The sequence below is a fragment of the Streptomyces sp. NPDC001093 genome, from assembly GCF_040298985.1.
Lineage (GTDB): Bacteria > Actinomycetota > Actinomycetes > Streptomycetales > Streptomycetaceae > Streptomyces.
This window is the reverse complement of the sequence record NZ_JBEPBF010000036.1, coordinates 1-55,717: the sequence shown is the minus strand read 5'-3', so window position 1 is coordinate 55,717 and position 55,717 is coordinate 1. Positions and strand designations below refer to the sequence as shown.

Here is a 55,717-nt window from a genome sequence, read left to right as displayed (position 1 = left end):
AACCCCGCCGGGGGTGTGGTTAACTACTATACCCCCCTTGTGGCGCGGCCCTTGTCCTCACCATAACACCGACAATCCACCACGGCGGGGGCGCCCGCACACTCACTCCGGCCGCCCGCGCCTTCTCGAACACCTCCGCGGCGACGTCCGTCAGCTCCTGCGCGTCCCGCGCGGTGCCCTGGAGGTCGATGAGGATCTCGTCCAGGCCGATGCCGGCGTACTCCACGAGGTCGGTCACGATCTGGTCGACATCGCCCTGGAAGGGCCGGCGGTCCGCCCCGTCGTACGGCTTCGCCTGGCGGCTGGTGTTGACCCGCAGCACGGTCCGGATGGGCTTCGTACGGCCCCGCTCCTCGGCCAGCTCCCGCAACCGCCGCCACTGTGCGCCGACTCCCTCCGCGCTGAACCCCGCGGGCAGCCAGCCGTCGGCATGGTCGACGAGCCTGCGGAAGGCCCGCTCGTTGCTCGCCGCCAGCATCACCGGGATCGGCCGGGCGGGCTTGGGCCCGACCACGGCGGAGGCGATCCTGGTCAACTGGCCCTCGTAGACGACCGGATCCGGACCCCACACCGCCCGGCACACCTCGATGATCTCGTCCAGCACCCTGCCGCGCTCCTCGAAGGGCCGGACGGAGGAGGCCGCGTACTCGTCCAGGGACCAGCCGGTGCCGAAGCCCGCGATCACCCGGCCCCCGCTCGCCGTGTCCAGCGAGGCCAGGGCCTTCGCGAGCTGGAACGGCACGTGGAGCGGCGCCACCAGGACGCTGGAGCCCAGCTCCGCCCGCTCGGTGGCCGCCGCGGCGAGGGTGAGGGTGACCAGCGGGTCCGCAACGTTCCGGTACTGGTCGGGCCAGGGCAGGCCGTCGACGCCGTACAGACCCTGGGTGGCGGGCTCCGGGAACAGAGCGCGCTCGAAGACCCACAGGCTGTCGTAGCCGATCCGTTCGGCGGCGCGTGCCACCGCGGGCACGTCCGAGCCGATCGAGTACTGCCGCATCTGGGGAAGACTCAGGCCGAGCCGGGTCGCCATACCGCTGCTCCTTTGTGATCGGATACTCGGCGGGCAACGTACGGCGACGACCGCGGTGTTCCGAAGGCGGCTCGCGCAGGGGCGGATTCCGGCCAGGTTCAGTCGGCGAGCGGCGTCAGCAGCATCCGCCCCGCGAACCCCACCGCCGTGTCCAGCCGTTCGGCGAACTCCTCGGTCATGTCGGCGCAGTGGCGCAGCGCCCACAGGGCCCGCGCCGCCACCCAGGCCGCGTCGCGGGCCCGCTCCAGGCTCCAGGAACCCAGCAGATGGGTGAGCGGGTCGGCGATCTGCAGCAGATCGGGACCCGGCATCAGATCCTCGCGGATGCGCTCCTCCAGCGCGACGAGGAGCTCGCCCACGCGGTCGAACTCGTCCTCCAGGTCGGGCGGTTCGCAGCCGAGCGTATGACAGGCGTCCACCACGGCGAGCGCCAGGTCGTGCCCGATGTGCGCGTTGATCCCCGCCAGCGCGAACTGCAGTGGCCGTACGCCGGGATGGCGGCGGAGCTGGAACAGCGGACGCCAGCAGGCGGGCGGACGGCGGTCGGCGGCCGCCGCGTCGACCGCCGCGAGATAGCGCTCGGCGAACCGCACGTCCAGCGCGATCGCCGCCCGTGGATCCGGGAACTCCCCGGTGTCCAGGCGCCGGTCGATCTCCTCGGTGACGGTGAGGTAGACGCGGTTGAACACGGCGACACCGTCCCGCTCGGGCAGCGCCGCAGAGATCGCGCGCATCCGGGAGACGACCGCGTCGACGGGAGTGGTGAGGTGTTCCAACTGCGCCATGGGGGAAGGGTCCCAGCCCTGGCCCGCCCGGCACACCGACCGGCCGGGGACATCGCCGGAACGGGGGAACGGACCGCCGCGGTGCGGGATGCGAGGGGAGTGGCAGGGTGTCGGGCTCACGTGCCCGGCGCCTCCGACGCCAGGCCACTCCGGCTGGAACCCGCCGGAAAAGCAGGCCTCGCCCGCGACCGCCGGATCCTCGACGCGCTCGCCGGCCCTGGACACCGGCGAGGCCCGGATCGACGCCTGGCTGTGGGTGAAGCCGCCGGGGGAGTCCGACGGCTGCCGGGGTGCGGCCGGGACGTTCACGCCGTCGTACGCCTACGACTTGGCGCGCGGAGCCCCCTCCTTGTCGGCCTCCGTGTGGTAGGCGGAGGTGCCCTCGTCCAGCAGCGGCTCCTGCCGCTTCAGATGGGCCGGGGCGAAGGCGCGCAGCGCGTGGTAGCCGGTGATGACGACCAGGGTGCCGAGGGCGATGCCGCTGAGCGAGAAGGTGCCGGTGAACTTCAGGCTGACGTTGCCGACGCCGATGATGATGCCCGCGGCGGCCGGCACCAGGTTCAGCGGGTTGCGCAGGTCCACCTTGGCGTGCAGCCAGATCTGGGCGCCGAGCAGGCCGATCATGCCGTAGAGGATCACGGTGATGCCGCCGAGCACACCGCCCGGGATCGCGGCCACGACCGCGCCGAACTTCGGGCAGATGCCGAAGAGCAGGGCGAAGCCGGCCGCGGCCCAGTAGGCGGCGGTGGAGTAGACGCGGGTCGCCGCCATCACGCCGATGTTCTCGGAGTAGGTGGTGTTCGGCGGGCCGCCCCACCGCGGTGGACAGCATGGACCCGACGCCGTCCGCCGAGATCGCCGTACCGAGCCTGTCGTCCAGCGGGTCGCCGGTCATCTCGCCGACCGCCTTGACGTGGCCCGCGTTCTCCGCGACGAGGGCGATGACGACCGGCAGCGCGACCAGGATCGCCGACCACTGGAAGGACGGCCCGTGGAAATGCGGCAGTCCGATCCAGTGGGCCCTGGAGACGCCGGAGAGGTCGAGGCGCCAGTGGTCGGTGACCTTGCCGCTCGGGCTCATGGAGTGGATCTTGCCGAAGATCCGGTCGGAGGCCCAGGAGATGCCGTAGCCGAAGACCAGCCCGAGGAAGATCGCGACACGGGACCAGAAGCCGCGCAGGCAGACCACGGCCAGCCCCGTGAACAGCATGACCAGCAGGGCCGTCCACTGGTCCTGCGGCCAGTAGGTGGAGGCGGTCACCGGGGCGAGGTTGAGGCCGATCAGCATGACGACCGCGCCGGTGACGATCGGCGGCATGGCCGCGTGGATGATCCGCGCCCCGAAGCGCTGCACCGCGAGCCCCACCAGGAACAGCGCCACACCGACGACGAACACCGCGCCGGTCACCGTGGCACTCGTACCCCCCTGTGCGCGGATGACGGCGGCCACGCCCACGAACGACAGGGAGCAGCCCAGATAGCTCGGCACGCGGCCGCGGGTGGCGAGCAGGAAGATCGCGGTCGCCGCGCCCGACATCATGATGGCCAGGTTCGGGTCCAGGCCCATCAGGACGGGCGCGACGAAGGACGCGCCGAACATCGCGACCACGTGCTGGGCGCCCAGGCCCACCGTGCGGGGCCAGGAGAGCCGTTCGTCGGGGCGTACCACCGCTCCGGGCGCGGGCGTGCGTCCGTCACCGTGCAGCTTCCAGCGCACGCCGAGGTCCACGGTGGGGTTTCGCTTTCTTACATACGTGAAGACGGTCCGAACCATTGTCAGGGGTGACGAGCGGTTCTACGCTCGCACGGTCCTACTCATGAATTGAGTTCATATATATGACTCGCGCTGATCGATGGCAGATCGGAGTGCTCGATGAGTGGAAGATCCCGTGCGGCCGTGCTGCTGGCCGCGGTGGTGACGTTCGGGGCCGCGCTCGTCCCGTCCGCGCACGCCGCGCACGCCCCCTCCGTGCCCGCCGTGCCGAAGGCCCCGAGGACCGCCGTCCTCGACGGCGGCCGGCTCCAGCAGACCCGCGCCCGCCTCGGCCGGGACCCCCGACTCCAGCGCGCACTACGGGACTTGACCACCCGCGCCGACGCCTGGCTGGACCAGGGCCCCTGGACGGTCGTCGACAAGCCGAGGCCCGCACCCGGCGGTGACGTCCACGAGTACCTGAGCCAGGCCCCCTACTGGTGGCCCACGACCACTCCCACCGCCGACAACCCCTGGGGCTGCCCGTACGTCCAGCGCGACGGGCAGCGCAACCCCGAGGTCGACAGCGGAACGGACCGGCAGGACGCGGAGAAGGTCTTCGACTCGACGTACGACCTCGCGCTCGCCTGGTACTACACCGGCAGGCCGGCCTACGCCGCGAAGGCCGGGCAGATCCTGCGCACCTGGTTCCTCGACCCGGCCACCCGGATGAACCCCGACCTGGAGCACGCCCAGTTCATCCCGTGCACGTACGACGGCCGGGCCATCGGCATCATCGACTTCTCCCAGTCGTACACCGGCGTCCTCGACGCGCAGGCGATCCTGGCCGCCGGCGCCCCCGGCTGGAGCGCCGAGGACCGCACCGCGATGGGCAGGTGGAACGCCGACTTCCTGAACTGGCTGAGGAACAGCGACTTCGGCAAACAGGAGGGCGCGGCCGCCAACAACCACGGCACCTTCTACGACATGCAGCTCGCCGCCCTCGCCTACGCCACCGGCGACACCGCGCTGGCCCGGCGGACCGTGCTCGAGGCGCGCGCCAAGCGAATCGACCCGCAGATCGCCGCCGACGGCAGCCAGCCCCAGGAGCTCGCCCGCACCCGCAGCTGGCACTACTCCACCTTCGACCTGGTCGCCTACACCCGGCTCGCGGCCATCGGCCGGCACGTGGGCGTGAACCTGTGGTCGTACCAGGGCCCGGACGGCCAGAGCCTGTTCAGGGCGGTCGGCTATCTGCTGCCGGCCGCGACCGGCGCCGCCGCGTGGTCGCATCCTGAGCTGGAGTTCCACCGGTACGCGGCCACCGATGTCGTGCACGCGGCGGCCGACGCCGGGGACGCCGCGGCCGCGGCGGCCGTGCCGAAGCTGGAGGCGCCGCCCGGCGGGGACCTGTGGGCGCTGCGGCCCGCCGCCGAGCAGCTGGACTCCATAGCGGGCTGACCGGCCGGGCCAGGTCAGGGCTCCTGAGCGGTCGCTTAGTATGGAACCGCCCCAGGGAAGCGTCCTGGGGAACCGTCCCCGCAGCGATGTTCAGGAGCCCGCCCCCGTGACCGCCGAAGCCCCGATCGCGCCCGTCGTCTCCTACGGCCGGCTGATCCCCGTCACCGTGCACTTCGACGACCTCGACGCGCTCGGGCTCCTGCACAACGCCCGCTATCCCCTGCTGGTCGAGCGCGCCTGGACGGAGCTGTGGAGCGAGCACGGCGTCCGCTTCGACGGCGACTGGCACGCGGCCGGCGACGCCTGCAGCGCGGTCCGCGAACTGCGCATCGGCTACGAGGCGCCGGTGACCAGCCCCGGCACCTACGCCGTCCACCTCTGGCTGGACCGGCTCGGCACCACCGGACTGACCTACGGCTTCCGCTTCTGCTCGGCCGACGGGACGCGGACCTACGCCCAGGGCACCCGGGTGCTGGTCCGGCTCGACGCCACGACCCTGCGCCCGGCGCCCTGGTCCGACTCCTTCAGGGCCGTGGGCCGGGAACTGCTGCGGCCGGCCGGCTGACCTCGGTCCGGCCGCCGCGCTCGGCGCTGCGCAGCACGCCCGCGCACACCGCGAGTCCGCACGCCAGCGCCGTCACCACGCAGAACGACACCACCAGGCTGGTCGCCTGGGCCACCCCGCCGATCAGGCTCGGCGCGATCAGGCCCGAGGTGTAGGTGATCGTCGCCACGCCGGCTATGGCCTGGCTCGGGTTGGGCCCGGCATGCCCGGCCGCCGCGAAGCACAGCGGTACGACCACCGCGATGCCGAGCCCCATCAGCGCGAACCCGCCCATCGCCACCGCCGGATACCCGGCGAACACGATCAGCAGACCACCCAGCACGGCCAGGACGCCGCCGGCCCGGACGGTACGGACCGCGCCGAACCGGTTCACCACCGCGTCCCCGGCGATCCGGGCCACTGCCATCGTCAGCATGAACCCGGTCGTGCAGGCCGCGGCCACTCCCGCCGAGCTGTCCAGCCGGTCCCTCAGGAACACCGCCGACCAGTCCAGGCTCGCGCCCTCCGCGAACACCGCGCAGAAGCCGACCGTGCCGATCAGCAGCGCCGAGCGGGGCGGCAGCGCGAACCGCGGTGGCGGCTCCTCGTCCTCGGCCGGCTGCAGGTCCAGTACCCAGGTGCAGGCCACCAGGCCGAGCACGGTCAGGACGGCCGAGGCGAGTGAGAAGTGCAGGCGGGCGTCGGAGCCGAGGTGCGCCGCCAGTGTGCCGGCCGCCGAGCCGACCAGCGCACCCGCGCTCCACATGCCGTGCAGCCCCGACATGATCGACCTGTCCAGCAGCCGCTCGACCTCGACACCGAGGGCGTTCATGGCCACGTCGGCCATGCCCGCACTCGCGCCGTAGGTGAACATCGCCAGGCACAGGGTGTACAGGTTCGGCGCGAGGGACGGCAGGACCAGGGAGAGCGTCCACAGCGCGAGCAGTCCGCGCAGGGCCGTACGGCTGCCGTAGCGATGGCTGATCCGGCCCGCCAGCGGCATCGCGCACGAGGCACCGAACGCCGTGAAGGCCAGCGCGAACCCCAGCAGGCCCGCGCCGAGCGAGGCATGCACCTGGATCCACGGCACCCGGGTGGCGAAGGAACCGGTCACGGCGCCGTGCACGGCGAACACGGCCGCCACGGCGTACCGGGCGCGCCTCACTTCGTCGCGCGCGTCACCCACGTCACTCATGTCCCAGTCCCTCCCCAGGGTCGCCGCTGCGGCATGGGCCGTAAACTATCAGGGAGCCTGCCTGATAGATAGGCGGTTCTACAGCCGCCGTCGGCGCCGCCGTCGGCGTCCCCCGGTGCGGCGATCTGGAAGGATTCCCGTCATGCCCGCATCACCCAGCACCGCCCGGGCCATCAACGACCGCCTGGCCCTGCGTCTGCTGCAGCAGGAAGGCCCGCTCACGGCCGGGCAGTTGAAGCAGCTGACGGGCCTGTCCCGGCCGACGGTCGCCGACCTCGTGGAACGGCTCACCGCCGCCGGGCTGATCACAGTGGTCGGCGAGTCCGGTGAGCAGCGCCGGGGCCCCAACGCCCGCCTGTACGGCATCGTCGCCGACCGGGCCCACCTGGCCGCGCTCGACGTCCGCACCAGCGGTGTCTTCGTACTGGTCTCCGACCTCGTCGGACGGGTGCTGGCCGAGGCGTCCGTGCCGATCGACGGCGACACCGGGACCGGGCCCGCCGTGGAGCAGGTGGTGGCGGCCGTGGAGCGGACCGCGAAGGAGGCCGGGGCGATGGGGGCGCCCCCGCGCGAGGGCGTTCGAGCGTGGGGGAGGCTGCACACCGTCGGCATCGGCGCGCCGGGCCTCATCGACCCGGCCACCGGCGACCTGCGCGACTCCGGCGGCCTGCCCGCCTGGCACCGCAGCCTGGCCGCCGCGCTGCAGGAACGGCTGCCCGGGGCCCGCGTCACCGTGGAGAACGAGACCAACCTCGCCGCCCTGGCCGAGCAGCGCGAGGGCGCCGCCCGGGACCGGGACACCTTCGTGCTGCTCTGGCTGGGCCATGGCGTGGGCGCGGCGGTGGTCCTCGACGGCACCCTCCGCCGCGGCGCCTCGGGCGGCACGGGCGAGATCGGCTTCCTGCCGGTACCGGGCACCGACTCACTGCCCTCGGCCAGGGACTGCGACGGCGGCTTCCACTCCCTGACGGGCGCCGCGGCGATCGGCGCCCTGGCGGCGGAGCACGGCCTGCCGGTACCGGCCGTGATGGACGGACCGGGGATCGCGGGGCTGGTGCGCGCTGCGGCGGGGGAGATGACGGCCGGCCCGCAGACCGGCGCAGCGCCCACCTCGGCCGCCCGATTCCTGCACGCCCTCGCCGACCGGGTCGCCATCGGGGCCGCCTCCGTCGCCGCCGTCCTCGATCCGGGGTGCGTGGTCCTGGGCGGGGAGGTGGGGCAGGCCGGGGGAGCGGTGCTCGCAGGACTCGTGGCGGAACGCTTGCGGCGGATGTCACCGTTGGTCACCGAGGTACGGGCGAGCAGCTTCGGTGGGGCGGCGGTGCTGAGGGGGGCGCTGCTGACCGCGCGTGAGCGGGCCCAGGACGAACTCTTCGCCCCACCGGAGCGTTAGGGCCTGCCGTGACAAGCCCCGTCGGCCACCCTGACTCGCCGGGTCGATGTCGATTGGCCCAGAAGGATGGCCGTCATCGGGTGCGGCGCGTTGTTCTTCGTGTGGTCCGGACTCCTTGTTACTGTCCGTCGGCAAAACTCGGGACCAATTGGCCGTACGGTGAGGGAATTCTCGATGCGCGAAATCTCATACGAGGAACAAACGGTCAGGTCCGGCAATCCGCTGGCACGTTTCGCCCATCGCACTCGCATGAGGATGGGAATCGATCTCGTCGCCGAGCTGTGTGCGAAGAGCGGCACCGTTCTCGATTTTGGCGCAGGACCGGGCCTTTTTCTGCACCTGCTGGGCGAGGTACGCCCCGACATCACGCTCGTCGGACACGATCCCTACATGGCGCCGACGTTTCCGGAACTGAAATATGCGGAATCGCTGGACAGCGTCGCGTCGCACAGTGTCGACGTCCTGACGGCGTTCGAGGTTTGCGAGCATCTTTACGATGAGGAAGTCGATACGCTACTGAAAGACGCATCGCGCATTCTCGACCGGAATGGCGCGCTCGTGATTTCTGTACCGATCATGTACGGCCTGGCGATCGTGCCGAAGGTGTCGAACTGGATGATTCGCAGCCGATCGCTCAGGTCGGAATACAGGCCTTCAGACGTGCTGAAGGCCATGGTCGGAATGCGAGTGAGCCGGCCGCAGAACCCGCGCACGACGCACAAGGGTTTCGACTTTCGTGAACTGCGAGAGGTGGTGCGCGAGCGGTTTCACATCGATGCCGTGCACCTGAGCCCGGTGCGGCATGCGCCCTGGTGGTTGAACTCGCAGTGCTTCATGATCTGCCGGCCGAAGGCGAGAGGCTGAGGCGGCTGGGCCCGCGCGTCCGATCAGGTCGTCGCGCAGGCGCCGGGGTGCTCAGCCCGTCCTGTTCTCGAACCGTCGTGCCAGGTACTCCTCGAAGCTGCCCTTGCCCACCGCCTGCTCCGGTGCCAGATGGCCGCCCGCGCGGAAGGCGCGATAGGTCGTGCCGAGGAGGGGTATGTTCGCCACGGCCCGGCGCCGTCCGGTCGCCCGGAGATAGGCGCGGGCCAGCGAGTCGAGCGACCGTACCTCCGGACCGCCCATGTCCGGCACCCGACCGGCCGGTTCCGAGACGGCCAACTCGACGAGGCGAGCGGCCACTTCGGCCACCTCCACCGGCTGGTCCGGCACCCCGGCCGGCACCGGCATGACGGGCGCCTTGGCCAACCCCTGGAACAGCGTCACCAGCAGGTCGTGGAACTGCGTGGCCCGCAGCACGGTCCAGCCGAGACCCGACTCCTCGATCCGCCGCTCCACCGCGAGCTTGGACCGGTAGTAGCCGAACGGCACCCGGTCGACCCCCACGATGGAGATGTACACCAGGTGGCCCACCCCGGCCCGCCGTGCCGCCGCGATCAGATGCCCGGCCGCCTGCTCGTCCCCGCCACGCGGACTGCTCGCGCAGTGCACCACCGTCTCCACCCCGGCGAGCGCGGCGTCGAGACCGCTTCCGCCCACGCGCAGATCGACGGCGTGCGGCGGTGTGTGCCGGCTGAGCACCCGCACCTCGTGCCCCTCCGCCCGCAGCCGCTCCGTCACACACCGGCCGAGCGTGCCGGTCCCGCCGGTCACCAGGATCGTGGTCATGCTGTTCCCGTCCCTCCGGACTCCGCGTGCCCCGGGTCGGAGCACCTTCGACAGCTGAGACCACGCAGCCCCCGGCGAATGTGACAAGCCCCGGGACCCGCTCCGCTACGACCCTGTGAGCTGCCGTTGCATGTAGGCCAGCTTGTCCGGGTTCATCACGGTCCGCACATGGGTGATCAGCCCGTCCCGCAGCTCGAAGGACGCCACCCCGGCGAGCACGTCGCCCGCCCACGCGACCAGCGCGCTCGCGCCGTTGACCTCCGCCACCGCGAAGTCCAGGCCGCCCGTGAACCGCTCGGCCCCGCCCACCAGGAAGCGCACGACCTTCTCGCGTCCCTCGACCGGCCGCCTGACCGCGGACACCTGGCCACCGCCGTCGCCCCAGTAGGTGACGTCCGCCGCGAGCATCTTCTCCAGACCGGCCAGGTCGCCCTCGCGGGCCGCCGTGAGGAAGGACATGAGCAGTGCCTCCTGCCGCTCCGGCGCCGGCTCGAAGCGGCCCTCCGGTACGGCGACCCGGGCCACCGCCCGCCGGTACAGCTGACGGCAGTTGGCCTCGCTCAGGTCCAGGACGTCCGCGATCTCCCGGTGGGCGTAACCGAAGGCCTCCCGCAGCACGTACACGGCCCGCTCGGTCGGCGTCAGCCGCTCCAGCAGGACCAGCAGGGCCATGGAGACCTGCTCGCGCCGCTCCGCCGACTCCAGCGGCCCGAGCGCGCCGTCGGAGGTGACCACCGGCTCGGGCAGCCAGGTCCCGGGGTATTCCTCGCGCCGCGCCCGCGCCGAGGTGAGCCGGGTCAGGCAGAGGTTGGTGACGGCTTTGGCGAGCCATGCCCCGGGATGTTCGACCGCCGCCCGGTCGGTGCCGCTGAACCGCAGATACGCGTCCTGCACCGCGTCCTCAGCCTCGTGGGCGGAGCCCAGCAGGCGGTAGGCCAGGCCGAACAGCCGGGGCCGGTGGGACTCGAACTCGTCGGAGGGCGGCGATGGCGTCATGCGCCTCACCCTGCCAGACACCCGGCGGCGACCGATCGCGGCGTCGGCGTCCCGGCGTCCCGGCGGCTCCGCGTCCTGACGGCCCGGCGGCGGGCAAGGGCCGTCGTCACCGCCACCGGACCCGCCCGAACGATAAAAGGACTAGACCAGAGGGGTCAATGGGTCCGGACCAAGGGCAACCCGCCCTGGACGGCCGGAGGTTGCGCCGTCCGACCGCACCGCGCAAGGCGGGCGACACGTGCTGTGAGGGAGCCCACACGCTCCGCCTGTCGGGAGGGCCGCCCGGCGTGGCACACTGGCTCTGTACCAGAAGCAGCGCACTCCGGGGTCGGTGAAAGTCCGAACCGGCGGTTACAGTCCGCGACCCGGTCGCTTCCAGCGGCCGGTTGACCAGGTGAAATTCCTGGACCGACGGTTAAAGTCCGGATGGGAGGCAGTGCGCGGCGGGCGGGCACATTCAGCTGTGCGCGTCGCCGTATCTGGGCTTGTCCGTGCGCGGACGAGCCTCTTTCGGCGTCGTCCCGGCGTGCTCACCCGTACATTCTGTCGTCATCGACAGGCCCCGGAGTCCGTGCCCGAAGAGGCAGGAGGACCCGGGAAGTGTTCACCGGAATCGTCGAAGAGCTGGGTGAGGTCACCGCCGTCGAGAACCTCGGCGACGCCTCCCGCTTCCGGCTCCGCGGCCCCGTCGTGACCGAGGGCGCGCAGCACGGCGACTCCATCGCCGTGAACGGGGTCTGTCTCACCGTCGTGGAGCACGAGGGCGACGAGTTCACCGCCGATGTGATGGCGGAGACCCTGAACCGTTCCAGCCTCGGCGCACTCACCGTGGGCTCCCGCGTCAACCTCGAGCGTCCCATGGCCGTGGGCGCGCGTCTCGGCGGGCACATCGTGCAGGGCCATGTCGACGGCACCGGAGAGGTGCTGGAGCGCACGCCCTCCGAGAACTGGGAGATCGTGAAGATCTCCCTCCCGGCGGACCTCTCCCGCTACGTCGTGGAGAAGGGCTCCATCACCGTCGACGGCATCAGCCTCACGGTCGTGGACGCCGGCCCCGACCACTTCACCGTCAGCCTCATCCCGACCACCCTCGCCCTGACCACGCTCGGCGTGAAGCAGCCCGGCGACCCGGTCAACCTCGAGGTCGACGTCGTCGCCAAGTACGTCGAGCGGCTCCTCGGCGACCGTGCCCAGGGAGCCGCCAAGTGAACTGGCTGAACTCCGAGGCCTTCACCCTCCTCGGCCAGCGCATCATCTGGTCGGACATGACCGGCAACATCCTCGGCCTGATCACCCTCGCCCTCGGCTGGCGCCGCTCGCTGATGACCTGGCCCGTGCAGTTCCTCTCCGGTCTCGTCCTGTTCACCGCCTTCTACGGCCACCTGGCCGGCAGCGCCGGCAAGCAGGTCGTCGTCATGGCGGTCGCCCTGTACGGCTGGTGGCAGTGGCGACGCAACCAGGGCCGGGCCGAGGACGGCCACATCGCCCCCCGGTTCGCCAGTTGGCGTGAGCGCGCGGCGATGCTCGGCGCGGCCGCCGTCGGCACGGTCGCGGTGGCCCTGCTCTTCACGGCCTACCCGTCGCTGTCCTGGGACCCCTGGCCCGACGCGTACATCTTCGTCGGCACCGTCGTCGCCATGTACGCCCAGGCCAAGGGCATGGTCGAGTTCTGGATCGCGTGGCTGCTGGTCGACCTCGTCGGCGTACCGCTCAACTTCGCCAACGGCTACGCCTTCTCCGGTTTCGTCTACGTCATCTACGGCGCACTCGTCCTGTGGGGCATGCGCGACTGGTGGCTGCGCTCCCGCAGGAGCCCGCAGCCCGTCCTGGAAGGAGCCCCGGCATGACCTCGGCACCGCTGCTGTACGACACGGACGCCTTCGAGAGCTTCGGTCTCGACCCCGTCGAGCAGGCCATCGCCGACATAGCGGCCGGCCGCCCGGTCGTGGTCGTGGACGACGAGGACCGGGAGAACGAGGGTGACCTCGTCGTCGCCGCCGAGAAGGCCACCCCCGAGATCGTCGCCTTCATGATGAGCGAGTGCCGGGGACTGATCTGCGCCCCCATGGAGGGCGAGGAACTGGACCGGCTGCGGCTGCCGCAGATGGTCGAGGACAACACCGAGTCGATGAAGACCGCGTTCACCATCTCCGTGGACGCCTCGGCCGCTCACGGTGTGAGCACCGGCATCTCGGCCGCGGACCGCGCGACCACGCTGCAGCTCCTCGCGAGCGGCACGGCGGAGCCGACGGACTTCGTCCGCCCCGGCCACATCTTCCCGCTGCGCGCCAAGTCCGGCGGCGTCCTCGTCCGCAACGGCCACACCGAGGCCGCCGTCGACCTCGCCCGGCTCGCTGGCCTGCGCCCGGCCGGCGCCATCGTGGAGATCGCCGGCGAGGACGGCCGGATGCTCCGCCTGCCCGAGCTGATCCCGTTCGCCCGCAAGCACGGCCTGACGATCATCTCCATCGAGGACCTGATCGCCTACCGCCGCAGCAGCGAGCCCACCGTCCGCCGCGAGGCCGAGACCCGCCTGCCCACCAGGCACGGCACCTTCACCGCCTACGGCTACCGCTCCACCGACGGCGTCGAACACGTCGCCCTCGTCCACGGCGAGCTCGGCGACGGCGAGGACGTCCTGGTCCGCGTCCACTCCGAATGCCTCACCGGTGACGTCTTCGGCTCCCTGCGCTGCGACTGCGGCCCCCAGCTGGACACCGCCCTGCAGCGCATCCAGCAGGAGGGCCGGGGGGTCGTGGTCTACCTGCGCGGCCACGAGGGGCGCGGCATCGGCCTGCTGTCCAAGCTCCGGGCGTACGAGCTGCAGGAACGCGGCCGCGACACCCTGGACGCCAACCTCGAACTCGGCCTTCCCGCCGACGCCCGCGACTACGGCGCCGGTGCCCGGATCCTCGCCGACCTCGGCGTGCGCAGCGTCCGGCTGATGACCAACAACCCGGACAAGACGGACGCGCTGGAGCGCCACGGCCTGAAGGTCACCGACCGCGAGCCGATGCCCGTCCAGGCGGGCGAGCACAACCTGCACTACCTGCGCACCAAGCGCGACCGTATGGGACACGACCTGCCCTGGCTGGACACGCCCGCCGTGCCGGCCTCCGTGGCCGCGGCCACCTGTGGCAACCAGTAAGCAAGAAAGCACTTAGGAGACACGTGAGCGGCAAGGGTGCACCGGAACTGTCCGTACGCAACGCGAGCGACCTCAGGGTCGCCGTCATCGCGGCGCAGTGGCACGAGAAGGTGATGGACGGTCTGGTGAACGGCGCCCTGCGCGCCCTGCACGAACTGGGGATCGACGAGCCGACCCTGATCCGGGTCCCCGGCAGCTTCGAACTCCCGGTCGCCGCCAAGGTGCTGGCCGGGCGCGGCTACGACGCCGTGGTCGCCCTCGGCGTCGTGATCCGCGGCGGCACCCCCCACTTCGACTACGTGTGCCAGGGCGTCACCCAGGGCCTCACGCAGGTCAGCATCGAGACCGGCGTGCCCGTCGGCTTCGGCGTGCTCACCTGCGACACCGAGGAGCAGGCCCTGGACCGGGCCGGCCTGGAGGGCTCGGGCGAGGACAAGGGCCACGAGGCGGTGACCGCCGCGGTCGCGACCGCGGCGACGCTCCGCTCAGTATCCGAACCCTGGCACTGAGGCACCGGCCGGAGCGCGTAGGGTAAGGACACCATGTCCAAGAAGACGTTCGAGGAGCTCTTCACCGAGCTCCAGCAGAAGGCCGCCCACGGCGACCCCGCCACCTCCCGCACCGCAGAACTGGTCGGCAAGGGTGTCCATGCCATCGGCAAGAAGGTCGTCGAAGAGGCCGCCGAGGTCTGGATGGCCGCCGAGTACGAGGGCAAGGAGGCGGCCGCCGAGGAGATCTCCCAGCTGCTGTACCACGTCCAGGTGATGATGGTCGCCCGCGGGATCTCCCTGGACGACGTCTACGCCCACCTGTAGTCCGCCCGCGCACAAGCCGAAAAGCCGTAGAAACCCCTTCACGCAAAGGAATCCGACCTCATGCTGCGCATCGCCGTCCCCAACAAGGGTTCACTGTCCGGCCCTGCGGCGGAGATGCTGCATGAGGCCGGCTACCAGCAGCGCCGCGAGTCCAAGGAGCTGCGGATCGTCGACCCGGGGAACGAGGTGGAGTTCTTCTACCTCCGCCCGCGCGACATCGCGATCTACGTCGCCTCCGGCCGCCTCGACCTGGGTATCACCGGCCGCGACCTGCTGATCGACTCCGGCGCCGACGCCGAGGAGATCCTGCCGCTCGGCTTCGCCCGCTCCACCTTCCGTTTCGCCGGCAGGCCGGGCACCGCCGGCGGCGTCGAGGACCTCAAGGGCAAGACGGTCGCCACCTCCTACGAGGGCATCGTGGCCAGGCACCTCGAGGACAGCGGCGTCGACGCCTCCGTCGTCCACCTCGACGGCGCCGTGGAGACCGCGATCGAGCTCGGCGTCGCCGAGGTCATCGCCGACGTCGTGGAGACCGGCACCAGCCTGCGCAACGCCGGGCTGGAGGTCTTCGGCGAGCCGATCATGAAGTCCGAGGCGATCGTCATCCGCCGCACCGACGCCGACGGCGAGGAGGACGCCGAGCCGAAGGTCCAGCAGTTCCTGCGCCGCCTCCAGGGCGTCCTGGTCGCCCGGACGTACGTGATGATGGACTACGACTGCCGCGTCGAGCAGCTGGAGAAGGCCGTCGCGCTCACCCCCGGCCTGGAGTCCCCGACCGTCTCCCCGCTGCACAACGAGGGCTGGGTCGCGGTCCGTGCCATGGTCCCCGCCAAGGAGGCGCAGCGGATCATGGACGACCTCTACGCCATCGGCGCCCGCGCCATCCTCACCACGGCCATCCACGCCTGCCGCCTGTAAGGGGTGCGCACCGAGATGTCCGAGGCCCCTTCCGTTCCCGCCCTCCCCGCCCTTCCCGTCACCTTCCGGCCCGGCCACACCCGGGTGATCCTGCTCACCGCCGGTGTCGCGATCTTCCTGACCATCTCCGGGGTCGCGATGCTGCTGGAGCAGCTCGGCCCGGGGGAGCGGGCGAGCTTCGTCGTCACCGGGGCGCTGATCTTCTGGGCGCTGGCCCAGCTGGCCCGGGTGAAGGTCGTCGCCGACGAGTCCGGTGTCACCGTGGTCAACATCGTCGGCGAGCGGCACCTGGAGTGGGCGGAGATCGTCCAGGTCAACCTCCGTCCGGGGGATCCCTGGGTGTTCCTCAACCTCAGCGACGGCACCAGCCTGCCCGCGCTCGGCATCCAGCCGGGACTCGCCAAGCAGCGCGCCATCGCCGACGCGCAGGCCCTGCGGGCCCTCGCCGAGGCCCGTTCCGCGGCCCACCCGGTCGAGGACCAGGGCTGATCGGGGCGGATCGGGGTCGGCCCGGGCCGGATCAGGGGCGGCTCGGGGACAGACCGGGGCTGACTCGGGGTCGCCGACTCTGCCCCACTGGCCCGTGTCTTGATTAATCTGGTGACGGAGGCCGTTTCGCTGCGCCTCCGCCCCTGGGGCACCACCCGGTGCACAGGGGTTCCTGCTACCCGAGGAGTGACTCCCTCCAGCGATGGACGGATCGTCCTGTAGTACCTGCGCCGCCCCGACCCGACATACCGGGGAGGCGGTGGCAGCGTGACCATCTCCCTGCTGCTCCTGGGAGCGGCTTTCCTGCTGATCCTCGCCAACGGATTCTTCGTGGCGGCCGAGTTCGGCCTGGTGACCGTCGAGGCCACGGACGCCGAGAAGGCGGCCGCCGAGGGCGACCGCCGGGCCGGCAGAGTGGCCGAGTCGCTCAAGGAGCTGTCCTTCCAGCTCTCCGGCACCCAGCTCGGCATCACCATCACCTCCCTGGTCGTCGGCATGCTCGCCGAACCGGCCCTGGCCGGGCTGCTGCACGGCCCGTTCGCCGCCACCGGCATCCCGGACGGCGCGGTCTCCGGTGTCGCCGTGATCGTCGGCATGCTGCTGGCCTCCGCGATCCAGATGGTGATCGGCGAGCTCGTGCCCAAGAACTGGGCGGTGTCCAAGCCGCTGCCGGTCGCCCGGTTCGTGGCCGGCCCCCAGCACCGCTTCTCCTCCCTGTTCCGCCCGGTGATCGCCGCGCTCAACACCGTCGCCAACCGGCTGGTGCGGGCCCTCGGCGTCGAACCCGCCGAGGAACTGGCCTCCGCCCGCACCCCGGGCGAACTCGTCTCGCTCGCCCGGCACTCCGCGCTGGCCGGCGCCCTGGAACAGGACACGGCCGACCTGTTCGTCCGCACCCTGTCCCTGGGCGAGCTGACCGCGCAGCACGTCATGACCCCGCGCGTGAAGGTCAGCGCCCTCCAGGACTCGGCCACCGCCGAGGACGTCGTCAACCTCACCCGGGCCACCGGCCTGTCCCGCTTCCCCGTCTACCGGGAGAAGATCGACGAGATCGTGGGCATGGCCCATCTGAAGGACGCCCTCGCCGTCCCCGTGCACGACCGCCTGCGCACCCCGGTGACCCGCATCGCCCGCAAGGCGCTGCTGGTCCCGGAGACCCTGCCGGTCCAGCCCCTGCTCGCCCGGCTCCGCTCCGAGCAGCCCATCGCGGTCGTCGTGGACGAGTACGGCGGCACGGCGGGCGTGGTCACCCTGGAGGACATCGTCGAGGAGCTCGTCGGCGAGGTCCGCGACGAGCACGACGCCACGGACATGCCCGAGCTGGCCCCCGCCCCGCCGGAGGACGGCCGGCCCGCCTGGGACGCCGACGGCAGCTGCCGCGTCGACATCCTCCAGCGCATAGGCCTGGACGTGCCCGAAGGGCCGTACGAGACGGTCGCCGGACTCGTCGCCGACCTGCTCGGCCGTATCCCGGCCCCCGGTGACAAGGCGGAACTCCCCGGCTGGCGGCTCTCGGTCCGCCAGGTCGGCCACTACCGCGCCGAACGGGTCCGCCTGGTCAGGACGGCCCCGGCGGCGAACGTGATGGAGGCCGCCCGATGAGCGTCCTCCAACTGGTCTTCGCCGCGCTGCTCGTGCTCGCCAACGGCTTCTTCGTCGGCGCCGAGTTCGCCCTCGTGTCCGTGCGCCGCAGCCAGATCGAACCGCTGGGTACGGCGCGGGCCCGCCAGGTCCTCTACGGCCTTCAGCGCCTGCCCCAGATGATGGCCGCGGCCCAGTTCGGCATCACGGTCTGCTCGCTGACGCTGGGCGCGGTCGCCGAGCCGACGGTGGCGCATCTGCTGGAGCCGGTGTTCGCGGCGGTCCACCTCCCCGACGGCATGGTCCACCCGCTGGGCTATGTCATCGCGCTGGCGGCCGTGGTCTTCTTCCACCTGGTCATCGGCGAGATGGTGCCGAAGAACCTCGCGATGGCGGCCCCCGAGAAGGCGGCGCTGTGGCTGAGCCCCGGCCTGGTCTGGTTCGCCCGCCTGTGCAGGCCGATCACCGTGGCCCTCGGCGCCTGCGCCCAGGCCATCCTGCGGCTCTTCCGCGTCGAGCCCAAGGACGAGGTCGAGGCCGTCGTCACCAGCGAGCAGCTCAACCGCCTGCTGGAGGACTCCGGCCAGGCCGGCCTGCTCGACCCCGAGGAGCGGGAACGCCTGGAGGACGCCCTGGAACTGGGCTCCCGCCCGGTGACGGACGTCCTGCTGCGCCGGGAGTCCCTGGTCACGGTGGCCCCGTCGGTCACCCCGGGCCAGATCGTCGAGCTGACGGCCCGCACCGGGTACTCACGCTTCCCGGTCGCCGCGTCGGACAAGGGCCCCTTCATGGGGTACGTCCACGTCAAGGACGTCCTCGACCTGGAGCAATCCCACCGTGCCGTCCCGCAACAGGTCTGGCGCCCCATGGCCACCCTGCGGGCCGAGCTGCCGCTCGACGACGCCCTCACGGTCATGCGGCGCGCGGCCACGCACCTGGCCCAGGTCGCGGACGCCTCCGGCAAGGTGCTGGGTCTGGTGGCCCTGGAGGACGTCCTGGAGCTGCTGGTGGGCGAGGTACGGGATCCGGCACATCGCGAGATGCCGGAGCCGCGGAACAGCGGGGAGCCGGAGCAGGTGCTCGCCTCCTAGCCCGGGTGGTGCGGGGAGCGGCGCGGCCGGCGGTGCGTTGTGGCCGGTCGCGCCCGCGCGGGGGGCCGCATGGCGAACACGGCCCCGCGCCCCCTTCGGGGCGCTGCTACATGCCCGACGGATCGTGCGGCCCCCGCCCCGACAGCACCTCCCCGTACGCCTGCATCAGATCCGGCAACCGCAGCGTCGCCAGGTCCTCCCGCGACAGCGCGCCCGCATACGTCGACAGCCGGAGATCCCGGTACGCGCAGCTCTTCTCGTAGAGCGTGCGCAGAAACCGGCCGTTGCCCAGTTCGTCGATCCACCCCTGCTCGACCACGTGCCCGGCGATCGAGCGCAGTTCCTCCTGGGCCTCCTCGTCCCATGCGTCCCCGTTCTCCGCGGCCAGCACCTTGCCGATCTCGGTGAGTTCGTGCGGCCGGTAGGAGGGGAAGTCGACGCGGGTCGTGAACCGGGAGGACAGTCCGGGGTTCGCGGCCAGCAGCCGGTCCATGCCCTCCGGATAGCCGGCGAGGATCACCACCAGGTGGTCCCGGTTGTCCTCGGCCCGCTTCAGCAGCACCTGCAGGGCCTCGTCGCCGTACGCGTCCCCCTTGCCGTACCCGGAGTTGGACAGCGAGTACGCCTCGTCCACGAACAGCACCCCGCCGATCGCGGAGTCGATCAGCTCGTTGGCCTTCACGGCCGTCTGCCCGAGGTACTCGCCGACGAGGTCCGCCCGCTGCGCCTCGACCAGATGGTCACCGCCGAGCAGCCCGAGCGCGTAGAACACCCGCCCCAGAATCCGGGCCACCGTGGTCTTGCCGGTGCCCGACGGCCCGGAGAAGACGAAGTGCCGTTTCGGCGGCTGCACCGGCAGCCCCTGCCCGGCCCGCAGCCGGGCCATGTTCAACTGCGCGGACAGCGCCTTGACCTGGCGTTTCACAGGCTCCAGCCCCACCATGCGCTCCAGCTCGGCGAGCGCCTCCTCGAGCAGGGCGGGATCGGTCGGACCGGCCGGAATGGGGGACGAGGAGACACCGGTCCTGATCCGCACCGCCGGATCGGTCACCGACGGCAGGGGCCCCGTCGGCAGATCCGGCTCCGGCAGCCGCAGATCACGCCCCTCGGTGCCGAAGAGCGGATCGAAGCCGTCGGGCCCGTCCACGCTGTCCTGCCCGGCACCGGTCAGCGTGATCGCCGCCAGGTCGGCGGTCTCGTCGTACCCGTCGCCCTCGGCGATCGCCGCCAGCCGTGCCGAGGTGTCCATGAAGGCCGGGTCGACGCGGTGCACGGCCCGGTACAGGGGGAGCGCCGCCGCCGAGCGTCCCGTGCCCTCGTGCGCCCGCGCCAGCCAGTAGCGCAGCTCCTTGCGCTGCGGCTGCTCGCTGCGGCAGCGCATCAGTGCCGCCGACAGCAGGGGCTCGGCCTGGCCGTACATCTCCAGCCGGACCCTGGCCATGCCGCCGAACAGGCCCGCCTCGATGCCGAGCATGGGATCGTCCAGCAGTGGGTCGGTGTGCCGTACCAGCTGCTCCCAGTCCTTGACCAGATAGGCGCGGCAGGCGTGCAGGAAGCGGACCTGCGGGTCGGTGTCGACCGGGGGCAGCCCGGCGAGCGCCCGGTCCAGCTCGGGCACGTGCCGGCCGTCCAGCCAGTGCGAGGCGTGCGCGAGCAGCAGATCGCGCGGGCTCTCCAGCACCGGCTGCACCCACCAGCCCAGCCAGTACCAGGAGTTGAGCGTGCGGCGGTGCCGGGCGCGCTGTTCGCCGAAGCGCTCGCGGTGCCGGAACATCCTGAGCAGCGAGGTCGTCGTGTCGACCCGGAGGGCGTGCAGCCCGAGCCAGCCGTCGGCCATGCCCGGGTCCATCCGCACCGCGGTGCGGAACTCCTCCTCCGCCTGCGGGTAGGCGCCCATCGTGTAGGCGTCCACACCCCGCAGCCAGGCCAGGTCGGCCGGGGCCTCTGGGCCCTGCGTGCCGAAGTCCATCCCGTCCCCCCACAGACCGTGCCCCCGTGGTTCACCACCGGGCAGTCGCCCGACGTCGCCGCGGTCGAACCGCCTTTCCGCGGACCGGAGTTACAGGTGCGCGAGGCAGCCTCGAAGGTCGCACCGAGGGCATCGTACCCGCGCGACGACCGCGTGCCGAAGGGTGCCGCACGGGCCGTTTGGCGAGGTGGGAGCAGACGGGGCGCGCACGGATCGGTGACCGAGGGTGAGCGGATCGGTGCGCGGGGCGCCCGGAAAAAGGTGGGCAGACAGAACGAAGCCCCCGGTCACGGGGGAACAACCGGGGGCTTCGCGTGCGGGGGCGGTCCCGAATGACCGCTCATTGAGAACGTAAGACCTGTACGGCCCCCCGGTCAAGCGGAGTTGAGGCACCGGGAGAAGTTCCCCCGCAAGGGTCTTCACGACTTCACCACAACGCGGAAGATTCGTCACTCTGGGTCACGCTTTGGTCCGGTCCACGAGTTGACCCGGGGCCCGGCAGCACCTCGTACCCCTTTGGCGTCTGCAGCACCAGAAGATCGGCATGGGGGCGCGAAGGGTCCGCGGTGAAGTGCGCTTGCTCCGCCTCGACCCAGCCCTTCCAGAACTCCCGCTGCTCGGTCCCGTCCCGCAGCCGGCCACGCGTCCAGGACTCCTCCCGGGCCAGTTCCATCCACAGCAGCAGGGCCAGATACGGCCGCAGGGCCCGGCGGCCGGCGCCGACGCCCTCGAGGAGGACCACGGGTGCGGCCGGCAGCGGGCGCGGCGCTCCGAAGCCGCGGGCGCGCCAGTCGTAGGGCGCGTAGAAGGCGCTCTCGCCCCGGGCGAACGGCCGGATCACCTGGTCCGTGAGCCGGTCGGTCCACTCGAAGAGCTGCTCGTGGCTGGCGACGTCGTCGAGGTGCAGCACCGGAGCCCCGCCGAGCGCGGTGGCCAAGTGCCCGGCGAAGGTGGACTTTCCCGAGCCGGCGTGCCCGTCGACGCCGATCAGCCGGACCGGCCCGAGGGAGGGGGGAAGCCCGCGCAGCCGGGCGGCGAGGTCACGAATGGTGGTTCCCGGGGTGGGTGGGTGTGGGCGGTTTCCGGAACAGTGTAGTTGTCGTCGCGTTTTGAATCACCGGCTGGCGGCCAGTCAATGGCCTGGATAAACATTCGCGAAATCCCCTGACCGATATGTCGAATTAGGCGTTCCGGGTGTGCCCGCCGCTGAGTAGGGTGCCCTCCAGCGCAACCGCTGTGCGCCGTACGGGTACTGGCAGGGGGACATGGCCGCGGAGTTATTCGAGGGGCACTATGTGTGGCATCCGGCGGCCGACGACCGTGTCCTGGCGAGCGTATGCGTCGATGTGCGCGCCGGACGTTATCGATACGCGTACGAGGCCCTCGCCGAGACGCGTACCGACTTCGCCCTGCGCGCCCATCGCTCGCTGGTCCTCGCCTCGGAGGCGGCCGGCACCGATCTGGTCGAGCGCTGGCTCGCCGAGGAGCCGACGCCCGAGTCCGCGCTGATGTGGGCCCGGGTCGCGGTGCAGCGCGCGCTGCGGGCCGCCGACGCCCGCGACGAGCGCGCCGAGGCCCTGGAGCGGATCGCGCTGACCGCCTGTGACCGGGCCTCCGCCATGGCCCCCGAGGACCCCACGCCCTGGGTCGCCAAGCTCGCCATGGCCCGGCTGCACCGGCTGCGCGACCCGGCCCCGCACGGCCTGCTCACCGCTCCGCCCGGGCCCTGGCGGCTGTTCTCGCACGTCCTGTCGCTGGATCCCTGGCACCGCGAGGGCCACCACCGCTTCCTGTCGTGCTTCTTCACGCGGTACGGCGGATCGGTCAACGCCGCCTGGGACGTGGCCGCCTTCCTCAGCCAGCGGGCGCCCGCCGACTCCGCCCTCCGGCTGCTGCCGCTGGTGGCCCTGGTGGAGAGCTACAACCCCACCCGGCTGCTCGCCGACCGCGTCTGGGAACAGCCGCAGTGGCGCTCCACCGCGCTGGCGATCTACCAGAACTGGCTGCCCGCGGTGAGCCGTTACCGCTTCACTCCGGTGCTCGACCTCGCCTACCTCGCGCACGCCCTGGTCATGGCCGAGCGTGAGTTCGAGGCCCGGGCGGTGTTCACGGCCATGGGCCCGTACGCCTCGCGCATGCCCTGGAGTGCCTTCGGCGACCCCGCCGAGCAGCTCTCCCGGGCCCGGCGCGTCTGCGGACTGCCCGTCCCCCGGCCCGACTGATCTGCACCTGCTCCGCACCTGCACCCGGATTCACCCGGAGATTCCCTCAGAGAAAGGCCGAACCGTGTCGGAACGGACATCGACGCGCGGGGCGAAGGCCCGCGCGGGCGAGGACCCGGTCGCGTTCGACGATGACGCGACCCTGCATGCGATGGGTTATCCGCGGAAACTCACTCGGCGCTTCCAGGCGTTCGACAATTTCGCGATCTCGTTCACCATCATCAATATCCTCTCGGGTATTTTCTCGTCCTTCGGATTCGGTATGAACGCGGGCGGCCCCCGTATTCTCGTCTTCGGCTGGATCGGGGTCTGCGTCATGGTACTGCTCATCGGTGCGGCCATGGCGGAAGTCGCCTCGGCGTATCCGACGAGCGGTGCCCTGTATTTCTCCGCCGGTAAACTTGCAAAGCGGCACAAGGGTGCCTGGTCCTGGTACACGGGCTGGCTGAACTTCGTGGGCCAGATCGGTGGCACCGCCGCCACCGGCTATGCGGCGGCCACCTTCATCCAGGCCTTCATCCAGCTGCAGTGGCCGTCCTACCGGCCGACCATGCACCAGACGGTGCTGATCACGGCCCTGATCATCGTCGTGCAGGGCCTCGCCAACACCTATACCGTGCAGCTCGTCGCCGTACTGAACCGCATTTCCGTGTGGTGGCTGCTGATCGGACTCGTCGTGATCGTCGGCGCACTCATAGTGATCCCCGGTCATCATCAGCCGGCGTCCTTCGTGACGCATTTCGAGAACAACACCGGCTTCTCGAGCGGCCTTTACGGCGGCCTGCTCGGTCTGCTGGTCACAAGCTGGACGTTCACCGGGTTCGACGGCAGCTTCCACATGTCCGAGGAAACGGTCCACGCGACGGTCAACGCGCCCAAGGGGATCACCCGCGCCATCGGCTATTCGGCGATCACCGGTCTGATCCTGATGCTGGCATTGGTCTACAGCATTGGCGACTACGCCAAGGAGGCCGGTTCGGCGGCGCCGCCCGTCCAGATTCTGATCGACGGCCTCGGCCTCGGCGCCGCCAAGGTCATGCTCCTCATCGTCATCGGCGCGATGCTCTTCTGCGGCCTCGCCAACCTCACCAGCAACACGCGGCAGATCTTCGCCTTCTCCCGTGACGGCGCCATGCCCGGCTCCCGCTGGTGGCACTCGGTCTCGTCGCGCACCCGGACGCCCGTGAAGGCGGTGTGGCTCGCGGTGGTCTGCTCGGTGGCCCTGGTGGTGCCCGGCTGGTGGTCGCACACCGCCTTCACCGCGATCGTCAGCGTCAACGTGGTCGGTCTCTTCCTCGCCTACGCCGTGCCGATCTTCCTGCGGCTGCGGCTCGGTGGCGAGTTCCAGCCCGGGCCCTGGCACCTGGGCCGCTGGGGGCGGCCGGTCGGCTGGCTCGCGGTGATCTGGATCGTGCTCAGCAGCGTCCTGTTCATGCTGCCGCAGGCCTCGCCGATCACGGTCGACTCCTTCAACTACGCGCCGATCGCGCTCGGTGCCGTCCTGGTCGTGGCGACGGTGTGGTGGTGGGCCACCGCCCGCCGCCGCTTCCAGGGGCCGATCAGCTATGGCCGGCCCGACGAGGTCGCGGCGATGGATCTCGTCTGACGCCGGGCACCACGGGTGGCGCGGGGTGTGGTGCGCCCACGCGGCGGAGCCGCACAGGGGTACCGCCCCGCGCCCCTTCGGGCCCTCCAGTGGCCCAGACCAATATTGATGGCGTGGCATGCGCAGAAGTGCTGGCAGCGCCATGCCGCCTGCTCCATAGTTGGCGCACGAACCGCACCGGATCACCGGACACCTGGGGGTAATCGCGCCCATGAGCAGAGCCCAGCAGCCGTCCCGCAGAACCGTCCTCACCGCAGCCGTCGCCGTGGCGGCGGCCGGCGGAACGGCCCCCGTTGCCGCCGCCGCGCAGCGACCCGCCGCCGAGGCCGACGACACCGGCGAGGCGCAGGCCCGCACGGTCGACTACCACGCCTGGACCACGTACCGGGAGTGGCGCCTCGGCGCCGCCCAGGGCGTCCGGGCCGTCGCCGGCGCCCGCCCCGGCGTCGTGATCGGCGCCCCCGCCAGCCGCACCGACTACACCGATCCGCACACCGGTACGACCGCCACCTGGGAGTACGCCACCTGGACCTCCCCGGTCCACCGGCTCACCGTCCCCGCCACCGAGGTCGTCTCCTCCTGGAACGCCCACACCCCCGAGGGCACCTGGCTCCAGGTGGAGCTCCAGGGCACGTACTCCGACGGCACCGAGACCCCGTGGTACGTGATGGGCCGCTGGGCAGCCGGTGACCAGGACATCAAGCGGACCTCGGTGGACGGCCAGGCCGACGGCAAGAGCACCATCTCCACCGACACCTTCGCCATCGACGACGCGAGCACCGGCCTGCGCCTGACGTCGTACCGGCTGCGTCTCACCCTCTACCGCAGGCCGGGGACGCACCTGACGCCGACCGTGTGGCGGCTGGGCGCCATGGGGTCCGACATCCCCGACCGCTTCACCGTCCCCGCCTCCACTCCCGGCCTCGCCCGGGAACTGGTCGTACCGCGCTACTCCCAGGAGATCCACAAGGGCCAGTACCCGCAGTACGACAACGGCGGCGAGGCCTGGTGCAGCCCCACCTCCTCACAGATGATCATCGAGTACTGGGGCGGCCGGCTGACCCCCGGGCAGCTCTCCTGGGTCGACCCCTCCTACGCCGACCCCCAGGTGGACCACGCCGCCCGCTTCACCTACGACTACCAGTACCAGGGCTGCGGCAACTGGCCGTTCAACGCCGCCTACGCGGCCACCTTCGAGGGCATCCAGGGTGTGGTCACCCGCCTCGCCTCGCTCACCGACCTGGAAACGCTGATCGCGGCAGGCATCCCGGCCATGACGTCCCAGTCCTTCCTGAAGACCGAGCTGACCGGCGCCGGCTACGGCACCTCCGGCCATCTGATGACGGTGATCGGCTTCACCGCGGACGGCGACGTGATCGCCAACGACCCGGCCTCGCCGAGCGACGACGCGGTACGACGGGTCTATCTGCGCCGGGAGTTCGAGAACATCTGGCTCAGGACCAAGCGGTACAACGCCTCCGGCAAGGTCGTCTCCGGTAGCGGGGGAGTCTGCTACCTCTACTTTCCGGCCCACCCTGCACCGGGCCAGCGCCGTGCTCTGCGGAGCGTCGGGATCCACTGACCGTCTGCCGCGACCGGGGGCGGGCGGCGCACGCGGCCCGCAGCCAGTCCGGCAGGGACACGCTGCGGGCCTCGGGGCACAGGAGCATCCAGCGCATGAAGCGCGCCCTGTTCCGCACCGGAGCGGTCCTCAGCGGCGCCGGCACGGGCATCGTCCTCCGATCCGGTCTCGCCCTCACCCTGACCGGCACCCCACCGATCCCCGCTGACCGCGGCGCTGGTCTACGCCCCGCCGCTGCGCGCCGACCCTGTGAGCAAGCTCATCGCCGCACCCGCCGCCGCGGGTGGCAAGGTGGACGGGCGGGCCGGGGGGACCGCGCCCGTACCACCGACCTGAGCGAGAACCAGCATGACCGCACACCCCGCCACCGCCCCCCGCGCCCGCACCGGCGGCCCCCAGGAGGACGGCCCGAAGATCCTCGAGCACGTCATGGGCTGGGTCCTCGTGGCGGTCCTCGCGATGCTCGTGACCCAGCTCGGCCTGCTCTGACGCGACCCGCTCACGTGTGCGGCATGTTCTGACATACTGCGGAGGTCCCGCCGACCGCCTGGAACAGGGTCGAAATTGAATATGCCGCATCAGCGTGCCGCCGTCCGTCCCCGGATGCGCGGTACCGAGCGCTCGATGGCCCGTCGCGCCGAACTCATCGCCATCGGGCGGAAGTTGTTCGCCGACACGTCCTACGACGCGCTGTCCATGGACGACATCGCCCGCCAGGCACATGTCGCCAAGGGGCTGATCTACTACTACTTCCAGTCCAAGCGCGGCTATTACCTGGCGATCGTCAAGGACTCCGTCGCCGACCTGGTCACCTTCGCCGGCAGCGCCCCGGAGATGCCCGCGGTGGAGCGCGTCCACCGCACCGTCGACGGCTATCTGCGCTACGCCGAGCACCACCAGGCCGCCTACCGCACCATCGTCAGCGGCGGCGTCGGCTTCGACGCCGAGGTGCACGCCATCCGGGACGGCGTCCGCGAGGCGATCATCGCCACCATCGCGGAAGGGGCCTACGGCCGCGGCGACCTCCCCCCGCTCGCCCGGATGGGCCTGCTTTCCTGGGTGTGCGGTGTCGAGGGCGCGACCCTGGACTGGATCGACCGCCCCGAGCTGTCCCGCGACACCATGCGCGAGCTGCTGGTGAAGACGCTCGGCGGAGCCTTGCGCGCCGTCGAGGAACTGGACCCGGCCTACCCGGCGCCGCAGCCGGCCCGCCGCGACATCTGACAGCAGGAGCGGTGGCCGTGCCGACCGCAGGACCGGACCACTGCCTCGACGGTTCGAGCCGGCTTCCAGGGCCACGACAGGTTCCGACTGGATTCTTGGAGTAAGCGGTCGTTAACTGGTGACGGGAGGTCGCTGATCGGGCATACTCACAGCGCACAGCCGCTGGTCAGCCGCTTCCGAGACCCGGGAGAGGGCCCCTTCGGCGATCATGGAACGACCAGGCGGAGCCGCCCCCACCCACAGGGCCAGACCGCCGGTGCCCGACCAGGGAGGAGACCGACGCCATGTCCGACCGCGACCCGCAGCCGGTGGAGCGTCAGCTGCCGACGGAGGAGGCGCGGGATCTGCTCGCGCTCGTCCGGGACATCGCCCAGCGCGAGATCGCGCCGAAGGCCGCCGAGGAGGAGGACGCGGGACGCTTCCCGCGCGAGGTCTTCACCCTGCTGTCCGAAGCGGGCCTGCTCGGCCTGCCGTACGACTCCGAGTACGGCGGCGGCGACCAGCCCTACGAGGTCTACCTCCAGGTCCTGGAGGAGCTGGCCGCGGCCCGGCTCACCGTGGGCCTCGGCGTCAGCGTGCACACGCTCGCCTCCTACGCGCTCGCCACCTACGGCAGCAAGCAGCAGCAGGTCGAGCATCTGCCCGCCATGCTCGGCGGTGGCCTGCTCGGCGCGTACTGCCTCTCCGAGGCGTCCTCCGGTTCCGACGCGGCCTCCCTGCGTACGAAGGCCGTCCGCGACGGCGACCAGTGGGTGATCAACGGCACCAAGGCCTGGATCACGCACGGCGGCATCGCCGACTTCTACACCGTGATGGCCCGCACCGGCGAGGAGGGTCCGCGCGGGATCACCGCCTTCCTGGTCCCCGGGGACGCGCCCGGCCTGAGCGGGGCCGTACCCGAGAAGAAGATGGGCATGAAGGGCTCGCCCACCGCGCAGGTCCACCTCGACGGGGTCCGCGTCGGCGACGACCGGCGGATCGGCGAGGAGGGCCAGGGCTTCTTCATCGCCCTGTCCGCCCTCGACTCCGGACGGCTCGGCATCGCCGCCTGCGCGATCGGCCTCGCCCAGGCCGCACTGGACGAGGCGATCGCCTACGCCACGCAGCGCCGGCAGTTCGGCCACCCCATCGCCGACTTCCAGGGCCTGCGCTTCATGCTCGCCGACATGGCCACCCAGATCGAGGCCGGCCGTGCGCTGTACCTCGCGGCGGCCCGGCTGCGCGACGCCGGCAAGCCGTTCGCCAAGCAGGCCGCCATGGCCAAGCTGCACTGCACCGACACGGCCATGAAGGTCACCACGGATGCCGTGCAGATACTCGGCGGCTACGGCTACACCGCCGACTTCCCGGCCGAGCGCTACATGCGCGAGGCCAAGGTCCTGCAGATCGTCGAGGGCACCAACCAGATCCAGCGGATGGTCATCGCCCGTCACGTGGCGGGACCCGAAGGCCGCTGAACTGCCCCGTGAGGACCGTCGGGGCCGCCAGCCTGATCCACTCCGGATCGTGGCGGCCCGGCAGGGTCCGGCCCCGGTCGGCCCAGGTCCGCATGAGGTCGCGGTAGATGGGCGGATCCGGCGGCGCGGGCGGCGGCGGAACCGATTCTGCGGGGCGAGGGACGAAGATGCGGCGCTGACGCCCGGTGACCGAGTGCATGAGGGCCATACCCGGGCAACGCGGCAGCGGCCGGACAGGTCACCGCCCGGCGGAATCGAGCGTCAGTTCAGGCCCATCCCGTCCCCCCTCTGGTCTCCTCCGGCCAACTGACGTACCGTCAGCCGACCATCGCTCAGGGGGTGACCGTGGCCGACGACCGTCCCGTACCGCTCGACGAGTACCCGGTGCACCAGGTGCCGCTGTCCATGAGGCACGTGGCGACCGGTGACCGGAACGCCTACGACCGCTGCATCTTCCACGTCTTCGACCACGCCGGCCGCGCCCTGCTCATCCTCGGCCTCGGCGTCTACCCCAACCTCGGCGTGATCGACGCCTACGCCACCCTGCGCACCGGGGACACCCTGCACGCCGTACGCGCCTCCGACGCCCTGGGGGAGGACCGGATGCGGCTCGCCGTCGGACCGCTGCGCATCGAGGTCCCGCGGCCGCTGGGGGAGCTGCGCCTGATCTGCGAGGACGAGCAGCTGTCGTACGACCTCACCTGGACGGCCGCCTTCCCCGCCCTCTGGGAGCCGCACCACCTCCAGCGCCGGGGCGACCGGCTCACCCTGGAGGGCCGCCGCTTCGTCCAGGCGGGTACCGCGCAGGGCGTGCTCCGGGCCGGGGGAGAGGAGTTCCGGGTCACCGCGGACGACTGGACCGGCACCCGGGACCGCAGCTGGGGCGTGCGGCCCGTCCCGGGCGAGGACGGCGGGCGGCTCGCCGCGGACCACCCCACCGAGGGCTTCCACTGGATCTGGTGCCCGGTCCGCTTCGAGGACCGCTTCCTGATGGTCATCACCCAGGAGGACGCCGACGGCCACCGCTCCCTGAACGACGCCACCCTGGTCCGCCCCGGCCGGCGCGACCGCCAACTGGGCTGGCCGCAGACCGACATCGCATACCGCTCCGGCACCCGCCACCCGGAACGGGCGGTCATCCATCTGGGGGACGCGCGGGAGTCGCGGAAGCTTGACGTCGAGATCCTGGCCTCCTCGCCGCTCGCGCTCGGCGCGGGCTATCCGCCGGCGGACGACTGGCAGCACGGCACGTGGCGGGGCCCCGGCTGGACGGATCGCCGTACCTACGACATGACCCTGCCCCACCCGCTGGCCGGTTACGGCGTCACCGACCACTCCGCCCGCTTCCGGCTGGACGGACGGACCGGCTACGGCATCTTCGAGCACGGCTCGTTCGGCCGGCACGACCCGAGCGGCTTCACCGGCTTCGACTCGGTCGCACCCTGAGGCGTCGGTTGCGCCTTGAGACATCGGTCGTACCTGAGGGAGGAGCCCGCATGGCCACGGCACCGCGTCCCCGTACCACCACCCGCGACCCCGAGGAGCTCGCCCGGCGGCTGACCGCCTGGCTCGGCACCCGGCTGCCCGGCGCCAAGGCCACCGGGGTCACCGTCCCGGCCACCAACGGCATGTCCAGCGAGACCCTCCTGTTCGACCTCGAGCACCCCGAAGCGCCTTTCGGGGCCTGCGCGTTGCGGCTCGCCGCGGACCCGGCGGCGTACACCGTCTTCCCCGAGTACGACATGGCCCGCCAGTACCGCACCCTGCGCCTGGTGGCCGAGCGCACGGACGTGCCCGTGCCGCGGGTGCTGTGGCTGGAGGAGGACCCGGGCCCGCTCGGGGCGCCGTTCTTCGTCATGGAGCGGGTCGCCGGCCGCGTGCCGCCGGACGTCATGCCGTACACCTACGAGGGCAGTTGGCTGCACGGGGCGAGCGACGCCGAACGCGAGCACCTGGAGGCCTCCACCGTCGCCCTGTTGGCCCGCCTGCACGACCAAGTGCCCCTCGCCGAGGCGCAGTTCCTCGCCGGGCCCGGGCCGGGAGACGCGCTGCGCCGTCATGTGACGGCCCAACGGGCCTACTACGACTGGGTGATCGACGGCCTGCCCCGCTCACCCCTCATCGAGGCCGCCTTCGACCGGCTGGAGGAGCTGTGGCCGTGTGAAGGGGGCGAACCCGTCCTCAGCTGGGGCGACGCGCGCATCGGGAACATCGTCTACGACGGTTTCGACCCCGTGGCCGTCCTGGACTGGGAGATGGCGGCACTCGCCCCGCGCGAGGTCGACCTCGGCTGGATCGTCTATCTGCACCGCTTCTTCCACGACCTCACGGTCGCCTCCGGCCGGCGCGGACTGCCGGACCTCCTGCGCCGCGACCGCGTCGAGGCCTGCTACGCGCGCCTGACCGGCCACACCCCGCGCGACATGGACTTCCACACCCTCTACGCCGCCCTGCGGCACGCGATCGTCATGCTGCGCGTCGCCTACCGGCAGGCGTACTTCGGGGAGGTCGCCGTCCCGGCGGACCCGGACACACTGATCCTGCACCACGACAGCCTGCGCGCCATGGTGCAGGGCGTGTACTGGACGCGGTGAGGCGGCTCAGGCGGCCTGGCGGCGCATCGCCGGTACGCGCATCGGGCGCGAGCCCGGGCCGCCGACGTGCGAGAAGGGCTGCGTGCGCCAGTCCAGACCCTGGGGGAGCGTCAGCAGCAGGGCGGTGCCCTGCTCCTGCGGCGCGAAGGACTCGTCCGCGGGACGGGCGTCGGCAGCCGAACGGCCCGTGCCCGCACAGACCGTGAGGCCGAACGGGTTCCACGGCGAGGCGCACAGCGCGTGCTCGGGCAGCACCCGCTCGTCCGCCAGCAGCGCGATCGGCTGCGCGCAGTCCGGGCAGATCACCCGGTACATCTCGAAGGTGTCGTAGGCGTCCGGTTCGTCGTCGAGGGCGTCGGGTTCGACGCCCTCCGGCTCGGGCTCGACGACCGGCTGCTGCCGCTTGGACGCGGATCGACCAGGGCGATGGACACTCTGCATGGGATTCTCCCCCTAAGGCTGGGCCGTTACGGCGCTGCGGCCTCGACCACAGCAAGCACTTCCCGCCCGCCCTCGGCGGTAATCACGAGAACATCACGGAGCCCCTTCGAGACGTGTGGCGTTCGTCACATGCCGCGTGCAGGTGCCCTCTGCGGGCCCTGTGCGGCGCCTTTTGTATCGAACCGGCCATGACCTGCGCTCTCGGCTATCCCAGGAGATCACGCGCACTGTAGGTTTTGGCGCCATGGAGGAGCTGGACCGACAGATCGTGCAGCTGCTCGTCAAGGACGGGCGGATGAGCTACACAGACCTGGGCAAGGCCACGGGGCTGTCCACGTCGGCCGTGCACCAGCGCGTGCGCCGGCTGGAACAGCGTGGCGTCATCCGCGGCTACGCCGCGGTGGTCGACCCCGAGGCCGTCGGGCTGCCGCTCACCGCGTTCATCTCGGTGAAACCGTTCGACCCCAGCGCCCCCGACGACATCGCGGACCGCCTCGCCGGCGTGCCCGAGATCGAGGCCTGCCACAGCGTCGCCGGCGACGAGAACTACATCCTCAAGGTGCGGGTGGGCACCCCGCACGAACTGGAAGAGCTGCTGGCGAGGCTGCGCGGTCTGGCAGGGGTGTCGACGCGCACGACGGTGGTGCTGTCCACGCCGTACGAGGCGCGACCGCCCCGGATCTGATCACCCCACGGGTGCCTTGCGGCCGCCCCGGGTACAGCCGACGCCGGCCGGGGCGGGAAACTGTCCGCCATGAACGACCGCACCGCCGACTCCGGGCCCCCCGAGACCGTCCTGCTGCGCCGAGGCGAGGTGCACAGCCCCGCCGATCCCTTCGCCACGGCGATGGTGGTGGAGCGCGGCCAAGTCGCCTGGGTCGGTTCGGAGGGCGCCGCCGACGCCTTCGCCGACGGCGTGGACGAGGTGATCGACCTCGACGGCGCCCTGGTGACCCCGGCCTTCACCGACGCCCATGTACACACCACCGCCACCGGTCTCGCCCTGACCGGCCTGGACCTGTCCGGCGCCCCCACCCTGGAGGCGGCCCTCGCCCTGGTCCGCGACTTCGCCGCCGGCCGCCCGGACGACCGCGTCCTGCTGGGCCACGGCTGGGACGCCGCCCGCTGGCCCGGCGGCCGCCCGCCGACCCGCGCCGAACTCGACGAGGCCACCGGCGGCCGCCCGCTGTACCTCTCCCGCATCGACGTGCACTCGGCGGTCGTCACCACCGCCCTGCTGGACCTGATCCCCGGCGACGTCCCCCGCGCGGACGCCCCGCTCACCGCCGACGCCCACCACACCGTCCGCGAGGCCGCCCTCGCCGCCATCACCCCGGCCCAGCGCGCCGGGGCCCAGCGCGCGGCCCTCGCCCACGCGGCCTCGCTCGGCATCGGCTCGGTGCACGAGTGCGGCGGCCCGCAGATCTCCTCCGAGGACGACTTCACCGGCCTGCTGAAGCTCGCCGCCGCGGTGCCCGGGCCGCGTGTGGTCGGCTACTGGGCCGAGCAGAACGTCCGGAAGGCACGGGAACTGGGTGCCGTGGGGGCGGCGGGCGACCTCTTCGCCGACGGCGCCCTCGGCTCGCACACCGCCTGCCTGCACGAGCCGTACGCCGACGCCGGCCACACCGGCACCGCCTACCTGGACGCCGAGGCCGTCGCCGCCCATGTCGTCGCCTGCACCGAGGCGGGCCTGCAGGCCGGCTTCCACGCCATCGGCGATGCCGCCGTGACCGCCGTCGTGGAGGGCGTGCGCGCCGCGGCGGAGAAGCTCGGCCTCGCCCGCATCCGCGCCGCGCGGCATCGCGTCGAGCACGCCGAGATGCTCACCCCCGAGACGGTCGCCGGCTTCGCGGAGCTGGGCCTGATCGCCTCCGTGCAACCCGCCTTCGACGCGCTGTGGGGCGGCGAGGACGGCATGTACGCCCGGCGACTGGGCGCCGAACGGGCCCGCACCCTCAACCCCTTCGCGGCCCTGCTGCGCGCCGGTGTGCCCCTCGCCTTCGGCTCCGACAGCCCGGTCACCCCGCTCGACCCGTGGGGCACCGTCCGCGCCGCCGCGTTCCATCACACGCCGGAGCACCGGGTCTCCGTCCGGGCCGCCTTCACGGCGCACACGCGCGGCGGCTGGCGGGCCGTGGGCCGGGACGACGCCGGCGTCCTGGTGCCGGGCGCGCCCGCCGACTACGCGGTCTGGCGCACCGACGAGCTGGTCGTCCAGGCCCCCGACGACCGGGTGGCCCGCTGGTCGACGGACCCGCGCTCCGGCACGCCCGGCCTGCCGGATCTCACCCCGGGCCGCGACCTGCCGGTCTGTCTGCGCACCGTGGTGGGCGGACGGACGGTGTTCGTACGGCCGGGCGAGTGATCTACGGGGGTGGCGCGGCGGCGATCGCTCGCCGCCGCGCCACCGCCCGACCTGCGCATCCTCCCCGAAGACCGCACGGTTCGGGGCGTCGTCGCAGGCCAGGGGGCTGTTGACAGTCGACGGCCGGGGGCCGGTAGGTTCGGCCGAGTCCACCACCGGACGCCTGACCGGGGAGCGTTCCCGCAACTCGTCTCAGCGCCGCTGGGTCAGGGACGGTGTGCCGCACCGGGGCACCGTCGCTGGGAGCCAGGCTCAGCGCCCGCGCCGCCGAGGGAACGTTCCGGCCCGGCAAGGTGTGACCCGGGTGGGGCCCGTGCGCTCAGTAGACAACGGCTTTCGGTCGATCCGCAGCCAGCGGGTCCCAGGTCGGCCCGAAGGGCGCCGGGCCCCCATCCGCCGTGGTGGGCGAGCGGCCCCGGCGTGCCGTGGAGGTGCCAAAAACACATTCTTACCCCACTCTTGTGGAATCGACACCACCAAAGGACGCAGCCGGCATGTCTTACCAGGCGGTGGCCACTATGGTGGACGCCTGCGTACGACCAAGAAGGGGCAGCAGTGAACGACGGCGACGGGACCCTGGCCACGGCTCAGGGGAGGCAGTTCGGTCCGCTCGGCACGGCCTTGGTGATCATTCCGACCTACAACGAGGCGGAGAACATCAAGACGATCGTCGGCCGGGTACGCAAGGCCGTCCCCGAGGCGCACGTGCTGATCGCGGACGACAACAGCCCCGATGGCACCGGCAAGCTCGCCGACGAGCTGGCCGCCGAGGACGAGAACGTCCAGGTGATGCACCGCAAGGGCAAGGAAGGCCTGGGCGCCGCCTACCTCGCGGGCTTCCGCTGGGGTCTGGAGCACGGCTACGGCGTGCTGATCGAGATGGACGCCGACGGCTCCCACCAGCCCGAGGAGCTGCCCAGGCTGCTCACCGCCCTCAAGAGCGCCGACCTGGTGCTCGGCTCCCGCTGGGTGCCCGGCGGCCGCGTGGTGAACTGGCCCAAGTCGCGTGAGTTCATCTCCCGTGGCGGCAGCCTCTACTCCCGGCTCGCCCTCGGCCTGCCGCTGCGCGACATCACCGGCGGCTACCGCGCGTTCCGCCGCGAGACGCTGGAGGGGCTGGGCCTGGACGAGGTCGCCTCGCAGGGTTACTGCTTCCAGGTCGACCTGGCACGCCGCGCGGTCAAGGCCGGCTACCACGTGGTCGAGGTTCCGATCACCTTCGTCGAGCGCGAACTCGGCGACTCCAAGATGAGCAAGGACATCCTCATCGAGGCGCTGTGGCGGGTCACCGCCTGGGGCGCGGGGGAGCGGGTCGCCAAGCTCACCGGCAGGAACAAGCGGGCCAAGTAGTCACCGGCGGGCCAAGTAGTCACCGGCGGGCCAAGTAGTCGCCGGCGGGCCAAGTAGTCGCCGGCGGGCCAAGTGGTCCCGGTCGGCCCCGGGTGAAGACCCCCTTATCCCGCTCTGAGCAGCCGCCAGGCACACTGGGGGCATGACGACTGGCGCTCCGACCTCTCCGTACACCACCCGGCCCCGGCGCTCCCGGCTGCGCAGGTATCTGCCGCTGGGGGTCGCGGCCTGGCTGGTGCTGGAGATCTGGCTGCTGACCCTGGTCGCGGGAGCGGCCGGGGGGTTCGCCGTGTTCCTGCTGCTCGTCGCGGGCCTCGTGGCCGGTTCCGTGGTCATCAAGCGGGCCGGCCGCCGTGCCTTCCAGAGCCTGAACGAGGCGCTGCAGCGGGGCGGTTCACCGGAGCGCGGCGGTGGCAACGGCCTGATGATGCTCGGCGGCCTGCTGCTGATCATCCCGGGTCTGCTCTCCGACGTGGCGGGCCTGCTCCTGCTGCTCCCGCCGGTGCAGCAGGCCGTGAGCCGCTATGCGGAGAACGCCCTGGACAAGAGGCTGCGCACGGCGGCCCCGGGCAGCCTCGGCGACGCCTTCCAGCAGGCCCGCATCCACCGTCCCGACGGCAGGGTGGTGCAGGGCGAGGTCATCCGTGAGGACCGGCCCGAGCCGGGCGAGCAGCAGCGTCCGCCGCTGTCCCGCTGAGCACGCCCCCGGACATGCGAAACCGCGGGCGCCGTACGTGCATCGTGTACGGCGCCCGCGGTTTCGTGTGCGCTGTGTCTCCGTCCAGCCGCAGGGACTAGGCCGACTTGCGGCTGTCCCGAGGGTGAACCGCGATGTTCATCGCCCCTGAGCGCAGAACCGCCAGACGCTCCTCGAGGACCTCTTCGAGTTCCTCACGGGTGCGCCGCTCCATCAGCATGTCCCAGTGGGTACGCGCGGGCTTGGCCTTCTTTTCCTCAGGGCCGTCGCCGTCGACGAGGAGTGCCTGGGCTCCGCAGACCTTGCACTCCCACTCCGGCGGGATCTCCGCCTCGACGGAGAAGGGCATCTCGAAGCGGTGCCCCTTCTCACATGCGTACTCCACGGCCTGGCGCGGGGCCAGGTCGATACCGCGGTCCGTCTCGTAGCTGGTCACCACGAGGCGCGTACCGCGAAGAGCTCGCTCACTCATGAATCGTGCCTCCCGGGCTTGTCGCCCACAGGACAGGTGTCGCTGTCGTCGTCATCCGGTCAACGTCCGGTCGGCGGTAAAGATTCCCGTTCCGTGTCCCGTTCCGGGTCATGCGTCGCCGTCGTAGCCGCCCCTTGTTCTACCCACCGGCGCCCGGTTTGTCACATCTGATAGCAGATGTCACCCAGCGTTTCGGCATCTTTGACGCGCAGTAACGGTACGCCTGGCAGGCCAAAGGCGTACACTACCGCCCTTTCGCGCCGAGTGCTAAATCGGTGCTAAATCTTCTGCGGAACGGGGTTGCCCGCCTCGCTGATCGCCCGCCGCACCGGGACGCGCGCCAGCAGCACGAACCCGATGGCGAAGAAGGCCACCAGCGAGATGATCGCGGACCGGTAGCTTCCGGTCAGCTGGTAGGTCACGCCGAACAGCAGCGGCCCGAGCCAGCTCATCCCGCGGTCGCTCAACTCGTAGGCCGAGAAGTACTCGGCCTCCTTGCCGGGCGGCACGAGATGGGAGAACAGCGACCGGGACAGCGCCTGGCTGCCGCCGAGGACGAGGCCGATCCCGGCGGCCAGCACGAAGAAGAACACCGGCGCCTTCGCGGGCAGGAAGTAACCGGCGGCCAGGGTCACCGTCCATGCCACCAGCGAGCCGAGGATCGTCCGCTGGGCGCCGTAGGTCCGCGCCAGCCGCCCCATCGCCAGCGCCCCGGCCACGGCCAGCACCTGCACCAGCAGCACGGCCGCGATGAGCGTCGACTGGGAGAGTCCCAGTTCCTGCGAGCCGTAGACGGAGGCCTGGGTGATCACCGTCTGGATGCCGTCGTTGTAGATGAGGTACGCCAGCAGGAACGCGAGCGTCAGCGGGTGCCGGCGCATGTCCCGGACCGTCGCGGCCAGCTGGCTGAGGCCGGGTGCCGAGGCGCGCTCCACGCGCGCGTGCCGGTCACGCAGCCTGCGCAGGGGTATGAGTGTGAAGGCACCCCACCACAGGCCGGCCGAGGCCAGGCAGACGCGGACCGCGGCCGTCTCGGTCAGACCGAAGGAGTCGTGCGCCGAGTACAGGACCAGGTTGGCGACGAGGACCGTGGAACCCGCCGCGTAGCCGAAGGCCCAGCCCCGGGAGGAGACCGCGTCGCGCTCCTCGGGCGGGGCGATCTGCGGCAGGTAGGAGTTGTAGAGCATCATCCCGACGGACTGCGCCGCGTTGGCCACCACCAGCAGCGCCCCGCCGAGCAGATACCGGTCGCCGTCCAGGAAGAACATGCCCGTGGTCGCGGCGGCCCCGGTGTACGCCGCCGCCGCGAGCAGCGGCTTCTTGCGGCCGGTTCGGTCGGCCGCACTGCCCACGATCGGCATGACCACGACGGCGAGGATCACCGACAGGGACACCGTGTAGGCGAAGAAGGAGCCCGCCCGGACCGGTACGCCCAGCGGATGCACATAGCCGTCGGCGTCCGCGGCCCGCTTGGCGACCGCGGTGAGGTACGGCCCGAGAAAGACCGTCACCACGCTCGTCGAATAGACCGAGCAGGCCCAGTCGTAGAAGTACCAGCCGCGCTGCTCGCGCCGGAGGCCTGCGGCGTCGTCCGCCGCGTCCGTCCGCACGGTGTCCGTGCTCACCCGTGCCCTCGCTTTTCCGCTCAACTGCCCCAGTGCGAAGGCTCGGGCCGGGCGGCCGGGTGCTCAGACCCAGACGCCGCGTTCCTCCATGACCTTGCGCAACGTGTCGATGTGATCGGTCATGATGCCATCGACTCCCAGGTCCAGGAGCCGGTGCATCCGCTCCGGTTCGTTGATCGTCCACACGTGCACCTGCAGCCCGAGCGCGTGGGCGGCGCGGACGAAGCGATGATCGACCACCGGGACCCCCGACTGGGCCTCGGGCACCTGCGCGGCGACGGCGGACCGGCGCACGGCCGCCGGCAGTCCCCAGGAGCGCAACCGCAGGCTCACCACCCCGCGGGTGCCGAACGAGGTGGCCAGCTTCGGCCCGGCCAGCCGCTGGGCGCGCAGCACGCGCGCCTCGGAGAACGAGCCCACGCAGACCCGGTCCCAGGCGCCGGTGCGCTCGATCAGCTCCAGCAGGGGGCGCAGGGCGGGCTCCGCCTTGATGTCGACGTTCCAGCGGACCTCGGGGAAGGTCTCCAGCAACTCCTCGAACAGCGGCACCGGTTCGCGGCCGGCCACGCGCGCGTGCCGTACGTCCTGCCACGGCAGGTCCGCGATGCGGCCCGCACCGTCGGTGACCCGGTCCAGCGTCGAGTCGTGGAAGGCGACGAGCACGCCGTCGGCCGTGGAGTGCACGTCGGTCTCGATGTAGCGGTAGCCCATCTCGACCGCGCGCCGGAACTGCGCCACGGTGTTCTCCAGCCCGTCGGCGGCCCCGCCCCGGTGGGCGAAGGGTATGGGCCCCGGGTGGTCGAGGTACGGATGGCGCTTGGGCGGTGTCGTGAGGGTCACGGACGCAGTATCACCCCTTCCGGTGTCGCCGCGGCAACGACCGTGCTGCCGGTCGATGCCGCCGGGACGGCGAACACCCGCAGGAAGAACTGGGCCAGCGGTCCGATGGACGCCGCGTACAGCACGGTGCCGACGCCGATGGTGCCGCCCAGCAGGAACCCGGTGACCACCACCGCGACCTCGATCCCGGTCCGCATCAGCCGGACCGAGCGGCCGGTGCGCCGGTGCAGCCCGGTCATCAGCCCGTCGCGGGGCCCCGGACCGAAGCGTGCCGCGATGTAGAGGCCCGTCGCCGCGCCGTTCAGCACGACCCCCGCGAGCAGGAGCGGGACGCGTACGGCGAGGGAGTGGGCGTCCGGGACGAGCGCGAGCGTGCCGTCCATGGCGAGACCGATGACGAAGACGTTCGAGACGGTGCCCAGCCCGGGCCGCTGGCGCAGCGGGATCCACAGCAGCAGCACCGCGGCCCCCACGATGATCGACACCACGCCGATGGTCAGCCCGGTGAGTGCGGCGAGGCCCTGGTGCAGCACGTTCCAGGGCTCCAGGCCCAGGCCCGCCTCGACGAGCAGGGCGGAACTCGCGCCGTAGAGCGCGAGCCCGGCGTACAGCTGGATCAACCGCCGTCCGAGACGGCGCCGAGTGGACACGAAATACCCCCCTGGGTGGTGGCGGTGGCCTGACGCATGTCACTCTGTGGCTTGGGAAGGATCGTCATCCATGGCCAATTCGGGGAAGGTGGACTGATCGTCATGGCGCAGTGGACCTCAGCGATGGGGGCCGCGCAGCTCGCCCGGCTCCTCAAGTCCCAGCAGGAGCGCCCGGCCGGTCCCGGCACCCGCCGCCCGCCCGCCTACCGCGCCCTCGCCGACGGCATCCGCCTGCTGGTGCTCGAGGGCCGCGTACCGGTGGCCGCCCGCCTCCCCGCCGAGCGTGAACTCGCCCTCGCCCTGTCCGTCAGCCGTACGACCGTGGCGGCCGCCTACGAGGCGCTGCGCACCGAGGGCTTCCTGGAGTCCCGGCGCGGCGCCGGCAGCTGGACCGCCGTACCGGCCGGCAACCCGCTGCCCGCCCGTGGCCTCGAACCCCTGCCGCCCGAGGCCCTGGGTTCGATGATCGACCTCGGCTGCGCCTCGCTCCCGGCTCCCGAGCCATGGCTGACCCGGGCCGTGCAGGGCGCCCTGGAGGAACTGCCGCCGTACGCCCACACGCACGGCGACTACCCGGCCGGCCTGCCCGCGCTGCGCTCGATGATCGCCGAGCGCTACACGGCGTGCGGGATCCCCACCATGCCCGAGCAGATCATGGTGACGACCGGCGCGATGGGCGCCATCGACGCGATCTGCCATCTCTTCGCCGGCCGCGGCGAGCGGATCGCCGTCGAGTCGCCGTCCTACGCCAACATCCTGCAGCTGATGCGGGAGGCCGGCGCCCGCCTGGTGCCGGTCTCGATGGCCGAGGGCCTGTCCGGCTGGGACATGGACCGCTGGCGTCAGGTCCTGCGCGAGGCCGCGCCCCGCCTGGCGTACGTCGTCGCCGACTTCCACAACCCCACCGGCGCGCTCGCCGACGAGGACCAGCGGCGCCGGCTGGTGGACGCGGCGCGTTCGGCCGGCACGGTGCTCGTCGCCGACGAGACGATGACCGAGCTGTGGCTGGACGAGGAGCTCGCGGACGGCGGGATGCCGCGCCGGGTCTGCGCCTTCGACCCGGCCGGCTCGACCGTCATCACGGTCGGGTCGGCGAGCAAGGCGTTCTGGGCGGGCATGCGGATCGGCTGGGTGCGGGCGGCTCCGGACGTCATCCGCAGCCTGGTCGCCGCGCGGGCGTACGCCGATCTCGGTACGCCGGTGCTGGAACAGCTCGCCGTCAACTGGCTGTTCAGCACGGGAGGCTGGGCACAGGCGGTGGAGCTGCGCCGGGCCCAGGCCCGCGAGAACCGGGACGCGCTGGTGGCGGCGATCCGGCGCGAGCTGCCGGCGTGGGAGTTCCACCTGCCCCAGGGGGGTCTGACCCTCTGGGTCCGCGCCGGCGGCCTGTCCGGCTCCCGCCTCGCCGAAGCGGGCGAGCAGACGGGGGTCCGCGTCCCCTCCGGCCCCCGCTTCGGCGTGGACGGCGCGTTCGAGGGCTATCTGCGGCTGCCGTTCACCGTCGGGGGAGCGGTGGCGGACGAGGCGGCGGTCCGGCTGGCCGCGGCGGTGCGACTGGTGGAGACGGGGGCCACGGGAGGTGGCGAGGCGCCGCGCACGTTCGTGGCGTAGAACGAAGCGCCCCGCAAGCAAGGGGCGCGGGGAAGTGCGCGCGTGCCCTCGGCGGACCCGCACCCGGGGGGCGGCCCGAACCCCCACGGCGCTACCCGGCTGCCTCCGCAGGCACGGCCGGCTTTGTCAGATCGGTCGGCTCCGCCGGCTCCGTCTGCTTCGGGGGCTCCGTCGGCTCCGGAGCCTCTGCCGGCCGAGCCCCCACGGCAGTGGCCCGCGCCGGCAGCAGCTCCAGCACCGCCTGCCGATCGGCGTCACTGGTCGCGTCGTCGTACGGATCAGGCGTACGCGGCACCTGGAGCCGATGCACCGGCCCCACCCCCAGCCGCGAGTAACCCCGTCCCGGGGGCACATGTCCCAGCGGTGTGGTGTGCGGTGGAGCCCCCAGTACCGCCTCCACCTGCCGGGGCGCAGCGGGCCCGAGTACGACACGCGCGCGTGTGTGCTGCCGTACCGCTTCGCTCAGGGCCTCCGCGCTGTCGAACTGCTCGGCCACCACAACGGTCACGTTCGCCGCGCGGCCGTGCCGCAGCGGCACCTGGAGCAGCGCCTGCGGGTCCGTGCGGCCCTCGGCCGCGGCGAGGTGGGTGAAGACGCAGGGGCGGTCCAGCATGATCCACAGCGGGCGCCGGGCGTCGGCCGGTGGCGGATCGCCCGCCTGCCGGGCCAGGTTGATGGCGATGAGCCGCCGCTCGGTCTCCTGCGCGGCCCACTCCAGGCTCGCCAGCGCGCCGGGCAGCGCGCACTCCACGGCCAGCACACCGTCCCGGCCGGTCAGGCACGCGTACTCGCCGGTGCCGCCGCCGTCGGCGATCAGGACGTCGCCGTGCCGGAGGGCCTGCAGGGCGATGGAGCGCAGCAGTGTCGAGACGCCGCTGCCGGGGTGGCCGATGGCCAGCAGATGCGGTTCGGTGGAGCGGATGCCGGTGCGCCAGACGACCGGCGGCACGTCGATCTCCTCCTCTCCGTAGGAGAGGGGGAGCGTGCGCTGCACCTCGCTGGGGTCGGTGAAGCCCAGGACGGTCTCGCCGGGCGCGGTGACGAAGTGCTGGGCCGGGATGTCGGCGGGCAGCGGGGGCAGGACGGCGACGGTGAGCTGGTTGCCCTCCTCGTCCCAGGCGAAGCGGTACTCGCGGCCCCGCCCGGCCTTCGCGGTGAGCAGCTGCTCGATCCGCGTTCGGGCCCCGGGCTCGCCGTCCGGGAAGTACGCGGGGTAGCGGATCACGAGATGGCCGACGCGCCCGGCGTCGTCGAACTCGTGGGCGGGGAAGGCCTTCTCCCACTCCCCGCCGTGCGCGTACAGCGGCGCCGGGTCCTCGGGGCTGGAGAAGTACGGCACCAGCGCCTGGTAGAGGGCCTGCAGCCGTGCGGTCTGGGCCTCGTCGGGTCCCTCGGGGGCAGGTGGGGTGCGGTCGCGGCCCTGCCAGGCTGCCGCCGCCATCACGGTGATGACGGCGAGCAGCGGCCCGTACGGCGCCAGTGCCACGGCCAGGATCACGCAGGCCACGAGGAACAGCAGCGGCCCACGCCTGTCCTGGGGCGTGTCCGCCCATTTGCGCCGAGCGGCCGAGGCCAGCAGGCGCAGCCCGCGCGTGACGGTGATCAGCGGATGGAGGACGTCGGTGGCGCTGTCGGCCGCCGTCCGGGCCAGCTCCCGGCTCCGGGCGAGCTGCGTCCGGGCGATCTGGGCGCTGTCCTTGCTCAGAATGCGGGGGAGAGGGCGCCGGGCCACTGCTGTCTCCTGGGGGTTCGTGCGGGCGGGACGGGCGGGGTCAGAACTTGATGCCGCCCAGGAGGCTCGCCAGGCTCTCGCCGCCGGCCTTGATGCTCGGGGCGATGCCCGTGTTGGCGAGGTAGAAGCCGAACAGGGCCGTGACCGTGGCGTGCGAGCCCTTGAGCCCGTCCTTGCGGAAGAACAGGAAGACGATGACGCCGAGGATGAAGACGCCGGACATGGAGAGGATCATTTGAGGCCTCCTGGTGTCGAGGGGGGACAGTCACCATGAGTTCTTCCAGGATCACAGGATGTATCCATACGATTAAAGGTGCAACTGAGTGAAATTCGGTTGATTTCACCCAGTTGGCAGAACGGTCCTGTCCGGCCCGGCTGAGCTGGGCGGTTGTCTCCGGCGGGGGCTGTCGGTGATCTTTACCTCGGGCACAACGGGTCATGTGCCGCGCGAGCCAGTACGCTGGCGATTCACTCGTACGGCCGTGTTCCGCTCTCGCTGCCGTACGCTCCCTGAAGTCCCCGAAGTTCGCAGGAGAGGCGGTCCGCCCGATGAGTGAAGCCCCCGACCCCGAGGTCGTGGAGCTGGCGACCAAGATCTTCGATCTGGCCCGGCAGGGGCAGACCGAGGCGCTGGTGGCGTACATCGACGCCGGCGTTCCGGCCAACCTCACCAACGACCGCGGCGACTCCCTGGTGATGCTGGCCGCCTACCACGGCCACGCCGACGCGGTGCGCGCCCTGCTCGCCAGGGGCGGGGCGGCGGACCAGATCAACGACCGGGGCCAGACCCCGCTCGCGGGCGCCGTCTTCAAGGGCGAGACCGAAGTGATCAAGGCGCTCCTCGAGGGCGGAGCCGACCCGGCCGCGGGGACCCCGTCGGCCCTCGACACCGCCCGGATGTTCGGCAAGACGGAACTCCTGGAATTGTTCGGCGCGCACTGACGCGCATGTCCTGACCAGGTACGACACAGAAAACGGGGGAGGCGGTAAAGGGCCGCCGGAAATACGGTCGCGGCAGCACAAACGGCCGGGTCATCATGACGACGTGATTCACGGACGCGATGGCTGGGCAGGTGTTGCCGCACCGCGCGGGCCGTGATGCGGTCCGCATGGGCCACCGACGAGAGGCAGAGAGAGATGGTCTTCAGCAAGCAAGAGACGGCGGGCGCTCCGACGTTGTGTCACGCGGCCAGGTAGTGCGTGTTTCCCGGTTGCGTCGACGCTTGATGTGAGGCTGTTTCCCATGTTCGATCCGGTCATAGCGCCCAGCGGTACGCTGCTCGGCCTGCTCCAGCGGGGCCGCGGCGACGGCACGCTGCACGCGCTCACCGCCCCCCGCGCGGAAGCGCTTGCGGCCCTGAACCACTGTGTGCTGCGCGATCCCCGCCACGACTGGCAGGTGGAGAACCGCTCCCTGTACTACGCCCGCCTCTTCCTCGACCTGAACGGCGAGCTGGACGCGATCGAGGCGCACCTCTTCGAGTCCGAGGACGTCCTCGACACCGACGAGTCCCGCACCGGCCTCGCCCTGGCCGTCCTCGGTCACCTCGCCTCCTACGGCCGGCTGGACGCGCTCGAACTGCTGCGCAGGTACGCCGCCCACGGCTCCAACTGGGCCTGGGCCCTGGACGAGCTGGCCCTCAGGGACGACGACGCGGGCCTGCGCGCCCTCGCCGCGCCTGTCCTGGCCCGCTTCGGCACCGACCCGGAGGGCGAGGCCGAGCTGGCCGCCGCCGTACGCGACGCCTTCGAGCCCAGGCCCTGGCGGCTGTGGGCCGAGGATCCGCGCGAATCGATCGCCACGCGCGTGCGTGCCGCCCAGGAGACCGGCTGTTTCGACCGCTGGCAGCGCCAGCTGCGGCCCACCGGCCCCCGGCCGGACTGGAGCGTGCGCGCCGTCTTCGAATGGGCCCAGCAGGGCATGGACCGCGGCGCCGCCCTCCATGTCCCGGCCGCCCGCTGTCTGGTCGCCGTGGCCGGCCCCGAGGACCGGCCGGAGATCGTCCAGGCCGCCCGCGCCGGCATCGACGGCGCCCGCTGCACCGCGCTGCGCTATCTCGCCGACAGCAACGACCCCGACGCCCTCGAACTGATCGAGGCCGCCGTCGCCGACGGTACGACCGTCGTCGTGGAGGCCGCCGTCGACGCCTTCGAACGGATGCGCAGCGTCGCCGCCGTCGACCGCGCCCGCCGCTGGGCCCAGCGCCCCGACGCGCTCGGCGCCGCCGCCGGACGCATGCTCGCCTGCCGCGGCGGTGCGCAGGACCGCGACCTCGTCCTCGGCGCCCTCCGCGAGGCCGTACGAGGCGAGGGTCCCGACGCACCGACGCTGTGGACCCTCGTCGACGGCACCGGACGCCTGGGCATCGCCTGCGCCGCCCCCGTGCTGCGTCACATCTACCGCGAGACGGCCTCCTCCCATCTCCGCGGCCGGGCCGCCCGCGCCCTGGCCGCCACCGACCCCTCCTTCGCCACCGGCTTCGCCGTCGAATGCCTGTGGGACTGCGAGGAGACCACCCGCGAGCTCGCCGCCCGGCACGCCGAGACCGGCGACACCCGGGTCGTGGAGCGCCTGCGCCGCCTGGCCGCCGATCCGGCCGAGGAGGCGGAGGTACAGACGGCGGTGCGCAGCCGCTTCGGACCCGACGCCGCCCTGGGCTGACCCCCTCCGGCACGCACACACGGGGGCGGACCACCGCCGGCCGTGTGAACACCGGGTGTCCCGCAGGTCAGGCAGTCATGACGGCCGTCTGACCTGCTCGGGTGTGCAGCCCAACGCTCATGGGACGTTCCCCGGGCGGAAAGATCGAAGTCGACGCGGCCACGTCCGGCGCGGCGACAACACCCGTATGCGTGTCGTCATCGTGACCGAATCCTTTCCCCCCGATGTGAACGGCGTGGCCCACTGCGCGCTCCAGACCGCCCGGCACCTCGTAGATCGCGGTCACCATCCGCTCGTCGTCGCCCCCGCCCCCGCTCCGGGCAGCGGACGGGACACGGACTCCCCGTGCCCGGTCGTCCGGATCCCCTCCCTCCCGCTCCCCGGCTACCCCCAGGTCCGCGTCGCCCTGCCCAGCCGGCGGCTGGCCGCGGCGCTCGTGGAACACCGGCCTGACGTCGTACATCTCGCCAGCCCCTTCGTCATCGGCGTGCGCGGCATGGCCGCCGCCGCCAAGCTCGGCATCCCCGCCGTCGCCGTCTACCAGACCGACCTGGCCGGCTACGCCCGTACCTACATGGGCGCCGGCGAGGCGGCCGCCTGGCGGCGGATCCGCTCCGTGCACGCCGCCGCCGACCGCACCCTCGCCCCCTCCAGCGCCGCCCTCGGCGACCTGGAGTCGCATGGCGTGCCCCGGGTCCGGCTGTGGCCGCGTGGCGTGGACACCGTACGTTTCCGGCCAGATCTGCGGGACGAGGCGCTGCGCCGCGAACTCGCCCCGAACGGCGAGCTGATCGTCGGCTACGTCGGCAGACTCGCCCCCGAGAAGCACGTCGAACTCCTCGCCGGCGCCTGCGGCCTGGACGGCGTCAAGGTCGTGGTCGTCGGCGACGGGCCCAGCCACGCCCACCTCACCGAGGCCCTGCCCGGCGCCGTCTTCCTCGGCCGGCGCACCGGAGGCGAGCTCGCGCGGATCTTCGCCTCGCTGGACGTGTTCGCGCACACCGGCCCCTTCGAGACCTTCTGCCAGACCGTCCAGGAGGCCATGGCCAGCGGTGTTCCGGTCGTCGCCCCCGCCGCCGGCGGCCCGCTCGACCTGGTCGCCCACGGCCGCACCGGATACCTGGTCCCGCCGCGCGACGCCGACGCCGTACGGGAAGCCGTCCGTGAACTGGCCGCCGCCCCGGCGCGGCGGACCGCGTTCGGCGCCGCCGCGCGCGCGATGGTCGAGGGCCGCACCTGGGCCGCCGTCGGTGACCAGCTGATCGCCCACTACGACGACGTGCTCGCGGCACGGAAGACGGCGGTGGCGGCATGACCGGCCAGTCCCTGCGCATCGTCCGGCTCGCCAACTTCGTCGCCCCGGCCTCCGGCGGCCTGCGCACCGCCCTGCGGGAGCTGGGCAAGGGCTTCAGGGCGGCGGGGCACGAACCCGTCCTCGTCGTGCCCGGCGAACGGCACACCGACCGCGACACCGAACAGGGCCGGGTCATCACCCTCCCCGGCCCGCTGCTGCCCGGCACCGGCGGCTACCGCGTCCTCACCGACAAGCGCCGCGTGGCCGCCCTCCTGGAGGAGCTGGCCCCGGACCGACTGGAGGTCTCCGACCGGACCACCCTGCGCTGGACCGGCCGCTGGGCCCGCCGCGCGCGCGTGCCCGCCGTCATGGTCTCCCACGAGACCGCCGACGGGGTGCTGCGCACCTGGGGCCTGCCCGAGCACCTCTCCCGGCGCGCCGCCGACGCCCTCAACACCCGTACCGCGCACGTCTATTCACGGGTGGTGTGCACCACGGAGTTCGCCGAGCGCGAGTTCGTGCGCATCGGCGCGCGCAACGTCGTACGCGCCCCCCTGGGCGTCGACCTGATGGAACGCCACCCCGCCCTGCGCGACCCGGGTCTGCGCACCCGGCACGCGCGCGGGGACGAGGCGCTGCTCGTGATGTGCTCCCGGCTGTCCGTCGAGAAGCGCCCCGGCACCGCCCTGGACGCCCTGGACGCGCTCATACGACGCGGGCGCCGGGCGGTGCTCGTGGTGGCCGGGGACGGGCCGCTCAGGGCCCGCCTCGAGGAGCGCGCGCGGGAGCAGGGGCTGCCCGTGACCTTCCTCGGGCACGTCTCCGACCGGACCGCGCTCGGCGCCCTCCAGGCCACCGCGGACATCGCCCTCGCGCCCGGGCCCGCCGAGACCTTCGGGCTCGCCGCGCTGGAGGCCATGGCGTGCGGCACGCCCGTCGTGGCGAGCGCGTCCTCCGCGCTGCCCGAGGTCATCGGTTCCGCCGGGGCGACCGCAGCCGACCGCGGCGAGGCGTTCGCGGACGCCGTGGAGCTGCTCCTGGACCGCGGCGAGCGCGCTCGGCGGGACGCGGCACGCGCGCGTGCGGAGTGCTTCGGCTGGGGTACGGCCGTGGAGGCGTTCCTCGCGGCCCACGACGCGAAGGTGCTCCGCCCGGCCGGCGTCCGCCGCACCGTGCAGGAGGGCGTGGCATGACTGCCGTCCGCTTCGTCGCCCTCGGGGACTCGCTCACCCAGGGCGTGGGCGACCCCGCGGGGGACGGCTGGCGGGGCTGGGCGGCGCTGCTGGCGCCCTCCCTCGCCGAGACGTCCGACGCCGTGGAGTTCACCAATCTCGCGGTCAGCGGCGCGCAGACCCGCGACGTGCTGGAGCGGCAGACTCCGGCCGCCCTCGCACTCCGTCCCGACCTGGTGTCGGTGGTGATCGGGGTCAACGACACGCTGCGTCGCACCTTCGACATCCAGGCGGTGGCCGCCCGCCTCGACGAGGTCTACGCCGCCTTCACCCGCGAGGGCGCCACCCTCCTCACCGCCTGCCTGCCCGACCCCGGCGCGATGCTGGGCCTGCCGAGCGCCCTGGCCCGTCCTCTGGCCCGCAGGCAACGGGCCGTCAACACGGTCGTCCACGCGCTGTCCGAGCGGTACGGGGCCGTCCACCTGGACGCCGTGGACGGCGCCTGGATCACCGACCGGACCCTGTGGAGCGCCGACCGGCTGCACCCGGGCGAGCGCGGGCACCGGCAGCTCGCGGTCTGCTTCCACGCCCTGCTCGCCGAGGCGGGCCGTGCGACGGGACAACCGCCGTTCCCCGAACCGGAGTTCCCCGCGCCCACGCGCGCGGCGAGCCTGCTGTGGCTGGCCACGGCCGGCACCGCCTGGGTGGCCCGGCGCTGCAAGGACCTGCTGCCCCAGCTGCTGCACCTGGCCGCCGACGAACTCCACCACCGGGCCCGGGGCACCAGCGCCCGCCTCGACCTGAGCGCCTCGGCAGCGGTGTCCGCGGCTTTGGCCGCTCTGACGGAGCGCACCGACCAGGACGCCGAGGCTCAGCGACGTCCTGCGGGCACGGATCCGGCGCGAACCCCTGGTCCCGCGCGGGCGGGCACGTCCCGTGAAGCGGAGCCGGCGGGCCTGTCCCGTGAAGCCGGGGCGGCGGGCCCGGTCCGTGAAGCCATGGCGGCGCGTACGGTGCGTGCGGCCAGGGCGGCGGATCCGGTGGGCGAGGCCCTGGGGGCGGGTACGGTGCGTGCGGCCTCGGCAGGGAATGCGGTCGGCGATGCGAGGGGAGCGGGTACGGTGCGTGCGGCCACGGCGGGGAATCCGGTCGGCGAGACCGTGACGGCGGGTACGGTCCGCCCGGTCGCGGCGGCGGATCCGGTCGGCGAGGCCGCGGCGCCGGGTTCGGCCTGTCCGGCCGCGGGGGCGCAGGCGGCGCGGACCACCGTGGTGACCGGGTAGTTGCCCGGCGGGTCGGTGGGGCGGCCGGGAAGGTGACCGGATGCCTGTCCGAGGAGGCCTGGTTAGTGCTGAGGTCCAGGCCTCGCATCCGATTCCTCCCGCACGGGTGCCCCTTGCCTCCGTGAGGGCCGGCCCCGTGGCGCCGGACGCCGCCGACAAGCCGGGCATCCGACGCCGCCGACCGGCCGGGCATCCGACGCCGCCGACCGGCCGGGCATCAGACGATGCCGACCAGCCGGTACTGCTCGTCGCGGGTGTCGGTCAGGAACATCTGGCCCGGGGCGTGGGTGATGGCGAACGGGGGACGGGAGGCCATCACCGCCGCCTGCGGGGTCACTCCGCAGGCCCAGAACACCGGGATGTCACCGGGCGCGGGGGCGACCGGGTCGCCGAAGTCGGGGCGAGCCAGATCCTCGATACCGAGCGCCGCGGGATCCCCGCAGTGCACCGGACCGCCGTGCACGGCCGGCAACAGGCTGCTCTCCCGGATCGCGGCGCGGATGTGCTCCGCCGGCACCGGCCGCATGGACACCACCATCGGCCCGCTCAGCCGGCCGGCCGGACGGCACGCGCGCGTGGTGATGTACATGGGCACGTTGCGGCCCTGCTCGACATGCCGGATCGGCACGCCCGCCCGGGCCAGCGCCCACTCGAAGGTGAAGCTGCAGCCGAGCAGGAACGACACCAGGTCGTCCCGCCAGTACACGTGCACGTCGGTGGGCTCCTCGACCAGCTCCCCGTCCCGCCACACCCGGTATCGGGGCAGATCCGTGCGCAGGTCGGCGCCCTCGGCGAGGACGGTCGACGTGGAGCCGGCGTCCGTGACGTCCAGCACCGGGCACGGCTTGGGATTGCGCTGGCAGAACAGGAGCATGTCGTACGCCCAGTCGGCCGGCACCGAGATCAGGTTGGCCTGTGTGTGGCCCGCCGCGACCCCGGCCGTGGGGCCGGCGAGCCCGTCCCGGAAGCGGCCCCGGGCGGTTTCCGGACTCCACGCGTGCGCGCGCTGGTCGACCGCGGTGACGGGGAGGTCCTCGGTACGCGGTGTCTGCGTCATGCCGGCTCCTCGGGGACGTGAGCAGTGCCGTCCCGAAGCACCGTAGAGGATCGTTCAACGATCCTTCAATACCCATGTTGTTTCGTCCCGGTCCGTGCGATTGAATTCCCGGCATGGCAGAGCAGCTGACGGCACTGGCCGACGACCGTGCGCTCCTGGGGCGTACCAGCACGGCGGAGCGGGTCTCGGACATCCTCCGGAGCCGTATCGCCGACGGGTTCTTCCCGCCCGGCACCCGGCTGTCGGAGGACGGCATCGGCGGGGCGCTCGGGGTCTCCCGCAACACATTGCGCGAGGCGTTCCGGCTGCTCACGCACGAACGCCTGCTGGTCCACGAGCTCAACCGCGGGGTGTTCGTGCGGGTCCTGACCGTCGAGGACGTCGAGGACATCTACCGCATGCGCTCCCTGGTCGAGTGCGCCGTCGTGCGCGGGCTCGGCGAGCCGCCGTACCCGCTGGAGGGGGTGGCCGCGGCCGTCGCCGAAGGAGAGCGGGCGACGGCGGAGAACGACTGGAAGGCGCTGGGCACCGCCAACATCCACTTCCACCGGGAACTGGTCGCCCTCGCGGGCAGCGAACGCACCGACGAACTCATGCGCAGCGTCTTCGCCGAGCTCCGGCTCGCCTTCCACGTGGTCGACGACCCGCGCCGGCTGCACGAGCCCTACCTCGCCCGCAACCGCCGCATCCTGCAGGCGCTGCAGGCAGGCGACAAGCGCGAGGCCGAGCGACTGCTGGAGACGTACCTCGCGGATTCACTGGAGCGGATGGTGGAGGTGTACCGGCGCCGGGTCGCCCCGTGACCCGCGGCACCCCGCCCCCGGCGGAGCCGCTCCGCGCCGTTTGGGTCGATGTCAGACCTAGGACCTACTCTGTGCACCGTGACTTCGCCTGCATCGACGGACAGCGTTCCGCCCCAGCTCAGCGCGGGGCCGCGCCCTGCTCCGGGTCCGGCCGCCGACGAGGGGCTGGCGCGTCGGCTGCGCGCGCTCGCCTGCACCGCGCCGCTGCACGACCTCGACGCGCGCAAGGCCAACCTGGCCGGTGAGTACTCGGTGTACGGCATGGCCGAGGTGGCCCTCGCCGCCATCGACCTGGTCACGCTCAACATGGACTTCGACACCGGCGCCGACCACGAGCAGATCGTGGCCCGGCTCGTCCCGCGCATCGCCGCCCAGGCGCCGCACCGGCCGACCGCCGAGCACGAGCGCGTGGCCCGCTGGGTCCTGGAGAACCTGATCAACGTCGGCAGCGTCGACCGCGGCTTCCGCGCCGTGTACGGCACCTTCGCGCCGGACGGCACGTACGTGCGCCGGGACTACGACTTCAAGCTGATCGAGGAGGTCCCCGGCCCCGGCGGCACGGTGTACCTGCGCACGACGGACGAGGCGGTCAACGTCCTGGTCGGCGCCCTGGACACCGATGTCACCAGCGCCCAGATCGCCGCCGAGGTCAAGCTGGAGGTGCTGATCAATCGCGGCCGGCTCGCGGACGCCCAGCTCGCCGCCGAGCAGGCCCGCTACCGCACGGTGCAGTACTCGGAGACCCTGCGCCGAGCCCTGGAGGCCACCCGGCGCAATGTCCGCGCGGTCGACTGGCTCAACGCCGTGCCCGACATGATCGCCGAGGCCCTCGACCATGTGGCCGACCGCTACCGCCACGAGAACGCGATCCTCACCAACATCCGCAGGGCCCGCGACGAGACCGAGGAGCCCGAGCACAAGCGCCGTGCGGCCGAGCTGGTCGACATCGTCAAGGACTGCATCCGGCGGCACACCCAGCTCCAGTCGCGGCTGCTGGAGGCCGGCCCGCTGTTCCGCGCCGAGCAGGACCGGCAGGCCTTCGCCACGCCCGCGACGACGTCCGGGACTGACCTGTACGGCCATCTCCTCGCCCCCGTCCTGCCCCTGCCCCTGGAGCAGGCGATCCGGGTCACGGACGCGTTCTTCGCCAACGGCACGGGATTGCGCACGCCGGTGTCCGTCCGGGTGACGGACCTCGTCGAGATACTGCTGACGCCGCCCGTCGAGCGGGAGCACCTGGGCGCGGAGATGCCCGAGCCCGACCTGATCGCCACACCGGACGACAGCCGGTTCAGCGAGGAACAGCTGGCCGCCGCGATGGAGCTGCTGGACCTGCCGGCCGACGCGCCGCGCAGGCTGTCGGGGCTGGTGGCCGAGGCCCGGCGCACCGGTGACCCCGATCTGGCCTATCTGGTGGCCCTGTTGGCGGTCCACGCGGCCAGTCCGGCTGTCGGTACCGCGTACCGGCAGGGTGAGGAGAAGCTGCTGTTCGCCGTGGACGACGGGACGGAGCTGGACGATCCCGAGTTCGGCGGGGCGGACCTGATCGTGGGGACCGCCCTGCTGGACGCGGCCGGGATGGCGGCGGACCGGACGGAAGCAGCATGAGTCAACGACAGCGCGACAAGGAGCCCCAACCGTGAGCGAGCACGTCGAGTGGAGTGAGGCGGAGTCGTCGGCACCGTCGGCGCCCGCCGCCGTCACCCCCGCCGACGCCGCCGACGCGGCGCGGCTCGTCGCGTTCGGGCTGCAGCCCAAGCTGCAGCCCGCGCGGGACCAGGAGTACACGGAACTGCTGCGGCGGTACCGCGAGGACCCGGCGTTCGCGCGGCTCGCCGACGCCGTCGCCGCCGGACTGGGGCTCGTGGTGCTGGAGGTGTCCCCGCGCGCGGGCATGGCCGTGACGGCCGCCGAGGACTCGGTGTTCGCCGTCCGCATGGGCGACTACGCGCGTCGCACCGCCGCCGACTCCGGCGACCGCTTCCTGCACGGCCTCGCCCATCTCGCCGTCGCCGCACTGGCGTTCCCGCGCCCGGAGGACCTGGCCGACGACACCTACATCGGCCGCGTCACCGTCAACGGCGTCGACGCCTTCGTACGGCAGGCCTGCCGGCGCCTGGAGGAGCGGGCCGAGGAACTGGGCGAGAACACCGACCCCGCGACCGACGCGCCCGGCCTCGAGGCCGCCTGGCGGATCTGGGCCAGACGCAGCGCCACCGGCGCCACCAAGGACGCCCGCCGCCCGGCCGCCTCCACGACCGGCATCGTCGCCAAGGCCCTCACCTTCCTCACCGACTCGGGTTTCCTGCAGCGCACCGGCGACGACGGCGGCGGCACGTACCGCACCACGGCCCGCTACCAGCTCCAGGTCCGCGACATGGCCGGCAGCGCCGCCATGGCCGAACTCCTCGAGCTGGGCGTCGTACCGGTGACCGACGGCACGGCCAGCCTGCTGCCCGCCGAGGACACCGAGGACCTGGAACTGGTGGCCGACGCCGGGCTGCCGTTCCACTCCTGAGGGCCGCCGAGCTCCCGCAGATCCCTGAACCACCGCACTTTTCACCAGACTTACGAGAGTCCGCCATGTACGAGCTGTCCCGGGTCCGCCTCTACTCCATCGGTCCCGCCGGTGCGCGCTACGCCGACACCGTGCTTGACCTGCGGGGTGTCGGCGAGCCCGTGCCCGACCCGGCGCCCACACAGGCGGAGTTCTTCGAGGAGGAGCCGTCCGGCCCGCCGCGCCGGCCGGCGCCCGCCGGCGTGCTCTTCCTGGAGAACGGCGGCGGCAAGTCCGTCCTGCTCAAGCTGATCTTCTCGGTCATGCTCCCGGGCCACCGCAACACCCTGGGCGGCGCCAGCTCCGGCGTGCTGCGCAAGTTCCTGCTCGCCGACGACTGCGGGCACGTGGCGCTGGAGTGGCAGCATGTGCAGACCGGCGAGTGCGTCGTCGTCGGCAAGGTGAGCGAGTGGCGCGGCCGGCAGGTGTCCAACGACCCGCGCAAGTTCGCCGAGGCCTGGTACTCCTTCCGGCCCGGCCCCGGCCTGAGCCTGGACAACCTGCCCGTCGCCGAGTCCACCGCCGTACGGCCGCCCGCCGAGGGCACCTCGGGCGCCCAGGGCCGGCGCCGCACCATGAAGGGCTTCCGCGACGCCCTGACCGAGGCCGGCAAGGCCTACCCGCACCTGGAGGTGCACTGGGAGGAGATCCACGACCGCTGGATCGAGCACCTCGGCGACCTCGGCCTCGACCCCGAACTCTTCCGCTACCAGCGGGAGATGAACGCCGACGAGGGCGAGGCGGCCGGTCTCTTCGCGGTCAAGAAGGACTCCGACTTCACCGACCTGCTGCTGCGCGCCGTCACCGACACCCGCGACACCGACGGCCTCGCCGACCTCGTCGGCGGCTTCGGCAACAAGCTCGGCCGGCGCGCCGAGCTGATCGCCGAACGGGACTTCACCGCCGGGTCCGTCGACCTGCTCGGTCGGATCGTCGAGGCCGCCGAGGCCCGCTCACGCGCGCGTGACATCCACGCCGGCGCCGAGCGCCGTACCCGTGGCCTCGCCCGGCGGCTGTCCGCGCGGGCCGTGCAGGAGCGGGTGCGGGCCGCCGACCTCGCCCAGCGGGTCACGGCCGCCGCCTACGCCGTCACCCACTCCGAGGGCGCACGCGAGCGCAGCGCCCTGATCGCCGCCGAACTCGCCTACCGGCACGCCTCCCTCGCGCTCGCCGCCGCCGAGAAGTCCGCCGCCGCGCAGAAACGCGAACTCGCCGACGCCCGGACCCTGCACTCCGCCTGGCAGGCCGCGGAGGCCGTGCTGCGCCACCGCGCCGCCGCCGACCTCGTCGCGCGCGTGTCCGCCGCCATCCAGGAGGCCGAGAGGGAAGACGCGCCCGCGCTCGCCGCGCGCGCCAAGGCCGCCGTGGACCTCGTACGGGCCCTGCACGCTGCCGCCGAGAGCGCCGAGGCCCTCGCCAACGAGGAGGAGGAGCGCTCCGCCGCCCTGCAGGAGGTGGGCGACGCCGCCCACCGCGACTCCACCACCGCCGCGACCGAGGCCCAGCGCGCCCGCAGCGAGACCGGGCATCTGCGCCAGCGTCTCGCCGAGGTCGAGCAGGAGACCGCCGAGGCCGTCCGCGCGGGCTGGCTCGACGACATCGCCCAGTACGGCGACCAGGCGCGGGCCGCGCTCGCCGCCAG

Annotated in this window: 47 protein-coding genes, 5 pseudogenes and 1 riboswitch; of the genes and pseudogenes, 36 read left to right on the top strand and 16 right to left on the bottom strand. The window is 72.4% G+C overall.

The window, feature by feature from the left end:
- Positions 1–19: 19 nt before the first annotated feature.
- Together ABT288_RS19900 and ABT288_RS19895 are read right to left on the bottom strand one after the other, a co-directional pair.
- A pseudogene (locus ABT288_RS19900) lies at positions 20–961 on the bottom strand (LLM class F420-dependent oxidoreductase); the annotation flags it as partial.
- A gap of 167 nt (positions 962–1,128) precedes the next feature.
- Positions 1,129–1,815, bottom strand: a complete 687-nt coding sequence (locus tag ABT288_RS19895) for a DUF5995 family protein (protein WP_351609257.1) — start codon at positions 1,813–1,815, stop codon at positions 1,129–1,131.
- A gap of 205 nt (positions 1,816–2,020) precedes the next feature.
- Between ABT288_RS19895 and ABT288_RS19890 the strand changes: the two are divergent.
- Positions 2,021–2,185 (top strand): annotated as a pseudogene (locus tag ABT288_RS19890) (glycoside hydrolase family 6 protein); the annotation flags it as partial.
- Here ABT288_RS19890 and ABT288_RS19885 read toward each other — a convergent pair.
- A pseudogene (locus ABT288_RS19885) lies at positions 2,137–3,544 on the bottom strand (uracil-xanthine permease family protein). The pseudogenes ABT288_RS19890 and ABT288_RS19885 sit on opposite strands and share 49 nt — an antisense overlap.
- A 144-nt stretch (positions 3,545–3,688) precedes the next feature.
- On the opposite strand from ABT288_RS19885, the gene ABT288_RS19880 reads away from it, so the two are divergent.
- On the top strand, positions 3,689–4,969 hold the full coding sequence (locus tag ABT288_RS19880) for an alginate lyase family protein (protein WP_351609254.1): 1,281 nt from the start codon (positions 3,689–3,691) through the stop codon (positions 4,967–4,969).
- 106 nt (positions 4,970–5,075) lie between these two features.
- A complete protein-coding gene (locus ABT288_RS19875; protein ID WP_351609251.1) occupies positions 5,076–5,534 on the top strand; it encodes an acyl-CoA thioesterase in 459 nt (152 codons plus the stop codon).
- On the opposite strand, the gene ABT288_RS19870 is transcribed toward ABT288_RS19875, so the two are convergent.
- Positions 5,494–6,708: an MFS transporter gene (locus tag ABT288_RS19870; protein ID WP_351609249.1), complete on the bottom strand. Its 1,215-nt coding sequence runs from the start codon at positions 6,706–6,708 to the stop codon at positions 5,494–5,496. The two genes, ABT288_RS19875 and ABT288_RS19870, sit on opposite strands and share 41 nt — an antisense overlap.
- A gap of 142 nt (positions 6,709–6,850) precedes the next feature.
- Between ABT288_RS19870 and ABT288_RS19865 the strand changes: the two genes are divergently transcribed.
- Complete coding sequence (locus tag ABT288_RS19865) at positions 6,851–8,101, top strand: ROK family transcriptional regulator (protein ID WP_351609246.1); 1,251 nt, start codon at positions 6,851–6,853, stop codon at positions 8,099–8,101.
- A 174-nt stretch (positions 8,102–8,275) separates the two neighbouring features.
- Positions 8,276–8,965, top strand: a complete 690-nt coding sequence (locus tag ABT288_RS19860) for a methyltransferase domain-containing protein (protein ID WP_351609243.1) — start codon at positions 8,276–8,278, stop codon at positions 8,963–8,965.
- A 51-nt stretch (positions 8,966–9,016) separates the two neighbouring features.
- Here the strand turns inward: ABT288_RS19860 and ABT288_RS19855 are convergent, their stop codons facing one another.
- Both ABT288_RS19855 and ABT288_RS19850 read right to left on the bottom strand, forming a co-directional pair.
- On the bottom strand, positions 9,017–9,769 hold the full coding sequence (locus ABT288_RS19855) for an SDR family oxidoreductase (RefSeq protein WP_351609240.1): 753 nt from the start codon (positions 9,767–9,769) through the stop codon (positions 9,017–9,019).
- 105 nt (positions 9,770–9,874) lie between these two features.
- The gene (locus tag ABT288_RS19850; RefSeq protein WP_351609237.1) at positions 9,875–10,765 is read right to left on the bottom strand and encodes an RNA polymerase sigma-70 factor; all 891 of its coding nucleotides are present in this window, start codon (positions 10,763–10,765) and stop codon (positions 9,875–9,877) included.
- Positions 10,766–11,078: 313 nt separating this feature from the next.
- A riboswitch (FMN riboswitch) is annotated at positions 11,079–11,209 on the top strand.
- A gap of 156 nt (positions 11,210–11,365) precedes the next feature.
- On the opposite strand from ABT288_RS19850, the gene ABT288_RS19845 reads away from it, so the two are divergent.
- The 9 genes from ABT288_RS19845 to ABT288_RS19805 all read left to right on the top strand — a co-directional run bounded on the left by ABT288_RS19845 (position 11,366) and on the right by ABT288_RS19805 (position 18,807).
- Positions 11,366–11,974, top strand: coding sequence for a riboflavin synthase (locus ABT288_RS19845; protein ID WP_351609234.1), 609 nt, complete (start codon positions 11,366–11,368; stop codon positions 11,972–11,974).
- The gene (pnuC, locus tag ABT288_RS19840) at positions 11,971–12,612 is read left to right on the top strand and encodes a nicotinamide riboside transporter PnuC (protein WP_351609232.1); all 642 of its coding nucleotides are present in this window, start codon (positions 11,971–11,973) and stop codon (positions 12,610–12,612) included. Before ABT288_RS19845 ends, pnuC begins: the two co-directional genes overlap by 4 nt.
- Positions 12,609–13,913 (top strand): bifunctional 3,4-dihydroxy-2-butanone-4-phosphate synthase/GTP cyclohydrolase II, encoded by a 1,305-nt coding sequence (locus tag ABT288_RS19835; protein ID WP_351609229.1) that lies wholly within the window; start codon positions 12,609–12,611, stop codon positions 13,911–13,913. Before pnuC ends, ABT288_RS19835 begins: the two co-directional genes overlap by 4 nt.
- 23 nt (positions 13,914–13,936) lie before the next feature.
- A complete protein-coding gene (ribH, locus tag ABT288_RS19830) occupies positions 13,937–14,422 on the top strand; it encodes a 6,7-dimethyl-8-ribityllumazine synthase (RefSeq protein ID WP_351609226.1) in 486 nt (161 codons plus the stop codon).
- A gap of 33 nt (positions 14,423–14,455) precedes the next feature.
- Complete coding sequence (locus ABT288_RS19825) at positions 14,456–14,728, top strand: phosphoribosyl-ATP diphosphatase (RefSeq protein WP_023552153.1); 273 nt, start codon at positions 14,456–14,458, stop codon at positions 14,726–14,728.
- Positions 14,729–14,788: 60 nt separating this feature from the next.
- Positions 14,789–15,646: an ATP phosphoribosyltransferase gene (gene hisG / locus ABT288_RS19820; protein WP_351609223.1), complete on the top strand. Its 858-nt coding sequence runs from the start codon at positions 14,789–14,791 to the stop codon at positions 15,644–15,646.
- 15 nt (positions 15,647–15,661) lie between these two features.
- Positions 15,662–16,135 carry a PH domain-containing protein gene (locus ABT288_RS19815; RefSeq protein ID WP_351609221.1) on the top strand — a complete coding sequence of 158 codons (474 nt, stop codon included), beginning with the start codon at positions 15,662–15,664 and terminating at the stop codon, positions 16,133–16,135.
- 267 nt (positions 16,136–16,402) lie between these two features.
- On the top strand, positions 16,403–17,737 hold the full coding sequence (locus tag ABT288_RS19810; RefSeq protein WP_351609219.1) for a hemolysin family protein: 1,335 nt from the start codon (positions 16,403–16,405) through the stop codon (positions 17,735–17,737).
- Positions 17,734–18,807 (top strand): hemolysin family protein, encoded by a 1,074-nt coding sequence (locus tag ABT288_RS19805; RefSeq protein ID WP_351609216.1) that lies wholly within the window; start codon positions 17,734–17,736, stop codon positions 18,805–18,807. The genes ABT288_RS19810 and ABT288_RS19805 overlap by 4 nt, the downstream gene beginning before the upstream one ends.
- Before the next feature lie 106 nt (positions 18,808–18,913).
- On the opposite strand, the gene ABT288_RS19800 is transcribed toward ABT288_RS19805, so the two are convergent.
- Both ABT288_RS19800 and ABT288_RS19795 read right to left on the bottom strand, forming a co-directional pair.
- Positions 18,914–20,776: an AAA family ATPase gene (locus tag ABT288_RS19800; RefSeq protein WP_351609213.1), complete on the bottom strand. Its 1,863-nt coding sequence runs from the start codon at positions 20,774–20,776 to the stop codon at positions 18,914–18,916.
- A gap of 427 nt (positions 20,777–21,203) precedes the next feature.
- Positions 21,204–21,824, bottom strand: a complete 621-nt coding sequence (locus tag ABT288_RS19795; protein ID WP_351609309.1) for a uridine kinase family protein — start codon at positions 21,822–21,824, stop codon at positions 21,204–21,206.
- A gap of 217 nt (positions 21,825–22,041) precedes the next feature.
- Between ABT288_RS19795 and ABT288_RS19790 the strand changes: the two genes are divergently transcribed.
- The 8 genes from ABT288_RS19790 (at position 22,042) to ABT288_RS19755 (ending at position 31,461) form a co-directional block, all read left to right on the top strand.
- Positions 22,042–22,998 carry a hypothetical protein gene (locus ABT288_RS19790; RefSeq protein WP_351609210.1) on the top strand — a complete coding sequence of 319 codons (957 nt, stop codon included), beginning with the start codon at positions 22,042–22,044 and terminating at the stop codon, positions 22,996–22,998.
- Positions 22,999–23,062: 64 nt separating this feature from the next.
- Entirely contained in the window at positions 23,063–24,604 is a 1,542-nt protein-coding gene (locus ABT288_RS19785; RefSeq protein ID WP_351609306.1) for an amino acid permease, read from the top strand.
- Positions 24,605–24,815: 211 nt separating this feature from the next.
- A complete protein-coding gene (locus ABT288_RS19780) occupies positions 24,816–26,186 on the top strand; it encodes a C39 family peptidase (RefSeq protein ID WP_351609207.1) in 1,371 nt (456 codons plus the stop codon).
- A gap of 348 nt (positions 26,187–26,534) precedes the next feature.
- Positions 26,535–26,675: an SCO1431 family membrane protein gene (locus ABT288_RS19775; protein WP_351609204.1), complete on the top strand. Its 141-nt coding sequence runs from the start codon at positions 26,535–26,537 to the stop codon at positions 26,673–26,675.
- Between the two features lie 81 nt (positions 26,676–26,756).
- On the top strand, positions 26,757–27,410 hold the full coding sequence (locus tag ABT288_RS19770) for a TetR/AcrR family transcriptional regulator (RefSeq protein ID WP_450862851.1): 654 nt from the start codon (positions 26,757–26,759) through the stop codon (positions 27,408–27,410).
- A 284-nt stretch (positions 27,411–27,694) separates the two neighbouring features.
- Positions 27,695–28,867, top strand: a complete 1,173-nt coding sequence (locus tag ABT288_RS19765; protein WP_351609199.1) for an acyl-CoA dehydrogenase — start codon at positions 27,695–27,697, stop codon at positions 28,865–28,867.
- 345 nt (positions 28,868–29,212) lie between these two features.
- Positions 29,213–30,313 carry an Rv3169 family protein gene (locus ABT288_RS19760; RefSeq protein WP_351609196.1) on the top strand — a complete coding sequence of 367 codons (1,101 nt, stop codon included), beginning with the start codon at positions 29,213–29,215 and terminating at the stop codon, positions 30,311–30,313.
- 50 nt (positions 30,314–30,363) lie between these two features.
- Positions 30,364–31,461: a phosphotransferase family protein gene (locus tag ABT288_RS19755; RefSeq protein ID WP_351609194.1), complete on the top strand. Its 1,098-nt coding sequence runs from the start codon at positions 30,364–30,366 to the stop codon at positions 31,459–31,461.
- Positions 31,462–31,467: 6 nt separating this feature from the next.
- On the opposite strand, the gene ABT288_RS19750 is transcribed toward ABT288_RS19755, so the two are convergent.
- Entirely contained in the window at positions 31,468–31,902 is a 435-nt protein-coding gene (locus tag ABT288_RS19750) for a hypothetical protein (protein ID WP_351609191.1), read from the bottom strand.
- Between the two features lie 244 nt (positions 31,903–32,146).
- Here ABT288_RS19750 and ABT288_RS19745 point away from each other — a divergent pair, with 244 nt between their 5' ends.
- The 4 genes from ABT288_RS19745 (at position 32,147) to fxsA (ending at position 36,317) form a co-directional block, all read left to right on the top strand.
- Positions 32,147–32,587, top strand: a complete 441-nt coding sequence (locus ABT288_RS19745; protein ID WP_351609188.1) for an Lrp/AsnC family transcriptional regulator — start codon at positions 32,147–32,149, stop codon at positions 32,585–32,587.
- A gap of 69 nt (positions 32,588–32,656) precedes the next feature.
- A complete protein-coding gene (locus ABT288_RS19740) occupies positions 32,657–34,270 on the top strand; it encodes an amidohydrolase (protein WP_351609185.1) in 1,614 nt (537 codons plus the stop codon).
- 555 nt (positions 34,271–34,825) lie between these two features.
- Positions 34,826–35,620, top strand: a complete 795-nt coding sequence (locus tag ABT288_RS19735) for a polyprenol monophosphomannose synthase (protein WP_351609182.1) — start codon at positions 34,826–34,828, stop codon at positions 35,618–35,620.
- A gap of 142 nt (positions 35,621–35,762) precedes the next feature.
- Entirely contained in the window at positions 35,763–36,317 is a 555-nt protein-coding gene (gene fxsA / locus ABT288_RS19730; protein WP_351609180.1) for an FxsA family membrane protein, read from the top strand.
- Positions 36,318–36,414: 97 nt separating this feature from the next.
- Here fxsA and ABT288_RS19725 read toward each other — a convergent pair whose 3' ends face one another.
- From ABT288_RS19725 to yczE, 4 genes are all read right to left on the bottom strand, one after another.
- Positions 36,415–36,789 carry an RNA polymerase-binding protein RbpA gene (locus tag ABT288_RS19725; protein ID WP_003977404.1) on the bottom strand — a complete coding sequence of 125 codons (375 nt, stop codon included), beginning with the start codon at positions 36,787–36,789 and terminating at the stop codon, positions 36,415–36,417.
- Positions 36,790–37,067: 278 nt separating this feature from the next.
- Entirely contained in the window at positions 37,068–38,414 is a 1,347-nt protein-coding gene (locus tag ABT288_RS19720) for an MFS transporter (protein WP_351609177.1), read from the bottom strand.
- Positions 38,415–38,477: 63 nt separating this feature from the next.
- Positions 38,478–39,254 carry a glycerophosphodiester phosphodiesterase family protein gene (locus ABT288_RS19715; protein WP_351609175.1) on the bottom strand — a complete coding sequence of 259 codons (777 nt, stop codon included), beginning with the start codon at positions 39,252–39,254 and terminating at the stop codon, positions 38,478–38,480.
- Positions 39,251–39,904 (bottom strand): membrane protein YczE, encoded by a 654-nt coding sequence (gene yczE, locus ABT288_RS19710; protein ID WP_351609172.1) that lies wholly within the window; start codon positions 39,902–39,904, stop codon positions 39,251–39,253. The genes ABT288_RS19715 and yczE overlap by 4 nt, the downstream gene beginning before the upstream one ends.
- A 102-nt stretch (positions 39,905–40,006) precedes the next feature.
- On the opposite strand from yczE, the gene ABT288_RS19705 reads away from it, so the two are divergent.
- A complete protein-coding gene (locus tag ABT288_RS19705; RefSeq protein WP_351609170.1) occupies positions 40,007–41,515 on the top strand; it encodes an SCO1417 family PLP biosynthesis transcription factor in 1,509 nt (502 codons plus the stop codon).
- A 91-nt stretch (positions 41,516–41,606) separates the two neighbouring features.
- Here ABT288_RS19705 and ABT288_RS19700 read toward each other — a convergent pair whose 3' ends face one another.
- Both ABT288_RS19700 and ABT288_RS19695 read right to left on the bottom strand, forming a co-directional pair.
- Complete coding sequence (locus tag ABT288_RS19700; RefSeq protein ID WP_351609167.1) at positions 41,607–43,247, bottom strand: hypothetical protein; 1,641 nt, start codon at positions 43,245–43,247, stop codon at positions 41,607–41,609.
- Positions 43,248–43,287: 40 nt separating this feature from the next.
- Entirely contained in the window at positions 43,288–43,482 is a 195-nt protein-coding gene (locus tag ABT288_RS19695; protein WP_228619019.1) for a hypothetical protein, read from the bottom strand.
- A 314-nt stretch (positions 43,483–43,796) separates the two neighbouring features.
- On the opposite strand from ABT288_RS19695, the gene ABT288_RS19690 reads away from it, so the two are divergent.
- The 5 genes and pseudogenes from ABT288_RS19690 to ABT288_RS19670 all read left to right on the top strand — a co-directional run.
- Complete coding sequence (locus ABT288_RS19690; RefSeq protein WP_351609164.1) at positions 43,797–44,189, top strand: ankyrin repeat domain-containing protein; 393 nt, start codon at positions 43,797–43,799, stop codon at positions 44,187–44,189.
- 301 nt (positions 44,190–44,490) lie between these two features.
- Positions 44,491–45,909, top strand: coding sequence for a HEAT repeat domain-containing protein (locus tag ABT288_RS19685; protein ID WP_351609161.1), 1,419 nt, complete (start codon positions 44,491–44,493; stop codon positions 45,907–45,909).
- Between the two features lie 187 nt (positions 45,910–46,096).
- A complete protein-coding gene (locus tag ABT288_RS19680) occupies positions 46,097–47,224 on the top strand; it encodes a glycosyltransferase family 4 protein (protein WP_351609159.1) in 1,128 nt (375 codons plus the stop codon).
- Positions 47,221–48,396, top strand: a complete 1,176-nt coding sequence (locus ABT288_RS19675) for a glycosyltransferase (protein WP_351609156.1) — start codon at positions 47,221–47,223, stop codon at positions 48,394–48,396. Before ABT288_RS19680 ends, ABT288_RS19675 begins: the two co-directional genes overlap by 4 nt.
- Positions 48,393–49,235: pseudogene (locus ABT288_RS19670) on the top strand (SGNH/GDSL hydrolase family protein); the annotation flags it as partial. The gene ABT288_RS19675 and the pseudogene ABT288_RS19670, both read left to right, overlap by 4 nt.
- 640 nt (positions 49,236–49,875) lie before the next feature.
- Here ABT288_RS19670 and ABT288_RS19665 read toward each other — a convergent pair.
- Complete coding sequence (locus ABT288_RS19665) at positions 49,876–50,715, bottom strand: putative hydro-lyase (protein ID WP_351609154.1); 840 nt, start codon at positions 50,713–50,715, stop codon at positions 49,876–49,878.
- Positions 50,716–50,828: 113 nt separating this feature from the next.
- Between ABT288_RS19665 and ABT288_RS19660 the strand changes: the two genes are divergently transcribed.
- From ABT288_RS19660 to ABT288_RS19645, 4 genes and pseudogenes are all read left to right on the top strand, one after another.
- Positions 50,829–51,518, top strand: coding sequence for a GntR family transcriptional regulator (locus tag ABT288_RS19660; protein WP_351609152.1), 690 nt, complete (start codon positions 50,829–50,831; stop codon positions 51,516–51,518).
- A gap of 78 nt (positions 51,519–51,596) precedes the next feature.
- Positions 51,597–53,126 carry a hypothetical protein gene (locus ABT288_RS19655; protein ID WP_351609150.1) on the top strand — a complete coding sequence of 510 codons (1,530 nt, stop codon included), beginning with the start codon at positions 51,597–51,599 and terminating at the stop codon, positions 53,124–53,126.
- Positions 53,127–53,157: 31 nt separating this feature from the next.
- The gene (locus ABT288_RS19650; protein ID WP_351609147.1) at positions 53,158–54,036 is read left to right on the top strand and encodes a hypothetical protein; all 879 of its coding nucleotides are present in this window, start codon (positions 53,158–53,160) and stop codon (positions 54,034–54,036) included.
- A gap of 65 nt (positions 54,037–54,101) precedes the next feature.
- Positions 54,102–55,717 (top strand): annotated as a pseudogene (locus ABT288_RS19645) (hypothetical protein); the annotation flags it as partial.

Bases quoted from the DNA above. Each gene is read 5' to 3' on its own strand.
- ABT288_RS19895 (WP_351609257.1), bottom strand. From the start codon at position 1,815: ATGGCGCAGTTGGAACACCTCACCACTCCCGTCGACGCGGTCGTCTCC.
- ABT288_RS19745 (WP_351609188.1), top strand. From the start codon at position 32,147: ATGGAGGAGCTGGACCGACAGATCGTGCAGCTGCTCGTCAAGGACGGG.
- ABT288_RS19740 (WP_351609185.1), top strand. From the start codon at position 32,657: ATGAACGACCGCACCGCCGACTCCGGGCCCCCCGAGACCGTCCTGCTG.
- ABT288_RS19665 (WP_351609154.1), bottom strand. From the start codon at position 50,715: ATGACGCAGACACCGCGTACCGAGGACCTCCCCGTCACCGCGGTCGAC.
- ABT288_RS19835 (WP_351609229.1), top strand. From the start codon at position 12,609: ATGACCTCGGCACCGCTGCTGTACGACACGGACGCCTTCGAGAGCTTC.
- ABT288_RS19865 (WP_351609246.1), top strand. From the start codon at position 6,851: ATGCCCGCATCACCCAGCACCGCCCGGGCCATCAACGACCGCCTGGCC.
- fxsA (WP_351609180.1), top strand. From the start codon at position 35,763: ATGACGACTGGCGCTCCGACCTCTCCGTACACCACCCGGCCCCGGCGC.
- ABT288_RS19680 (WP_351609159.1), top strand. From the start codon at position 46,097: ATGCGTGTCGTCATCGTGACCGAATCCTTTCCCCCCGATGTGAACGGC.
- ABT288_RS19685 (WP_351609161.1), top strand. From the start codon at position 44,491: ATGTTCGATCCGGTCATAGCGCCCAGCGGTACGCTGCTCGGCCTGCTC.
- ABT288_RS19750 (WP_351609191.1), bottom strand. From the start codon at position 31,902: ATGCAGAGTGTCCATCGCCCTGGTCGATCCGCGTCCAAGCGGCAGCAG.
- ABT288_RS19705 (WP_351609170.1), top strand. From the start codon at position 40,007: ATGGCGCAGTGGACCTCAGCGATGGGGGCCGCGCAGCTCGCCCGGCTC.
- ABT288_RS19675 (WP_351609156.1), top strand. From the start codon at position 47,221: ATGACCGGCCAGTCCCTGCGCATCGTCCGGCTCGCCAACTTCGTCGCC.
- ABT288_RS19725 (WP_003977404.1), bottom strand. From the start codon at position 36,789: ATGAGTGAGCGAGCTCTTCGCGGTACGCGCCTCGTGGTGACCAGCTAC.
- ABT288_RS19850 (WP_351609237.1), bottom strand. From the start codon at position 10,765: ATGACGCCATCGCCGCCCTCCGACGAGTTCGAGTCCCACCGGCCCCGG.
- ABT288_RS19880 (WP_351609254.1), top strand. From the start codon at position 3,689: ATGAGTGGAAGATCCCGTGCGGCCGTGCTGCTGGCCGCGGTGGTGACG.
- ABT288_RS19660 (WP_351609152.1), top strand. From the start codon at position 50,829: ATGGCAGAGCAGCTGACGGCACTGGCCGACGACCGTGCGCTCCTGGGG.
- ABT288_RS19800 (WP_351609213.1), bottom strand. From the start codon at position 20,776: ATGGACTTCGGCACGCAGGGCCCAGAGGCCCCGGCCGACCTGGCCTGG.
- ABT288_RS19690 (WP_351609164.1), top strand. From the start codon at position 43,797: ATGAGTGAAGCCCCCGACCCCGAGGTCGTGGAGCTGGCGACCAAGATC.
- ABT288_RS19860 (WP_351609243.1), top strand. From the start codon at position 8,276: ATGCGCGAAATCTCATACGAGGAACAAACGGTCAGGTCCGGCAATCCG.
- ABT288_RS19695 (WP_228619019.1), bottom strand. From the start codon at position 43,482: ATGATCCTCTCCATGTCCGGCGTCTTCATCCTCGGCGTCATCGTCTTC.
- ABT288_RS19780 (WP_351609207.1), top strand. From the start codon at position 24,816: ATGAGCAGAGCCCAGCAGCCGTCCCGCAGAACCGTCCTCACCGCAGCC.
- ABT288_RS19775 (WP_351609204.1), top strand. From the start codon at position 26,535: ATGACCGCACACCCCGCCACCGCCCCCCGCGCCCGCACCGGCGGCCCC.
- ABT288_RS19790 (WP_351609210.1), top strand. From the start codon at position 22,042: ATGGCCGCGGAGTTATTCGAGGGGCACTATGTGTGGCATCCGGCGGCC.
- ABT288_RS19825 (WP_023552153.1), top strand. From the start codon at position 14,456: ATGTCCAAGAAGACGTTCGAGGAGCTCTTCACCGAGCTCCAGCAGAAG.
- ABT288_RS19870 (WP_351609249.1), bottom strand. From the start codon at position 6,708: ATGAGTGACGTGGGTGACGCGCGCGACGAAGTGAGGCGCGCCCGGTAC.
- ABT288_RS19855 (WP_351609240.1), bottom strand. From the start codon at position 9,769: ATGACCACGATCCTGGTGACCGGCGGGACCGGCACGCTCGGCCGGTGT.
- ABT288_RS19765 (WP_351609199.1), top strand. From the start codon at position 27,695: ATGTCCGACCGCGACCCGCAGCCGGTGGAGCGTCAGCTGCCGACGGAG.
- ABT288_RS19770 (WP_450862851.1), top strand. From the start codon at position 26,757: ATGCCGCATCAGCGTGCCGCCGTCCGTCCCCGGATGCGCGGTACCGAG.
- ABT288_RS19815 (WP_351609221.1), top strand. From the start codon at position 15,662: ATGTCCGAGGCCCCTTCCGTTCCCGCCCTCCCCGCCCTTCCCGTCACC.
- ABT288_RS19755 (WP_351609194.1), top strand. From the start codon at position 30,364: ATGGCCACGGCACCGCGTCCCCGTACCACCACCCGCGACCCCGAGGAG.
- ABT288_RS19805 (WP_351609216.1), top strand. From the start codon at position 17,734: ATGAGCGTCCTCCAACTGGTCTTCGCCGCGCTGCTCGTGCTCGCCAAC.
- hisG (WP_351609223.1), top strand. From the start codon at position 14,789: ATGCTGCGCATCGCCGTCCCCAACAAGGGTTCACTGTCCGGCCCTGCG.